Origin of the sequence: Sellimonas sp. (assembly GCF_047234585.1) — a bacterium.
Taxonomy (GTDB): Bacteria; Bacillota; Clostridia; order Lachnospirales; family Lachnospiraceae; genus Sellimonas; species Sellimonas caecigallum.
The window spans coordinates 1-57671 of sequence record NZ_JBKSWG010000012.1 but is presented as its reverse complement, the minus strand read 5'-3'; the positions used below and the strand labels follow the sequence as shown (position 1 = coordinate 57671).

General features: G+C 45.7%; 59 protein-coding genes (1 of these 59 running past the window's edge). 14 read left to right on the top strand and 45 right to left on the bottom strand.

Annotation, left to right across the window (positions count from 1 at the left end):
* Both selD and yedF read right to left on the bottom strand, forming a co-directional pair.
* Window positions 1-331, bottom strand: the 5' end (the start) of a protein-coding gene (gene selD, locus ACLROL_RS06580) for a selenide, water dikinase SelD (protein WP_413067524.1). The gene continues 716 nt to the left of window position 1, outside the view; 331 of the gene's 1047 nt are visible here — the first part of the coding sequence; it begins with the start codon at window positions 329-331; the stop codon falls past the left edge of the window.
* Between the two features lie 161 nt (window positions 332-492).
* Entirely contained in the window at window positions 493-1098 is a 606-nt protein-coding gene (gene yedF / locus ACLROL_RS06575; RefSeq protein ID WP_221919757.1) for a sulfurtransferase-like selenium metabolism protein YedF, read from the bottom strand.
* A 194-nt stretch (window positions 1099-1292) separates the two neighbouring features.
* Here yedF and ACLROL_RS06570 point away from each other — a divergent pair, with 194 nt between their 5' ends.
* The 5 genes from ACLROL_RS06570 (at window position 1293) to ACLROL_RS06550 (ending at window position 5170) form a co-directional block, all read left to right on the top strand.
* Window positions 1293-2153 carry a class I SAM-dependent methyltransferase gene (locus ACLROL_RS06570; protein WP_087201524.1) on the top strand — a complete coding sequence of 287 codons (861 nt, stop codon included), beginning with the start codon at window positions 1293-1295 and terminating at the stop codon, window positions 2151-2153.
* The gene (locus ACLROL_RS06565; protein ID WP_287449292.1) at window positions 2154-2747 is read left to right on the top strand and encodes a carbohydrate-binding family 9-like protein; all 594 of its coding nucleotides are present in this window, start codon (window positions 2154-2156) and stop codon (window positions 2745-2747) included. It abuts the gene before it with no gap.
* 61 nt (window positions 2748-2808) lie between these two features.
* Window positions 2809-3540: a glucosamine-6-phosphate deaminase gene (nagB, locus tag ACLROL_RS06560; protein WP_087201521.1), complete on the top strand. Its 732-nt coding sequence runs from the start codon at window positions 2809-2811 to the stop codon at window positions 3538-3540.
* Between the two features lie 135 nt (window positions 3541-3675).
* Entirely contained in the window at window positions 3676-4791 is a 1116-nt protein-coding gene (gene nagA / locus ACLROL_RS06555; RefSeq protein WP_413067519.1) for an N-acetylglucosamine-6-phosphate deacetylase, read from the top strand.
* Between the two features lie 25 nt (window positions 4792-4816).
* Window positions 4817-5170: a hypothetical protein gene (locus tag ACLROL_RS06550; protein ID WP_087201517.1), complete on the top strand. Its 354-nt coding sequence runs from the start codon at window positions 4817-4819 to the stop codon at window positions 5168-5170.
* A gap of 91 nt (window positions 5171-5261) precedes the next feature.
* Here ACLROL_RS06550 and ACLROL_RS06545 read toward each other — a convergent pair whose 3' ends face one another.
* The 10 genes from ACLROL_RS06545 to ACLROL_RS06500 all read right to left on the bottom strand — a co-directional run bounded on the left by ACLROL_RS06545 (window position 5262) and on the right by ACLROL_RS06500 (window position 16781).
* Entirely contained in the window at window positions 5262-5930 is a 669-nt protein-coding gene (locus ACLROL_RS06545) for an HAD family hydrolase (protein ID WP_087209841.1), read from the bottom strand.
* 1 nt (window position 5931) lies between these two features.
* The gene (locus ACLROL_RS06540) at window positions 5932-6090 is read right to left on the bottom strand and encodes a hypothetical protein (protein WP_204244050.1); all 159 of its coding nucleotides are present in this window, start codon (window positions 6088-6090) and stop codon (window positions 5932-5934) included.
* A 69-nt stretch (window positions 6091-6159) separates the two neighbouring features.
* Entirely contained in the window at window positions 6160-7077 is a 918-nt protein-coding gene (gene epsC / locus ACLROL_RS06535; protein WP_087201647.1) for a serine O-acetyltransferase EpsC, read from the bottom strand.
* A gap of 24 nt (window positions 7078-7101) precedes the next feature.
* Window positions 7102-7749, bottom strand: a complete 648-nt coding sequence (locus tag ACLROL_RS06530; RefSeq protein ID WP_087201513.1) for a GntR family transcriptional regulator — start codon at window positions 7747-7749, stop codon at window positions 7102-7104.
* A gap of 24 nt (window positions 7750-7773) precedes the next feature.
* Window positions 7774-9570, bottom strand: coding sequence for an ABC transporter ATP-binding protein (locus ACLROL_RS06525; protein ID WP_087201511.1), 1797 nt, complete (start codon window positions 9568-9570; stop codon window positions 7774-7776).
* A complete protein-coding gene (locus tag ACLROL_RS06520) occupies window positions 9563-11293 on the bottom strand; it encodes an ABC transporter ATP-binding protein (protein WP_087209844.1) in 1731 nt (576 codons plus the stop codon). The genes ACLROL_RS06525 and ACLROL_RS06520 overlap by 8 nt, the downstream gene beginning before the upstream one ends.
* 94 nt (window positions 11294-11387) lie before the next feature.
* Window positions 11388-12752 (bottom strand): dipeptidase PepV, encoded by a 1365-nt coding sequence (gene pepV, locus ACLROL_RS06515; RefSeq protein WP_287449301.1) that lies wholly within the window; start codon window positions 12750-12752, stop codon window positions 11388-11390.
* 91 nt (window positions 12753-12843) lie between these two features.
* On the bottom strand, window positions 12844-13842 hold the full coding sequence (locus tag ACLROL_RS06510; protein ID WP_087201505.1) for a DNA adenine methylase: 999 nt from the start codon (window positions 13840-13842) through the stop codon (window positions 12844-12846).
* A complete protein-coding gene (dcm, locus tag ACLROL_RS06505; RefSeq protein WP_221919751.1) occupies window positions 13835-16021 on the bottom strand; it encodes a DNA cytosine methyltransferase in 2187 nt (728 codons plus the stop codon). Before dcm ends, ACLROL_RS06510 begins: the two co-directional genes overlap by 8 nt.
* Before the next feature lie 85 nt (window positions 16022-16106).
* Window positions 16107-16781, bottom strand: coding sequence for a Crp/Fnr family transcriptional regulator (locus ACLROL_RS06500; protein ID WP_221919750.1), 675 nt, complete (start codon window positions 16779-16781; stop codon window positions 16107-16109).
* Between the two features lie 109 nt (window positions 16782-16890).
* Between ACLROL_RS06500 and ACLROL_RS06495 the strand changes: the two genes are divergently transcribed.
* Window positions 16891-17538, top strand: coding sequence for an ATP-binding protein (locus tag ACLROL_RS06495; RefSeq protein WP_087201501.1), 648 nt, complete (start codon window positions 16891-16893; stop codon window positions 17536-17538).
* 78 nt (window positions 17539-17616) lie between these two features.
* On the opposite strand, the gene ACLROL_RS06490 is transcribed toward ACLROL_RS06495, so the two are convergent.
* The 13 genes from ACLROL_RS06490 to ACLROL_RS06430 all read right to left on the bottom strand — a co-directional run bounded on the left by ACLROL_RS06490 (window position 17617) and on the right by ACLROL_RS06430 (window position 31467).
* Window positions 17617-18537 carry a hypothetical protein gene (locus tag ACLROL_RS06490; protein ID WP_221919748.1) on the bottom strand — a complete coding sequence of 307 codons (921 nt, stop codon included), beginning with the start codon at window positions 18535-18537 and terminating at the stop codon, window positions 17617-17619.
* Between the two features lie 168 nt (window positions 18538-18705).
* A complete protein-coding gene (locus ACLROL_RS06485; RefSeq protein ID WP_087201497.1) occupies window positions 18706-19884 on the bottom strand; it encodes an anti sigma factor C-terminal domain-containing protein in 1179 nt (392 codons plus the stop codon).
* Between the two features lie 13 nt (window positions 19885-19897).
* Complete coding sequence (locus ACLROL_RS06480) at window positions 19898-20386, bottom strand: RNA polymerase sigma factor (protein ID WP_158095398.1); 489 nt, start codon at window positions 20384-20386, stop codon at window positions 19898-19900.
* Between the two features lie 189 nt (window positions 20387-20575).
* Window positions 20576-21601, bottom strand: a complete 1026-nt coding sequence (locus ACLROL_RS06475) for a M42 family metallopeptidase (RefSeq protein WP_087201493.1) — start codon at window positions 21599-21601, stop codon at window positions 20576-20578.
* 86 nt (window positions 21602-21687) lie between these two features.
* Window positions 21688-22557 (bottom strand): AAA family ATPase, encoded by an 870-nt coding sequence (locus tag ACLROL_RS06470; protein WP_413067518.1) that lies wholly within the window; start codon window positions 22555-22557, stop codon window positions 21688-21690.
* Window positions 22558-22569: 12 nt separating this feature from the next.
* Window positions 22570-23175 (bottom strand): ATP-binding cassette domain-containing protein, encoded by a 606-nt coding sequence (locus ACLROL_RS06465; RefSeq protein WP_087209871.1) that lies wholly within the window; start codon window positions 23173-23175, stop codon window positions 22570-22572.
* Between the two features lies 1 nt (window position 23176).
* Entirely contained in the window at window positions 23177-23950 is a 774-nt protein-coding gene (locus tag ACLROL_RS06460; RefSeq protein WP_288723491.1) for an ABC transporter permease, read from the bottom strand.
* On the bottom strand, window positions 23928-24968 hold the full coding sequence (locus ACLROL_RS06455) for an ABC transporter substrate-binding protein (RefSeq protein WP_087201484.1): 1041 nt from the start codon (window positions 24966-24968) through the stop codon (window positions 23928-23930). Before ACLROL_RS06455 ends, ACLROL_RS06460 begins: the two co-directional genes overlap by 23 nt.
* Before the next feature lie 111 nt (window positions 24969-25079).
* Window positions 25080-26915, bottom strand: coding sequence for an amylosucrase (locus ACLROL_RS06450; RefSeq protein WP_087201482.1), 1836 nt, complete (start codon window positions 26913-26915; stop codon window positions 25080-25082).
* Between the two features lie 15 nt (window positions 26916-26930).
* Entirely contained in the window at window positions 26931-28259 is a 1329-nt protein-coding gene (locus ACLROL_RS06445) for a glycoside hydrolase family 32 protein (protein WP_413067517.1), read from the bottom strand.
* An 81-nt stretch (window positions 28260-28340) separates the two neighbouring features.
* Window positions 28341-29201 (bottom strand): carbohydrate ABC transporter permease, encoded by an 861-nt coding sequence (locus tag ACLROL_RS06440; RefSeq protein ID WP_087201480.1) that lies wholly within the window; start codon window positions 29199-29201, stop codon window positions 28341-28343.
* Window positions 29201-30073, bottom strand: coding sequence for a carbohydrate ABC transporter permease (locus tag ACLROL_RS06435; RefSeq protein ID WP_287449324.1), 873 nt, complete (start codon window positions 30071-30073; stop codon window positions 29201-29203). Before ACLROL_RS06435 ends, ACLROL_RS06440 begins: the two co-directional genes overlap by 1 nt.
* Before the next feature lie 17 nt (window positions 30074-30090).
* Entirely contained in the window at window positions 30091-31467 is a 1377-nt protein-coding gene (locus tag ACLROL_RS06430; RefSeq protein ID WP_413067516.1) for an ABC transporter substrate-binding protein, read from the bottom strand.
* A gap of 316 nt (window positions 31468-31783) precedes the next feature.
* On the opposite strand from ACLROL_RS06430, the gene ACLROL_RS06425 reads away from it, so the two are divergent.
* Window positions 31784-32815 (top strand): LacI family DNA-binding transcriptional regulator, encoded by a 1032-nt coding sequence (locus tag ACLROL_RS06425; protein WP_413067515.1) that lies wholly within the window; start codon window positions 31784-31786, stop codon window positions 32813-32815.
* 88 nt (window positions 32816-32903) lie between these two features.
* On the opposite strand, the gene ACLROL_RS06420 is transcribed toward ACLROL_RS06425, so the two are convergent.
* From ACLROL_RS06420 to ACLROL_RS06405, 4 genes are all read right to left on the bottom strand, one after another.
* The gene (locus ACLROL_RS06420; RefSeq protein ID WP_087209892.1) at window positions 32904-33410 is read right to left on the bottom strand and encodes a hypothetical protein; all 507 of its coding nucleotides are present in this window, start codon (window positions 33408-33410) and stop codon (window positions 32904-32906) included.
* The gene (locus ACLROL_RS06415; protein WP_087201471.1) at window positions 33410-33811 is read right to left on the bottom strand and encodes a DUF4430 domain-containing protein; all 402 of its coding nucleotides are present in this window, start codon (window positions 33809-33811) and stop codon (window positions 33410-33412) included. Before ACLROL_RS06415 ends, ACLROL_RS06420 begins: the two co-directional genes overlap by 1 nt.
* 225 nt (window positions 33812-34036) lie before the next feature.
* Window positions 34037-34486: an Hsp20/alpha crystallin family protein gene (locus ACLROL_RS06410; RefSeq protein WP_413067514.1), complete on the bottom strand. Its 450-nt coding sequence runs from the start codon at window positions 34484-34486 to the stop codon at window positions 34037-34039.
* Window positions 34487-34709: 223 nt separating this feature from the next.
* The gene (locus ACLROL_RS06405) at window positions 34710-35210 is read right to left on the bottom strand and encodes a GNAT family N-acetyltransferase (protein ID WP_413067513.1); all 501 of its coding nucleotides are present in this window, start codon (window positions 35208-35210) and stop codon (window positions 34710-34712) included.
* Window positions 35211-35314: 104 nt separating this feature from the next.
* Here ACLROL_RS06405 and ACLROL_RS06400 point away from each other — a divergent pair, with 104 nt between their 5' ends.
* On the top strand, window positions 35315-35992 hold the full coding sequence (locus ACLROL_RS06400; protein ID WP_413067512.1) for a YjjG family noncanonical pyrimidine nucleotidase: 678 nt from the start codon (window positions 35315-35317) through the stop codon (window positions 35990-35992).
* A gap of 82 nt (window positions 35993-36074) precedes the next feature.
* On the opposite strand, the gene ACLROL_RS06395 is transcribed toward ACLROL_RS06400, so the two are convergent.
* Window positions 36075-36806 (bottom strand): class I SAM-dependent methyltransferase, encoded by a 732-nt coding sequence (locus ACLROL_RS06395; RefSeq protein ID WP_288723415.1) that lies wholly within the window; start codon window positions 36804-36806, stop codon window positions 36075-36077.
* A 131-nt stretch (window positions 36807-36937) separates the two neighbouring features.
* On the opposite strand from ACLROL_RS06395, the gene ACLROL_RS06390 reads away from it, so the two are divergent.
* The 3 genes from ACLROL_RS06390 (at window position 36938) to ACLROL_RS06380 (ending at window position 38562) form a co-directional block, all read left to right on the top strand.
* Window positions 36938-37285 (top strand): PadR family transcriptional regulator, encoded by a 348-nt coding sequence (locus ACLROL_RS06390; RefSeq protein WP_413067511.1) that lies wholly within the window; start codon window positions 36938-36940, stop codon window positions 37283-37285.
* Complete coding sequence (locus ACLROL_RS06385) at window positions 37272-37934, top strand: hypothetical protein (protein ID WP_413067510.1); 663 nt, start codon at window positions 37272-37274, stop codon at window positions 37932-37934. Before ACLROL_RS06390 ends, ACLROL_RS06385 begins: the two co-directional genes overlap by 14 nt.
* Before the next feature lie 118 nt (window positions 37935-38052).
* Window positions 38053-38562, top strand: a complete 510-nt coding sequence (locus ACLROL_RS06380; RefSeq protein ID WP_287449534.1) for a nitroreductase family protein — start codon at window positions 38053-38055, stop codon at window positions 38560-38562.
* A gap of 131 nt (window positions 38563-38693) precedes the next feature.
* On the opposite strand, the gene ACLROL_RS06375 is transcribed toward ACLROL_RS06380, so the two are convergent.
* From ACLROL_RS06375 to ACLROL_RS06345, 7 genes are all read right to left on the bottom strand, one after another.
* Window positions 38694-41879: a UvrD-helicase domain-containing protein gene (locus ACLROL_RS06375; protein WP_413067509.1), complete on the bottom strand. Its 3186-nt coding sequence runs from the start codon at window positions 41877-41879 to the stop codon at window positions 38694-38696.
* A gap of 38 nt (window positions 41880-41917) precedes the next feature.
* Window positions 41918-42556: a YczE/YyaS/YitT family protein gene (locus tag ACLROL_RS06370; protein ID WP_221919318.1), complete on the bottom strand. Its 639-nt coding sequence runs from the start codon at window positions 42554-42556 to the stop codon at window positions 41918-41920.
* 1 nt (window position 42557) lies between these two features.
* Window positions 42558-42986, bottom strand: coding sequence for a MarR family winged helix-turn-helix transcriptional regulator (locus tag ACLROL_RS06365; protein WP_087199769.1), 429 nt, complete (start codon window positions 42984-42986; stop codon window positions 42558-42560).
* A 135-nt stretch (window positions 42987-43121) separates the two neighbouring features.
* The gene (locus tag ACLROL_RS06360) at window positions 43122-43655 is read right to left on the bottom strand and encodes a hypothetical protein (RefSeq protein ID WP_221919319.1); all 534 of its coding nucleotides are present in this window, start codon (window positions 43653-43655) and stop codon (window positions 43122-43124) included.
* Window positions 43646-44296, bottom strand: a complete 651-nt coding sequence (locus ACLROL_RS06355; RefSeq protein WP_087199773.1) for a J domain-containing protein — start codon at window positions 44294-44296, stop codon at window positions 43646-43648. Before ACLROL_RS06355 ends, ACLROL_RS06360 begins: the two co-directional genes overlap by 10 nt.
* Complete coding sequence (locus tag ACLROL_RS06350) at window positions 44277-45134, bottom strand: DUF5685 family protein (RefSeq protein WP_087209925.1); 858 nt, start codon at window positions 45132-45134, stop codon at window positions 44277-44279. The genes ACLROL_RS06355 and ACLROL_RS06350 overlap by 20 nt, the downstream gene beginning before the upstream one ends.
* Window positions 45135-45225: 91 nt before the next feature.
* Window positions 45226-46590 (bottom strand): MATE family efflux transporter, encoded by a 1365-nt coding sequence (locus ACLROL_RS06345; RefSeq protein WP_413067508.1) that lies wholly within the window; start codon window positions 46588-46590, stop codon window positions 45226-45228.
* A gap of 168 nt (window positions 46591-46758) precedes the next feature.
* Here ACLROL_RS06345 and ACLROL_RS06340 point away from each other — a divergent pair, with 168 nt between their 5' ends.
* The gene (locus tag ACLROL_RS06340; protein ID WP_221919322.1) at window positions 46759-47268 is read left to right on the top strand and encodes a GNAT family N-acetyltransferase; all 510 of its coding nucleotides are present in this window, start codon (window positions 46759-46761) and stop codon (window positions 47266-47268) included.
* Here the strand turns inward: ACLROL_RS06340 and ACLROL_RS06335 are convergent.
* The 7 genes from ACLROL_RS06335 to ACLROL_RS06305 all read right to left on the bottom strand — a co-directional run bounded on the left by ACLROL_RS06335 (window position 47241) and on the right by ACLROL_RS06305 (window position 54706).
* Complete coding sequence (locus tag ACLROL_RS06335) at window positions 47241-47906, bottom strand: helix-turn-helix domain-containing protein (protein WP_087199781.1); 666 nt, start codon at window positions 47904-47906, stop codon at window positions 47241-47243. The genes ACLROL_RS06340 and ACLROL_RS06335 overlap by 28 nt on opposite strands.
* Window positions 47907-47992: 86 nt before the next feature.
* A complete protein-coding gene (locus ACLROL_RS06330) occupies window positions 47993-48364 on the bottom strand; it encodes a GntR family transcriptional regulator (protein WP_087199782.1) in 372 nt (123 codons plus the stop codon).
* Complete coding sequence (locus ACLROL_RS06325) at window positions 48361-49764, bottom strand: PH domain-containing protein (protein ID WP_087199784.1); 1404 nt, start codon at window positions 49762-49764, stop codon at window positions 48361-48363. Before ACLROL_RS06325 ends, ACLROL_RS06330 begins: the two co-directional genes overlap by 4 nt.
* Before the next feature lie 77 nt (window positions 49765-49841).
* A complete protein-coding gene (locus ACLROL_RS06320) occupies window positions 49842-52352 on the bottom strand; it encodes an ABC transporter permease (protein ID WP_413067507.1) in 2511 nt (836 codons plus the stop codon).
* Window positions 52339-53034 (bottom strand): ABC transporter ATP-binding protein, encoded by a 696-nt coding sequence (locus tag ACLROL_RS06315; protein ID WP_087199787.1) that lies wholly within the window; start codon window positions 53032-53034, stop codon window positions 52339-52341. The genes ACLROL_RS06320 and ACLROL_RS06315 overlap by 14 nt, the downstream gene beginning before the upstream one ends.
* A gap of 65 nt (window positions 53035-53099) precedes the next feature.
* Complete coding sequence (locus tag ACLROL_RS06310) at window positions 53100-53978, bottom strand: HAMP domain-containing sensor histidine kinase (RefSeq protein WP_318255631.1); 879 nt, start codon at window positions 53976-53978, stop codon at window positions 53100-53102.
* 59 nt (window positions 53979-54037) lie between these two features.
* Window positions 54038-54706: a response regulator transcription factor gene (locus ACLROL_RS06305; RefSeq protein WP_087199789.1), complete on the bottom strand. Its 669-nt coding sequence runs from the start codon at window positions 54704-54706 to the stop codon at window positions 54038-54040.
* 186 nt (window positions 54707-54892) lie between these two features.
* Here ACLROL_RS06305 and ACLROL_RS06300 point away from each other — a divergent pair, with 186 nt between their 5' ends.
* Window positions 54893-55324, top strand: a complete 432-nt coding sequence (locus tag ACLROL_RS06300) for a gamma-glutamylcyclotransferase family protein (RefSeq protein ID WP_087199791.1) — start codon at window positions 54893-54895, stop codon at window positions 55322-55324.
* Between the two features lie 350 nt (window positions 55325-55674).
* Complete coding sequence (locus ACLROL_RS06295) at window positions 55675-56547, top strand: phosphoribosylaminoimidazolesuccinocarboxamide synthase (protein ID WP_288723441.1); 873 nt, start codon at window positions 55675-55677, stop codon at window positions 56545-56547.
* A 205-nt stretch (window positions 56548-56752) separates the two neighbouring features.
* Here ACLROL_RS06295 and tuf read toward each other — a convergent pair.
* On the bottom strand, window positions 56753-57671 hold a 919-nt coding region (tuf, locus tag ACLROL_RS06290; RefSeq protein ID WP_413067506.1), incomplete at its 5' end, for an elongation factor Tu.

Here is a 57671-nt window from a genome sequence, read left to right as displayed (position 1 = left end):
GATCCAGGCAGTTCGGGAATCCTACGATATTCAAAGCAACTTTCGGCTCTCCACCCATGGCCCACACATCACTCAGTGAATTGGCCGCTGCAATCTGTCCGAACATATACGGATCGTCCACGATCGGAGTGAAAAAATCGACAGTCTGGATCATTGCGATATCATCCGTGATCTTGTAAATAGCTGCATCATCTGATGTCTCGATTCCTACCAGAAGATTATCATCCTGAAATTTCGGCAGCTTGCCCAGTACCTGGGCAAGGGTCTCCGGACCTATTTTGGCCGCTCACCCCGCAGTCTTAGTCATCTGAGTCAGCTTAACATCTTTCATCATTTCCCCACTCCTTTCCAAACATCGTGTACTGACTTATAGAAAATATTTATAACTTTTTTATTATACCATAAACCTGACAAAGTGCAATAAAAAGGTGCAGAAGTAACTTTCCCCTGCACCTTCTTTTTGTCTCACGCAGCTGTCCGCAGCGGACGCTCTTATGGCCTTATGATTTTCCCCGCATTTGCCATTGTTTCAACGATACTGTACATATTTGTGACGCCGCCAACAGCAAGCTTTTCTTTCAATCCATAGTAGTCAAGGCATGTCCCACAGGTCATGATCTCAACCCCTTGAGCTTCAAGGTTTTTCAGATCTTCCAGAGAATCTGATTCCTCCGTTGTAAGCGTCGCTCCTCCATTATAGAAAAGCATTGTCTTCGGAAGTTCTTCAAGTTGTGTTACAGCAAAAAGAAATCCCTTCATCAGGACCTTCCCAAGTTCATCATTTCCGTTTCCCATCTTGTCGGAAGATACAACCACGATCATATCTCCCCTCTTATCAGGCATGCAGGACACTTCTTCCCCTTCTTCTTTCTCCGGAGTTCCCTCCATCTCAATCAGAATCCGGTACTCTTTTTCCGCAGTCTTCTCGGATGTAACTTTTCCGCCGGATGCCTGCGCCATCTTTGTCACATTCTGCACTGCGATCTCATTGTCCACCAACACTTCGATCGTGTCCGGGCCTTTCAGTTCTTTCATCGCATTTTTGGTCTTGATTACCGGAATCGGGCAGTTATCTCCGATCGCATTTACTTTTATCATAATTTGTTCCGCCTTTCGATTTTTCGTTCATATTTGGATTTATACACTGGTTTTATTTTAACACTTCGCAAAAGAAGGGTAAACGGATTTTCCAATCACTTTTTTCTATAGTATTCATAGATAAAATCAATATTGAGCTTTCTTTTTATAACTGCTATAATGAAACCTACTAAAGAAAAGAAAGGATTCGTTTTATGTGGATTGCAGACGGTTGGAAAGAATATGAAGTGATTGACTGCTCCGGCGGAGAAAAGCTGGAGCGATGGGGGGACTTTCTCCTTGTCCGTCCGGACCCTCAGGTCATCTGGAATACGGAAAAGACTCACAAAGGTTGGAGGCGTCCGAACGCCCGTTATCATCGCAGCAAAAAAGGGGGCGGTGAATGGGAATTTATCGATCTGCCGAAACAGTGGCAGATACATTATAAAAACCTTACTTTTAATCTGAAGCCATTCAGCTTCAAGCATACTGGGCTCTTCCCGGAACAGGCAGTAAACTGGGACTGGTTTTCTGAGAAAATCCGCACAGCCGGACGCCCGGTCAAAGTACTGAATCTTTTTGCCTATACTGGAGGTGCAACTTTGGCTGCCGCAGCGGCAGGCGCACATGTTACCCATGTGGATGCGTCAAAAGGAATGGTCACATGGGCCAAAGAAAATGCCGCTTCTTCCGGACTTTCGGACGCCCCTATCCGCTGGCTTGTAGATGATTGTATGAAATTTGTTGAGCGCGAGATTCGCCGCGGCAATCATTATGATGCCATCATCATGGATCCTCCTTCCTACGGTCGGGGACCAAAAGGAGAAATCTGGAAAATCGAGGATGCCATTCATCCGTTGATCAAAAGATGTACCGAAATACTATCGGACGACGCCCTCTTCTTTTTGATCAACTCTTACACAACCGGACTTGCCCCTTCCGTCCTTACCTATATGCTCAGTACGGAACTCAAAGGAAGAGACGGACATGTGGATGCGCAGGAAATCGGCCTCCCGGTATCCGCAAATGGGCTTGTCCTGCCGTGCGGTGCCAGTGGAAGGTGGGAGTCCAGATAGATGAAAGTACATACAATCTCATCCCCGGAGCATCTCCCGGAAAATGGGACAGCATTCGAGCTTACCCATCTTCTGTGGGGAACCAAATCGATTCCAAGAACAACCGGCAAAATCGGTTACATAGAGAATGATGGATTTTACATTTCCATGCGCTGTGAGGAATCGAACCCTCTGTGCACCTATACGGAAAACGGTTCTCCAGTATACAGAGACAGCGCAATGGAGGCTTTTTTTCTCTTCGGATCAGATGACGGACCTTATATCAATATCGAATTCAATGCAAACGGTGCATTACTGGCTATGCACGGAAGAAGCCGCTCCGGGCGGGTGCTGTTTACCCCGCGCCAGTGCCAGATGGTAAGCCTTCGCGCAAACATATATCCCACTTTCTGGGAAGCTTCTTTTCGCCTGCCCATCACGCTTCTTAAAGACGTTTATGGAACAGACTTCTTCCTCCAGGAACAGACATTTTCCGCGAACTTTTACAAGATTTCGGAGACTCCGGCGTTGGAACATTACGCTTCTTTTGCCCCGATCATATCCGGATCTCCTGATTTTCATCTGCCGGAATATTTTGAAAAATTTTCTTTCTGAAAGTACATTCAAAATATATATGCTATACTGTAAGTATCATTCTAAAGGGGGATCCGAAAAAATGAAATTTTATGAAGAAAAAGATTATGATGCATTAAGCCAGAGAGCAGCAAATATCATCGCTGCCCAGATCGTGACAAAGCCGGACTGTGTCCTCGGCCTTGCTACCGGTTCTTCTCCGGTGGGCACATACAAACGCCTGATCGAAAAGTATGAAAATGGAGATCTTGATTTCTCACAGGTAAAAACTGCCAACCTTGATGAGTACAAAGGTCTTACACGCGATAACGACCAGAGCTACTACTATTTCATGCATGAGAATCTCTTCGACCATGTCAATATCTGCCCGGAAAACACAAACATTCCAGACGGAACAAAAGAAGACAGTGAGACAGAATGTGCACATTATGAAGAAGTGATCGCTTCCCTCGGCGGAGTCGATCTTCAGCTTCTCGGCCTTGGCCACAACGGACATATCGGCTTCAATGAACCTGCTTGTGATTTCCCGCAGGCTACGCATTGTGTAGATCTCCAGGAAAGCACTATCGAGGCAAATAAACGTTTTTTTGCTTCCGCTGATGATGTACCTAGACAGGCTTACACAATGGGAATCGGCACGATTATGCGCGCGAAAAAGATCCTGCTTGTCGTAAGCGGCGAAGACAAAGCAGATATCGTGGCAAAAGCTTTCTTTGGCCCTGTTACACCAGAGGTACCTGCATCCATTCTGCAGTTCCATCCGGACGTGACAATCGTCGGCGACAAGGCAGCTTTTTCAAAAATTCCTCATTAGACCATAGCAAAAGGATGCGGCAACATGGAAATCCTGTTTTGCCGCATCCTTTCCTTTCTGCGCAATGAGTTTTCTATCACGGACATCTGTCTGGGAGCGCATTTTAAAAAGTTTAAATAAAAGGAGATTTTGAAAATGATCATAAAAAATGTAAAAGTATATGGCGAAGACAAGATTTTCCGTGACGGGGAAATCTATATTGAAAACGGTCTGTTTCAGAAGTCTGTTTCTGATACATCCGAAGTGATCGACGGCGAAGGCGCCTACGCCATCCCGGGACTGATCGACATCCATTTCCACGGATGCAAAGGCGCTGATGTGTGCGACAATGATCCGGAAGCGATCCGTACGATTGCAGAGTATGAGGCCTCCATCGGCGTGACCACGATCTGTCCTGCTACCATGACCCTTCCGGTAGAAGAACTGAAGGAAGTGCTTTCTACCGCTGCGGCATACAAAAATGAAAGCGGCGCCCATCTGGCCGGGCTGAACATGGAAGGTCCGTTCATCAGCGTGGAGAAAAAAGGCGCCCAGGATGCACGCAATATCATTACTTGTGATGAGAACATCTTCCGCGAATTCCAGGAAGCAGCCGGCGGGCTTATAAAATTCATCGGAGTAGCCCCGGAACGCAACACAGAAAAGACTCTCGACTTCATCCGCGATGTCAAAGATGAAGTTTCTGTCTCTCTTGCACATACCAATGCATCTTATGATGCCGCAAAAGCGGCTTATGATGCCGGAGCTTGCCATGCTGTCCACCTTTTTAACGCCATGCCTGCATTTACCCACAGAGAACCTGGAGTGGTCGGTGCCGTATTTGACAGCAAACATGTCTTTGCCGAACTGATCTGTGACGGCGTGCACATCCATCCATCCATGGTGCGTGCTGCGTTTGCAATGATGGGCGCAGACAGGATCTGTCTGATCAGCGACAGTATGCGCGCCACCGGCATGCCGGACGGTTCCTATACACTTGGCGGCCTGGATGTGACAGTAAAAGGAAAACATGCAACCCTGACTTCCAACGGCGCCCTGGCCGGATCTGTCACAAATCTTGCCGACTGTATGCGTACAGCTGTAAAAGAAATGGGCATCCCACTGGAAGATGCCGTCGGATGTGCCACGATCAATCCTGCCCGCGCACTTCATCTTGACGACCGATATGGAAGCATCGCCCCTGGCAAGATTGCAAATCTTGTACTTTTGAACGAGGATCTTTCTTTAAAACAAGTGATTTTAAACGGCTGATACAATCTGGAAGGGAGGAACTGCCATGAACCATACAGATTTTATATCCCGCCCGGGATTTCTATACAGGATCGGAAGTGAATACTACTATCTCGGGAAGTGGATCTGTCTGAAATGTGAAAATACGGACGCCTCGGATACACACTTCATGTACGAGCTTTCACTGAAAGAAAAAGACTCCCCGGAGCTGAACCTCTATTTTCAGAGACTTCGGGCGTACAGTGATTTCGCACTCATACCTCCGTTCAACGCGGCCGCTGTCCGCGATTCACAGGATCGTTTGCTGGAATCCTTGTCGGATATCCAGCAGGAAGATCTGAAGCGTCAGATTGAATCTTTTCAGTCCTGCGCCGTGCGGTTTGCCGGGCTCCCTGCGTAAGTCGATTTCCCCTCATCCGGACGGGACAACCGGTCTGCAGAACAGCTTTCACAGTATTCTCCACAAAAACTGGCCGACACTTTCATCTATGTTAAGTGTCAGCCAGTTTTTTCAGTTCTTCCTTCGCTTCCAAAAGCGTCTTTACTTTTATTTGGTACAGCTTTTTTATTTCTTCGTTTGGCTCCACAAGATCCGGAACCATGACCGGGCACATTCCTGCCGCAAAAGCGGCCCGGATTCCGTTTGGAGAATCCTCAAGGGCTACCGCTTCTTCCGGAAGGACATGGAGAAGACTGCACGCTTTCTCGTAGATCTCCGGGTCCGGCTTTGCTTTCGTTACCATATCTCCGCATAATACAGTATCAAAATAGTGGAGTATCCCTCCTGTTTTCAAAAGCTCCAGGGAGTATTCTCTTCTGGAGGATGTGGCTACCGCCATACGCCAGCCTCTGTCTTTTCCAAAGTCCAGAATCTCTTTTACCCCCGGTTTCAGCGGCACTCCTTCCTTTTCTTTGATTTCCTGAAAGATCTTCCGCGTCATCTCGTTAAACTCGTCCATCGGAAATGTCTCTCCAAATACTTGCCTGAAATATTCTGTCCTGCGTACCACATTAAATCCCAGAGTATTGTAAATATGCTGCCCGATACCGGGATAGCCAAGTTTTTCTCCAGCCTTTTCCCACGATTTCTGGACGACCCGCTCAGAATCAAAAAGCAAGCCGTCCATGTCAAACACAAGCGCCTTTATCTTTTGTCTCATGTTACAAGATTCCTTTTCCCATTGCATCTTTCACATAGGAAGTAACTTCTTCCAGCTTTTGGAGGACTTCCTGTTTTTCTTCCCATTCTTCCCCCTGGAGATCCAGATTCACAAGTGCCTGTTTTACTTCTTTCAACTTTGTGATCAATTCCTGTCCCATAACTTCATCCTCCCTTTCCTTTTTCTGCTTTTATTGTACTACTTTCCATAAGCGCGGTAAAGTCTGTTTCTAATTTTCCCATTCCCAGATAGCTTTTTTCTCCTTTGGCGTTTTAAAGACAAGCTCTGGACTTTTTGCACTTACTTTTGTATAAGGCGGAACGGACCGGGTAATGAACGTATTTCCTCCGATGATACAGTGTTCGCCGATGACTGTCTCCCCGCCAAGAACGCTGGAATTAGAATAAATTGTCACGTTGTCTTCAATTGTAGGATGCCGTTTTATCCCCGCCAACTGCTGTCCGTTTCTCGTCGAAAGCGCTCCAAGGGTTACCCCCTGATAAAGCTTGACATTATTGCCGATGACTGTCGTCTCCCCGATCACGATACCGGTACCGTGATCGATAAAGAAATATTCCCCGATCGTTGCTCCCGGATTGATGTCAATGCCTGTTCTTCCGTGGGCATACTCAGACATAATCCGCGGGATAAACGGTATTTTTTCCTGGTATAATACATGAGCAAGCCGGTATACATAAATGGCAAAAAGCCCCGGATAAGAAAAAATGATTTCTTCTTTGCTCTGAGCCGCCGGATCGCCGTCGAATCCTGCCTGTACATCTTTCAAAAGGCTTTCCTGAATATTCGGAAGCCTGTCAAAAAATGTATCTGTCACTTGTTCTGCACGGTCTTTGACTTCTTCATCTGTCTCCTCATTTCTCTGGTACTTAAGCGCGATCTCAATCTGGTCTCGCAGGGCGTCATACAGATGGTTCAGCCGATACCCCGCATAGTAGGACGCATCCAGCTCCATTGTGCTGTCCTTTCCGAAATACCCTGGGAATACCACATTTTTCAGTTCTCTTAAAATATCGATCACTTTGCTCCTGTCCGGAAGCTGTCTGCCGTTTTTCGGCATGAACAGCTCCTCCGTCCGGTAGTTTTCCGTAAGTCTTCCAGCTACTTTTTTGATTGTCTCTTTCTTCATATCTGCTCCCATCTCTGTCTTGTTCTATTTGTCGCCTACTTGTTTCGGATACATGAATTTTCTTACTCTTTCTGGACATTCGTCATCTCCTGTATAGTAAAAAATATCATTGAGACGGAACACCGCCTTCGGTCCCGGCGACATCATCAATGTCCCGTTTCTGCGGATCGCTATGACCGTCGCAAAGGTTTCCTGCCAGAGATTAACTTCGCCCACCGTCCTGTCCAGATACGGCGTGTCCTCCTTGATGACAAGCTCATATGGAATGAACGGATTCGTCGCCCTGTAGCACTCAATCTGTTTGATCAGCTCTGTCAGATATCCATAGAGTTCCTTCGTTTCCTCCTGCTGACGCTCTACGTTGTCCAGAATGTTCCGTTTCAGATTCTGGATAGACTTTGTCTGCTCCTGCTGCTGCAGAAAATTCCTTGCGTTGTCCAGCGATTTGATTACCACTCCGCTGTTCTTTTCGACTTCCACAACATCCCAGTCTGCAAGAATGCACATGGCTCTTCGGGCTGTCTCCGAAGAAACGCTGTACTGGCTTCCGATCGAGGACCGTGCATAGATCTTCCTGCCTTCCTGGTATGTTCCGTCAACAATCTTGTACGCGATATCTGCCGCGATCTGCTGATATTTTGGTATTCCGCTTTCTGTCTTCCTTCCGCCCATGCCTTTCGTTCCTCCTTTGCTTATCTAGTCCATTTCATCAAAATTCTGACCGGCGAACTGAGAATGGTACAGCTTCTCGTACATTCCCTTCTTTTCCAGCAGCTCTTCATGTGTTCCCTGTTCCACGATATCGCCGTCTTTTAGAACAAGGATAAGATCCGCATCCCGGATCGTGGACAGGCGGTGTGCGATGACAAAGGACGTTCTGCCTTCCATAACTCGCTGCATCGCCTCCTGGAGCATTTTCTCAAGACGAGTATCCACAGAAGAAGTGGCCTCATCGAGAATAAGAATCTGCGGGTCTTTCAGGATCGCTCTCGCTATCGTAAGGAGCTGCTTTTCGCCCTGGGAAATATTGTTTGCTTCCTCGTTTATCAAGGAATCATACCCATGTGAGAGCGTCCGTATAAAATGATGGACATTGGCCATCTTTGCGGCCCCTATCACTTCGTCTTTGCGAGCATCCAGTCTTCCGTACCGGATATTTTCGTAAATCGATCCTTTAAAAAGCCACGTATCCTGGAGCACAAGTGAGAACATGGATCGTAGTTCTTCCCTTGGCATATCACGGATATCTACACCGTCAACCTTGATGGATCCCCCTTTTACGTCATAGAAGCGAAGCAGCAGATTCATAAGCGTCGATTTTCCTGCCCCTGTCGGACCTACAATAGCCACCATCTGTCCGCTCTTGACATCCATATTGACATCTTTCATCAGAAGGTCTTTTCCATAGCCAAATTGCACATGGTCGAAGGTCACTGTCCCTTTCATCCGGTCTTTCGCCACATGTTTTTCGCCGCCTTGGTCTTCCTCTTCTTCATTCAGCATCGTAAAGATACGACCAAGTGCCGCAAAAGCCGACTGTACCTGGGCGGATAACTGAGATACCTGTGACAGCGGGTCATTGATCTGCCAGATATAACGGATGAACGCCTGGAGATCCCCAATTTTGATCGTTCCCTGAATGACGAGAATGCAGCCTACAACAGCTGAAGCTCCGATCGTCACATAAGTGATAAATGACACAAAAGGCGAGATCAAAGAAGACACGAACTGTGCCTGAAACGCAGAATCTCTCATCCTCCTGTTGACATCCTCGAATTTCTGTATCGTATCCTCCTGTTTATTGTACACGATGATCTCATTGAAGCCCCCGTACAGCTCCGTGATGGTTCCGTTCAGTTCCCCGACAGTCGTCTGCTGTCTGTCAAAAAGTTTCTGCGAGCGTCCGACAAACAGTTTTGTGATAAGCGCTGTCAGAGGGATGATGACAAGTGCAAGGAGTGTCATGATCCAGTTGATCCGGAACATCATGATAATGACAAGGATGAATGTCAGTACTCCGGTAATCACTTTGGTAAGTGTCTGCTGCAATGCATTGCTCAGCGTATCCACGTCATTTGTCACACAGCTCAGGACATCCCCAAATGCATGATCGTCAAAAAATCGCACCGGAAGCTTCTGGATCTTTTTCTGAAGTGCTCCCCGGATATCATGCATCATATGCTGGATGGCATTTGTGAGGAAAAACGCCGAAATAAGAAGAGCCAGTGCCCTTACAATGAAACAAGTGATCAAAAGCGTCAGTATCAGGAACACTCTCTGGAAATCCACATGAGCGCCCGGTATCCCCTCCATGATCTTTGCTGCGTCATCTGCAAGCTGTGTTGTGACCATCCCTTCGACCGTTGGATTCATTGTATAGATAGCCGTGGACAAAATGACCATAAAAAACGCCACAAAAAATTTTGTCCTGTATGGCTTTGCGAAAGCCAGTACTCCTTTTATACATACTTTCCAGCTTACTTTTCTATTCATAGGCCAGTTCCTCCTCACTTAACTGAGAGGCGGCGATCTCATAATATATCTTGCAGTTTTCAAGGAGCTCCCTGTGCGTTCCCTTCCCTGCAATCTTTCCTTCATTGAGAACAATGATCTGATCTGCATCCATGATAGTGGAAACTCTCTGCGCCACGATCAGGACGATCTCATCTGTCATCTCTTTTTTCAGTTCTCCCCTGAGACGGGCGTCTGTCCGGAAATCAAGCGCCGAAAAGGAATCGTCATAGATATAGATCTCCGGTTTGCGCACCAGCGCTCTAGCGATGGAAAGCCGCTGCTTTTGTCCGCCTGACACGTTACCTGCTCCTTCCGCGATCTTCTCTTCAAAGCCGTTCGGCTTTTCCATGATAAAGTCGTACGCCTGTGCCACCTTTGCCGCATGGATGACTTCATCGTCTGTCGCTTCTTTTTTCCCAAATCTGATATTGTCCGCGATGGTCCCGCTGAACAGGTTTGCCTTCTGGGATACATACCCAATTTTATCCCTCAGTGCATACATGTCCATCTCCCGTACATCGACACCGTTTACAAGCACCTTCCCGGATGTCACATCGTAAAATCGCGGGATCAGCTTGATCAGCGTGCTTTTTCCTGATCCTGTACTTCCGATAAAAGCCACAGTCTGTCCGGCGTGTGCCTCAAAAGATACATTCTGGAGCACAGCCTCCTCTCCGTCCGGATAGACGAAAGTCACATTGTCAAACACAACGCTTTTCTCCTTTTCCTCTGCTCCCTCTTTCGGATGGTTCTGTATTCCCGGTTCAGTATTTAGAACTCGCATGATCCGCTTTGCAGATACATTTGCTCTCGGATACATCATAAATACAAGGCAGAACAGGAGAACGGAAAACATTGCGTGGAACATATAATCCATAAAGGCTACCAGTTTCCCCACCGGCAGTGCACCGTCATCGATCATAAAACTTGCGACAAGGTAGATTCCAATGACCGCCACATTCATAAGCAGAAAGAAGATCGGCTCTGTGGAGGACATCAGTTTAAACAGCCGCTTAGACTGCACCATAAAATTTACGTTCTCGTTGTCAAACCGCTCCGACTCATAGCTGTCATTGTTAAAGGATCGGATAACCCGGATTCCTGTGAGGTTCTCCCTGAAAATCCGGTTGATGGAATCCAGTGATCCCTGCTGTCTCTCACTGATAGGTGAGGAAATTTTCCCTACGATAACCACCCCGATGATGATCAGCGGGACGGTAGCAAGAATAATCATTGACAATTTCAGCGATGTCATCATTATCAGTATGAAACTTACTGAAATCATGACCGGGGTAAGGACAGCAGTCCTCAGGATCACGTTCATAAACATCATGATCTGGAAGGCATCGTTGTTTGTTCTTGTGATCAGGGATGCCACACCAATCTCATTCATCTCGCTGTGAGACAGTGTCTGCACTTTCCGGAATACATCCTGTCTGATATCGTGTGCAACATTGGTAGATATCCTGGCACAGCAGTAACCTAAAAGGATCGTGCCGGCCACACCGATCACGGAGATCAGCACGATCATTCCCCCCATTCTTATCAAATACGTTTTGTCCTGATTTACTACCCCTTTGTCGATCATATCTGATACAATGGTTGGAATTCCCAGTTCCACCAGCGCAAAGCCAAATACAGACAGCACATTCAGGCAAAAAAGAAGTTTATATCTTTTCAGATACTTGAAAATCAGTCTCAAACTAAAACCTCCTTGTTATAAAAAGACCTTTGCACATTTCATGCGAAGGCCTTTTCTGATATACCAAATTTGTCAGACTTTTTATTAAAGTTTTCTATTTCTGAGCGATCTCATACATTGCAGCGGCAACGATCTGGAATGATTTCATTAATTTATCCACGTCTGCACATTCGTTCGGCTGATGGATCACATCCGGATCTCCCGGGAAGATCGGTCCGAAAGCTACCATATTGTCAAACGCTTTTGCATATGTACCGCCTCCGATAGCGATCGGCTCATCATCCGCTCCGGTCTGTGCTCTGTAGACTCCCGTCAGTTTTTGTACAAGTTCAGAATCTTTAGGAACATAGAGGAGTTTTCCTTCCGCCTCGACATTCGCGTTCAGACCGTATTCTTCCGCGTGTTTTTTTACATTCGCGATCAGTTCTTCTCTGTTTCCACTCTTCGGATACCGGATATCAAGTGTAAAGAAGATCTCTTCTTCCGTCACTTTCACAACTCCCAGGTTGACTGTCGTTTCCCCTGTCTCCTCGTCACTGTAACAGATTCCCAGAGACTTTCCATTTGTCTCTGCTCCGATTTTTTCCAGGATGAATGCCATCATCTGCCCTACATCTCCGTCAATACCGGAATCTTTGACTGCCTCAAACAGTTTCTTTGCAGCGTTGATTCCAAGATGCGGTGTACTTCCGTGAGCCCCTTTTCCTTCCGCTACGACCACTGTCTTTCCGTCCGCCTTTGTCACAGTAATGCCTTCCGCTTCCTTGACGTCAATCTCTCCTTCCGCTACAAGAGTGCACTTCGGCGTTACTACATTCTTCGCTGTACCTCCATCGATGGACAGTATTTTCACTTTGGACGGATTCTCTATCTTCTTTGTCACTTCCCAGAATGACTGGCCTTTTTCACAAAAAATGACCGGATACTCTGCATCTGGCGTAAACCCGATCGTCGGTTTTTCTCCGCCCGCTTCAATGTAATGCTGCACACAGGAAGATCCATTTTCCTCGTCTGTGCCGAAAATAACGCGAAGTCTGCGGTCAATCGGAAGTCCAAGATCCCGGATTGCTTTCAGCGCATAGATGGCACCGATCACAGGTCCTTTGTCATCAAGAATTCCCCGTCCGTACATCACTCCATCATGTACTTCACAGGCGAGAGGAGGATAGTTCCATCCTTCTCCGATCGGGACAACATCCAGATGGCCCAGCACTGCTGCCATCTCTTCGCCTTCGCCGTACTCGATCCAGCCTACTTTGTTGTCCAGATTTCCTGTCCGAAAGCCCAGCTTTTCTCCCAGCGCAAGCGCATGATCCAGCGCCTCTTTCGGACCTCTTCCATAAGGTGCGTCCGCCTCTGGCTCTCCTTTCACACTTTCGATCGCTATGCTTTCTTTGATGGATGCGAAAATTTCGTCCTTCATATCAAGCATTTTTTCATTCAAATTTTCATATCCCATTGCTCTAACTCCTTCCGCTAAAGTTTGTACTTCAGCTCTTTAACACTCTATAGCATTAGTCTATCGTATTTGTGTGAAAATTGCAAGCAATTTACAGTTCTACTAAAAAAAGAAGTTCATTGCTTCCTTTTTTGTTAATTTTCCCTGTTACCTGATAGTTGTGCGGCCGTTCTTTCCGTGTCACACGCCCGTATTTTGAAAGCATCTTTTCCATCTCATCCGGAACCGGGCGAACCCGACTGTTCTGGCTTAAAAGGATATATCCGGTCTTTCCCCGCAGTTCTTTTACAAGCTCCTCCAGTCGAAAAAGAAACGTCTGTTTTTTGGTAAAGTCAGCATGTTCCTTTTTCTTTCCAAACATTTCGTCGAACAAACCATAGAACGCATCATAATTATTCATGGTGGAAGGATATGGCGGGTCAATATACACAACATCCAAGCGTCCCGGCTCTTTTACAAGATCCGCAGCATCTTCCCTTCTGGCAATACAATTTCCACGCCCCCGGAAGACTGCCTGGCTGTAAGATGACAAATTCTCTCTCATGTGACTTTCGAAAGTCTGGTTATGGTATGCCCGCCTTCTCCCGTATTTTCGGTAGCTGTATTCCTCATCTCTGAGGATCCGGATCTGATCCCATGGAACATTCATCCGTGAATATGGAAGCTTCCGGATCATAGCTCTGCGCAGAAGAGCCAGATAGAGATACCGCTCATATCCTCCCAGTTCTTCCGAGATAGCTTTGAGGCGTGCCAGCTCTTCGATCTCCTCGGGAAAATACAGTCTCCCTGCAAGAAAAGAAAGCCTGTCTTTCTCTTTTTCAATGATTCCCCGAGAAATCTCTATATCAAACACAGATGCTGAAATCTGTCCTTCCATATTCTCGATCAGCGCTTTGCAAAGAACGAAATCCGCGTACAAAATGTCGTTGGAAATCACATCATATCCTTCTTTTTTCAGCGCATAAGACACCGAACACCCGCCCGCAAACAGATCCATAACACTCCCTGTCTTTACCGGCATTTCCTGGAGAATCCAGTCCACAAGCTTTTCTTTATTCCCGATATAATTTACTTTCGGATATTTAGACATTTCGAAGTGCCTCCCTTATCTGCACGGCAATCCGGTATGCCAGCTCCGGCGGAACTGCATTTCCGATCTGCTGCTGTATCTGTATCGATGTCCCATAAAAAATAAAATCGTCCGGGAATGTCTGTATTCTTGCCAGCTCCCGTGGAGTGAGCGCCCTGTTCTGGCAATAGTGAAAGATTTTTCGCATATCCCCTGTCACGCACACCGACGGTTTTTGGCTGTCATAGCGGATATATTTTCGGATATCCCCGGATTTTGGCCGCAATTGTTCCGGGATATCCGTCCGGTCTCCTCCGTCTTTTACGTAACTCATCTTTTCCAGCATCTGTACGGAATGGTTCATAGCCTCATGATTCGGGATCGTGCTTTTCTCTCCGCTTTTCAAAGGCGGCAGATCGCCGATAGCTTCTTTAATCGTTCGGATACGGCTGTCTTTCTCCGGATAGGAGAAATTTACAACCAGATCTTTTCGGTATCCTACCATGACCATCCGGCGACGCACCTGCGGGACGCCGTAGCAGGCGCTGTTCAGCACTTCATGCCACGGTACGATATACCCTGCGTCACGGAATGCTTCCAGTATATCCTCCATCGTCTTGCCCTTCCTGTGCACTTCCATCGCAGCCACGTTTTCCATCACAAACATCTTTGGCTTTAAGTGTTTTACGACCCGCACAAACTCCAGAAAAAGATAATTTCTCTCATCCTCCAGAAAAGTCCGGCCGATATTTCCGGCCTTGGAAAATCCCTGACAAGGCGGTCCTCCGATAACAACGTCTACTTCCCGCTCTTTTATGACCGCGCTAAGTTTCTCATTGGGGATGTTTTTGATGTCGTCCACGATGAGCGGATGCTCCGGGAAATTCTCCCGGTATGTCCTTGCATACTTAGGATGCATCTCAACGGCCAGAAGATTCTCAAATCCCGCCTTGTCAAATCCGCAGGACAGTCCTCCTGCCCCGCAGAACAGATCCACATATGTCGGACGCTTTAGAGGCTTTTCCTCTTTACATTCCGATGAGACCGGATCGATGCCCTGTTTTTTGTAAAACAAAGCTCTGTGATAACGCATATACTGTTTTCTTTTATCGTTCATCACTGCGCTGTCCAGCCGGTATCTTCCAAGCCGTTCTCTTACTGCTTCTTCCACCCGATCTCCAAATAAAATCTCCCCGTCGTCGGTAAAAGAGATTTCCTGCTTATCAAAGTACGAATCTGCAATCTGATTGATCAAAATTCCATTGTCCACATCATAGGCTTCATCTTCCCGCCCTTCATCCAGACAGGTCTGGAGTGGTTTGATGTGGGAGGCGATCAGCGTCTTATACTGGATCTTTTCCAGGTAGCAAACCGGTTTCCCATAGATGCGCTCCGATTCCTGCTTCAATTCCTCCTTAAAAATACGATGGCGCACTCCATCTCTCTTTTTGTTTTCTCTCTCCCTGCCATCTGCGATCCCTGGATCATCTACGAAACGGAATGTCTCATTTTCTCTGTCGTAGGAGAGATCCACAAAAAGCTTCAGGTGGGAGATCAGATGGGAGATCTGATTATATTTTCTATCCGGGAAACCGCAGGAATCGGCATAGCGGATCTGACTGTTAAGTTCGCTTCTCGTAAGGTATCCTTTCGCAAAATTCCGGATATCTGTTACCATCAGTCCCTTGATGTCTTCTTTATCCAGCGGTCCGGAAAGATCCAGCGTCTTCAGCAGAAACGCCATGTGTTTCAGCTCTCTTTTATCCACAGTCACATCGGAGGCAAGGGAGGACGCCTCATAAAAAATCTTTGAAAAAAGAACTCTCTTTCGTTCTTTGTCCTCCGTCCGCAAGAACTCTTTTACAAGCGGATGATACCCGTCCATATATGGATTGATAAAACCGATCTTCACAAACTGGTTGATGGCTTTCCTGGCCGACAAGGAGCCGTCCTTTCCCTTAAAATCACACATTTTCACGATTCTTTCCTGAAGTCTGCGGTAAAGCTCCTCCGTCTTACCATCTTTCTTTCCGGCACTTTCTTGGATTTCCTTTTTGTGGCTGTCGATGAACATGACCGTCACAGAAAGGCAATTATGAAATTTCGTTCCGAGCAGATTCGTATATGCCGCTGTAAACTTCCAGTAGTTCTCATATACTTCCGTCTCTCTTCTTTTTTTGGAACCTCCAGTCATATCCATCACATCCCTTCTTGTATCATATCTTTCTTTTAGCCCTGAATTTATATCATACCATGACTTTTCAAATTTCTCTATGAAAATCTTATCAGATTTTTATCTGTTCTTCTTCTTTCAGCAGCTCAAATTGATTTTTCCGAAAAGACAAGACACCTTCTTTTTTCAGCTTTCCAAGCACCGCTGACAGCGCACTCCTGTCTGCCGCCAGATAATCAGCAAGTCCCTGTCTGTCAAATGGAATCTCAAAACTCTTTTTTCCTTCTTTTAAAGCCTGTTCCGACAAGTAAGAAAGGACTTTCTCCCGAAGTGTCCGTCTGGACAGGTGGGAGATGCGCCCAGTCAGAAAAAGATTTTTCCGCGCGAGTATCTGCATCATATTTTTCATGAGGATCTTATGTGCCGGGCTGTCTGGACAGGTCTCCGTCATCGCTCTGTAATCAATCCACAGAACTTCTGTCTTGTCTGCCGCCATTACCGTGACCGTCGCGCAGGCTTCGCCCGCCGCAAATGCCTCCGCAAACAATTCTCCAGACAGAATCTGTGCCACCATGGCTGTGCTCCCGCTATACTCTTCCTTCATGACAAAAAGTTCCCCGGATGCCACGATTCCGAAAGAGCGAACTGTATCCCCCACATTCAGAAGGATCTCGTCTTTTTGATAAATCCGGGTGCAGGCCTTTATTCGTTTCAGCAATATCTCCATTTCTTCCTCCGGGATTCCCCGAAAAAGCGGGCAATTCCGAACCCATTTTTTTCTCTCCATTCCTACCTCCGTTGTAATTACAACCGATTCTTTTTCCTGAGTGTACTATTCTTATACATGTAAGTCAAGCGTATTTCTGAAAACATTTTGGAAGGGAAGGAATAAGACTATGATACGAAAAATCATCAAAATTAACGAAGCGCTCTGCAATGGCTGCGGGCTCTGTGCCCAGGCTTGCCATGAAGGCGCTATTGATATGGTAAACGGAAAAGCAAAACTTGTGCGCGAACACTACTGCGATGGTCTTGGAGACTGTCTCCCTGCCTGCCCGACGGGGGCCATCTCCTTTGAAGAAAGGGAAGCGCCGGCTTATGATGAAGCAGCCGTAAAAGCCGCTCAGGCCGCAAAAGCCACCGGAACTTCAAATCCTTCGGCGCAAAATTTTTCACTGGACAGCCAGCTTACCCAATGGCCGGTACAGATCAAACTTGCACCGCTTTCAGCACCTTATTTTCAAAATGCCGATCTTTTGATCGCAGCGGACTGCACAGCCTATGCCTACGGAAATTTCCATCATGATTTCATACGAGGCCATGTTACTCTCATCGGCTGTCCAAAACTGGACTCCATCGACTATACAGAAAAGCTGACTGCTATCCTGAGTCAGAACGACATCCGAAGCATCCTCGTGGCAAGAATGCAGGTCCCATGCTGCGGCGGAATCGAGCGCGCTGTCCGAAATGCAGTCGCAGCATCCGGAAAAGATATCCCATGCCAGGTAAAAATCATTTCCCCGAACGGTACTATACTGCAATAGACTGGATTGTGTTATACACTAAGATACCGCCCTGCCGTTCTTCGCACGGACACAGGGCGGTATCCCTTTTTCTATTATCTATCGCCTGATAAATTTGCGAATGACACATAATACGATCCCTGCTGCACAGCATCCCAGCAGAATCGTTTTCATCCCGTCTATTACTTGAAGGGCTAGGCTCGCTCCGGCCAGCATCTGAGGGCTTTCCGGCACGATCGGCTGCACCATCCCAGATACAGCTGCAAGTATTGCGATCACGATGAATGATGTAAGTCCTCTTCCCGTGTCATAGCTTTGTATCCTTCCACCGTCTGCTGCTTTTCTCCCTGTCAAGATCCAGAGCGCGGAGATGATTCCGTAGAGCAAAAGCACGCCTGCAATACCAAGATAAAGCGCTTCCGCATAGTTTCGATCTGCTGCCACTCTCCATAGTTCTCCCAACACATTTCTCTGGGCCCAGAAATCCTGGAACATTTTGAGAACAATGACAACCATAGCGGCAAAACTTCCGCATTTCAAAATGATGGAAACGATTTTTCCTGCCGCTTTTCCCGCTGTTCTCCCCGCTGTACCAGCGACTTTTGTCGCTGTCTTTACAGGTTTTACTGCAGAAGAACGGTTCTTTTCTTTTGTCTTTTTTTCATCTCCTGTATTCTTTTGCGGAGGTCTTTTCTTTTTTCCGGAATCTGCCCGTTTCCCTGCTGCTCTGCTCCTGGAAGATCCGGTCTGCTTTCTCCCCTGTGATTTTCTTTTGTCTTCTGGTCTTCGCTCTGTCTTTCTTTGCGATGTCTGTTTGGGCTCTCTTGTTTTCACTGCCTTTTCTTCTTCCGGATCCTCCCAGCCGTCTCCGGTATCCCAGTCATCCTCCTCAAAATCTTCGGTATCGAGATGGTATTCTGGATCTTGCTCGTCCAGCTCTTCTTCATCGAGCCACTCTATATCGAGCCAGTCTGTCATCTGATTGGGATTATTTTTCTTGTGATCTTTAATGCGTCCCATGCTATCAGCCTCCCCTTATGTATCTTATACTTTTTTTCTTTCCATGTGCAGACGAGATCCCACTTCGCCGCACTTTTTTCACAAGTATATTTTAGCATGAATTTTTCTTCAAAAACGCACCTTCACATTTTTTTAAGAATTTTCTTTTGAAAGAGGTCTGCCGCGCTGCTATCTGGAATACTCCGACACTTTGACGTCCAGTATGTCCATACCGTCAATCTCCCCAGAAGCGATAATATCCAGTATGTCCTGCCTCTTTCCGTGGATCTGCATACCTACGATATGTATCCCTTCTTTTTTTACTGTCTCCAGCTCCTCTTTGTAGTCGACAGATGACCATCCGGAAACTGCATCTGTCATCATATCGATAAATTCGCCCCGCTCACTCAGGTACTTCAGCATGGACTCATAGTGAAGTGTCCATTTCTCTGCCCGATCGCCGGAATCCATATCCTCCCCCAACGTCCAAAGATACGGATATTTCTGATTTATCTCTTCTGTCTGATCCGGTATGATCCCGGCACGGTCAAAACCGAATCCGTTCATCTGAAGTGCTCCTGTTTTTGATTCAACATAGTTATAGATGATCGATACACCCTGATATTGATCTGCAAATTTCAGCATTTCTTCCACCGTCTTTGCCTCTGGAAATGTAATATTGACCGCCAGGTAAGCAGATTCCGGAAGCGCTGCAATATGCTCTTGCTGATTTTGAAGCTCGGCTTTTGCCAGATCCATGGACGTGTCGTCTTTACCTTCATATATTACCATCCCAAGCTTCGTCCCAATGGCATGATATATCGATGTTCCTTTGAAAGACCTTTCCACGTTTCCGCTTTCTTTGACCTTGCCCCGCACCAGATTGATATAGGCCTTTTCTTCCTCCCCTGTAAAGAGTCGCCCCCATGTAACAGAAAGTCCATATTTTCCGAACCAGTCCGGCTCTGCGTGCGCTTGATTTACAATATATCCCGGATTGTGCATCTCGGTGTAGACAGAGAGGTCAAGCATCAGTTGTCCGTCCCCGCCATAAATCTCCCGGATTCCTTTGTTTGGATTGTAGAAAATCTGGCTGCATATCAAGTTGATCAAAAGTATGATTGCGATCAGGACTGCCGCCCCCGAAAAAGAATAGAAAAAGACTTTTCGGTTCACTTTCCCTTTGATCCGACGGATATCTTTCGCATCGGCTTCCTCAATTTCCAGTCCTGTCCGCTCCTCCTCAAGTGTTTCCTCCAGATAGACACTGATGGCCTCAAATTTCTCGATATCCTCTTCGATCCTTCTCGTCTCTTCTTCCGTCGTCTGTCCCTGTCTGTATTTTTTCAACAATTCTTCGTAATTCATGGTATACCTCCTTTCACTCTTCTGCCTCCATCCACTCTTTCAGTTTCTTTCTCGCCCGAAAAAGTCCTGTCTTTACAGATGCTGTCCCTTTTCCGGTAAGCCGGGCAATCTGTGCGATGCTCATTTCTTCAAAGTAAAACATGAAGATCATCTCCCGGTATGCATCCGGCAGTTTCTGGATGCAGGAATATATTTTTCTCGCCTCTTCCTCTCGGATCAGATGTGCCAATGTATCTTCAAGATCATCTGTCTGTTTATCCGACAGTTCCTCGCAAGGATGTCTCTTCCTCCTTCTCATCTGGTCAAGAAAAAGATTGCGGCAAACAGAAAATAGCCAATATTTCACGCTTCCGCTTTTCGTTTCCAACGAAAGGAGCGCTTTGTAAAACGCATCGCTTGCCAGTTCTTCCGCGTCCTGCCTGTTCCGGGCAAGCGAAAGCGCGTACAGATATATGTCTTTGTAGTAAAGCCTGTAGATTTCTTCAAGCTCATCTTTTTTCATAACGCCTCCCCTTCCCTTCTCCGTTGATATCTCATCGGACATCTTCGGCATTTTCCTCTGAGTGTCTGTATCTATACAGAAAACGTTTTTCTTCCAAAAAGGTTACACGAATCTCCCATGAATTACAAAAGTACCGGTATACAAAGGAGCCGATTCTGTCTGTCCTTTATATGCCGGTACTGCTTTATCCTATCCCAAATATTCTTTTAAAAGAAGAAGTGTGTTCTTTGCCCCGTCCACATGGCTTCTTTCATATCCGTGGGAAGCATAGACTCCTGCTCCTATCAGCCCATGGCGGACATCATATCCTGCCGTGAGCGCCGCCTCAGCATCAGACCCGTAGTGTGGATATACGTCTACCGCATAATCCGCACCGGCTCGTTTTGCCGCTTCGATCAGGTTGGACACCACTTCATAGTTGTACGGCCCTTTGCTGTCTTTTGCACAGATGGATACCTGATGTTCTCTGCAGGCAAGTCCTTCCCCGACACACCCCATATCCACGGAAAGTACTTCTGTCACGCCTTCCGGAATGGATGCGGAACCGCCATGTCCTACTTCTTCATAGACGGTCATATGCATGTAAATTTTTCTCTCCGGCACGACGTTGTCTTCCCTGATATGCTTTGCATATCCAAGGAGTATCGCAGCACTTAACTTGTCATCCAAAAACCGACTCTTGATATATCCGCTCTCGGTAATGACTGTTCTCGGTTCGAAACAAACGAAATCTCCTACTGCGATACCAAGCGCCTCCGTCTCCTCTTTCGTAAATACTTTCTCATCCACTACCACTTCCATCACATCATACTTCCGCGGTGTGTCCGCATATTTTCCGTTTACATGCACAGAGGCGTTGCAAAGCTGACATGTTCCGTCAAACATTTTGCCGGACCGTGTCCGTATTCTTACCGTCTCTCCTTCTGCGCTGTTGGCGTCGATCCCACCTACCGGGCAGATCTGAAGACATCCGTTTCCTTTGATCTGAGTGACCATAGCTCCAAGCGTATCCACATGCGCTTCCAGGAAAACTGCATTGTTTTCATCTTCTCCGCCAATCTCGGCGATGACTCCGCCCTTCACTGTACGGTAAGCATGAAATCCAAGTTTTTCAAACTCTTTCAGAAGATAATCCGTAGCCTCCTTCGTATACCCGGATGGGCTGTCGATGGCGAGAAGATTTTTGAGCTGTTCTTTTACATACTCCATATCCATTTTGTATTCCCCCTTCTTTTTCTGCTGTTTTCTGTCATGTCATCCCGGCATAACCTTATTTATTATACCAGACAAAAGCAGACAAGTCACTGCCTGCTGCTTGTAAATTCATCTTTATACTTTTCAAAAAACTCGAAGTAGGATCGCACATTGGGAAGCTCCGTCCATCTTTTGACATCCACTGGATTTTCATCCAGATCATAGATCCGAGCTCCTCGGATAGCCAGGAGAAACGGCGAGTGAGTCGCGATGACAAACTGGCAGCCGAAAAACCTCGCCGAATTCTGTAGAAATTCTGCCAGCTCCTGCTGGCGCTTTGGCGCAAGACTGTTTTCCGGCTCGTCGAGAAGATAAAGCCCATCATCCTTTATTTTTTCCGTAAAGTAGAAAAAAGCGCTCTCCCCGTTTGACTGTTCTCTTATGTTCTCCATCAGATTTTCCCGTACATAGCGAGACTGGGTCTTGCTCCTTGCCATATTTACTTTTTTGAGCTGCTCATAATCTTCCAGTGAGCGCATCTGAAAATGGGAGTACTTTGCATTCAGGTATTCGTCAAAAAGCGCTTCCCTTTTTCGATCGATCCCCATGTTCATCTCTCGTAAATGCAGCATGTAATCAAACACATCGTCGCTTGTGATGATGCGGCTGTCTGCGGGTATGCCGGAGCGGATCTCGCAGTCACACATGGCAGTATAGTCTTCAAAAAAACTGGAACGGTTATAGAGTGTGTCCCTCTTCAGCCCAATCTTCTCAGCCATGACGTTGAGTGCTGTGGATTTCCCGAATCCGTTTCCCCCGTAAAGGATCGTGACCGGTTCAAATTCCAGATACCTGAGCTGATGGCTTGACAGGATCTGAAAGGGATAGACGGTATTGTAACAAGTTCGTTTCAGCTGCATCAAAAACGTGTATTCCTGCTCAATATCAGGAAAAGTAAATTCTTCCAGATAGACCATCCTTTTCCTCCTTTACTGGCTTTCTCCCAACCGATAGATTTCTCCCATCCTGAGTGCTTCCTCCTCCTCATGCGTCACAAACAGCACAGTCTTTCCTTCACAGGATTTTTTCGTGTATTCCATGATCTTCTCTTTCATTTCTTTATCAAGCCCCTTAAAGGGCTCGTCCAAAAAGAGCACATCCCACTCTGCATACAGCGCCCGAAGGAGGGCAACCCTTCTTCTCATGCCTCCGGAAAGCTCCCGCACCGGCTGATTTTCACATCCGGAAAGTCCCACAGCCTCCATAGCTTTGCGTACTTCCTCCCGTTCCTTTTTCTCCTGCCTGTGGACGCTTTTGCGTCTTACAAGCCGTATATTTGCAGACGCACTGAGATTCTCACAGAGTCTGTCTTCCTGGAACACAGCGCTTTTTTTCATATCCTGAAGCCCTGTCACACTGCCGCTGTCACACTCCTCCAAACCCATCAGTATTCTAAGAAGTGTTGTCTTCCCTGTTCCGGACGGCGCCATAATGCACGTCGTCTTCCCTTTCGGGATAGACAGTGTAAGACCGGAAAAAACTGTGTTGTCTCCGTAGGATTTTGTCAGATTTACGATCTCAATGGCATTCTTCATGCTATTCCATCCTTTCCATCCGATATACCAGCCTGTCTACTATCCATAGAAACAGCCTTTCAAACACGAGACTAATGACGATGATCACAACTGTCCACGCAAAAAGGTCGGGTGTATTCAAGTAAACTTTTGCTTCGTAAAGCTGTTCCCCGATGGATCCGTCCGGTATGCCGATGACTTCTGCTGCGATTCCCGCTTTCCAACAAAGCCCAAGCCCTACCGAACACCCGGTACGGAAAAAAGGCAGTACCTGCTGCACATAGATATACCGTATCCTGACACTTTCCGGGATGTCAAATACTTCCGCCATCTCCAGAAGTTTCGCGTCCATACTCTTGATGCCGTCCAATACATTCGTGTACAGGATCGGAAACACCATCAAAAATGAAATGACAACAGACAGATTTTCCGATGAAACCCAGATGAGCACAAGAATGACAAATGATGCCACCGGGACTGCCTTGACTGCCAGAACTGCTGGTGCGAGAAATTCCTGAACCCTGCGAAACCTGGATGAAAGTCCGGCACCTATGACAGACAGAAACATTGCCAGCAGAAATCCTCCGACGATCCTCATAACGGAAAACCCGATGGACTGCCAGAACAGTTTCGTCCGGATCAGTTCCAAAAGTCTCAGCAATACAGCAACAGGAGATACAAGCAGTATCTCCTGTCCAATCCACATACTGACTGCCTGCCATATCAGCAGCCAGACCACTACAGCCCATATTCTGATTTTTCGTTTTTTCTCTCTATCTGCTGTAATAGAAGTCATCTTTCGGCAGTGCTCCTCCTATGGATTTTGGATTTTGTTCGGAAAGAACAGCAAGGTATCCTGAAAGCTGCTCTTTCATATCATCTCCATCAACAAATGTGATATTGCATTTCGGAAGCGCTGTCTTTGCGACTTCTTCTGTCACGATCCCGTATTTTCCAACGAGCTTTGCCGCCTCTTGCGTATTTTCATTTACATATTCCACAGATTCTTCATAGTTATCCAAAAAGCTCTCTACCGCCTCCGGATTCTCCTTTACGAAATCTGTCCTGGCAACGACAACACCCGTGAGCAGCGCGCTTTTTTCCTCTTTTCCCTCCTGAATCTTATCCCACTCTTCCGTGAGATCCAGAGCCACGCGAATGTTTGGGTTCTTTGTCTGCGCTGTCGTAACGAAAGGTTCCGGAAGCATGGCGATGCCATTTGGATCATTTGCCAAAGCAGCCACGCACTCAGAATGTTCACTCTTCCATTCGATCTTCACATCTGATGCCGGATCGATCCCATTAGAGCTTAAAATGTAGGAAAGAGCATATTCCGGTGTGGAGCCTTTGCCGCTTGCATAGATGGTTTTTCCTTTCAGATCTGCCGCAGACTGAACGGTATCGCCACTTTCCACGATGTAGAGTACACCGAGGGTGTTGATTGCAAGCACCTGTACTTTTCCCTTTGTGTTATTGTAGAGAACAGATGCCAGGTTCGCCGGGACAGCCGCGATATCTGCCTCTCCCTGCACAAGCTTCGGTGTGACTTCGTCTGCCGATGCCGCGATCTGGAATTGATACGTATTGTCATCCTCCAGTGTTCCTTCGTCGGAATCATTCATGAATTTGACCATTCCCATGGCTGTCGGCCCTTTCAGTGCCATGACATTTACCTCCACCGGGTCTGCCTTCTGTTCCTGTTTTGTCGTCTCTTTTTTTCCTTCTTTGTCGCTGTCCTGACCTTTTCCGCCGCATCCCATCAGCATGGATGCTGTCATAGCCATGACGAGCAGGATTGAACACAACTTTTTCATAATACTCTCCTTTCTGGTTTTCTATATTCTCAGATATAAATATAATAAATCAATTTATACTTTCATACAAGGAGTTTTTTCTGAATCTAGTTTTGCTGTGCTCGTTCCTGATTACCTGTCTGATCTTAACCAGTAGAATCCGTGCTTTGGAACTGTGATATTTTCCACAGTCATCTTCCTTCCTGTCAGAAGATCTACAAACGTTCCCTCTTCTTTCATCCACGCAGTCTCGTCTCTGCTGCCAAAGTTAAATATTCCGAAAAACACATCTTTTTCTGTTCTGCGCATGATACAAAGTACGGCGTCATTGTGGACATCGTATGTGTAGACCTCCGCCGAGGATCCAAACACATTCTCCGCCTTTCGGATTTTTTCCAGGCGGTTCAGCCCCTGGAAGACTTTCCCTTGCATAACCGTTTCATCACTGCGCTTTTTTGCAAATTCCCACAGAAATTTTCCGCGGTGAATGTAGCGGGAATCTCCCGCCTTGTCCGGGTCTTCTTTGTAGCTATAGTCATTTATCTGTCCGATCTCATCTCCGCTGTACAGCATAGGGATCCCGGACTGGCAAAAAATATATGCGTGGAGCATGAGATCCAGGGCAATAGCATCGTCAAGTTTTTCTTTATCCTTCTCAAATCCGGCACTCTCAATTCCGGACATAGACGCGGTTGTCCCGCAAAATCTGGCATCACATGTTACCGGATCATCATTGTACAGTTCGCCCCTGCTCACACTTCCCTCAATCTTTCCGGTAAAATAGTCATTCAGAAATCGCTTGTGCGGGATTTCTTCCATTTCCCACTCTTTGAGTGAAGAAAAATCCAGTCCCCATCCTATGTCGTCATGACATCTGAGATAATTCAGGAATGTATATTCCCGCGGCAGTGTATATACCATATCCATCTGTTTCCTGAGAAGACGCACGTCCTTGGTTGCGACGGTATTCCATATCGTTGCCATTGTCGTCACATTGTAAAGCATATGGCACTCCGGTTTCTCCACTGTCCCGAAATACGGAGCTACTTTCTCCGGTTCCATCACGACTTCTCCCAGAAGCAGTACGCTCGGACATACGATCTCGCTGATCATGCGCATCATCCGCACGATCGTGTGGACCTTCGGAAGATTCCTGCACTGGGTTCCCAGTTCTTTCCATATGTAGGGAACTGCGTCGATGCGGATGATATCTATCCCCTGATTTGCCAGGAAAAGGAAGTTGTACATCATCTCATTGAATACCCGTGGATTTCTGTAGTTCAAATCCCACTGATACGGGTAGAAAGTAGTCATTACATAATGTCCCGCATCGGGAAGCCATGTAAAATTCCCGGGCGCTGTAGTCGGGAATACCTGCGGCACTGTCTCCTCGTATCTCCTTGGTATCTCATCACTGTCATAAAAGAAATATCGGCTCATGTACTCGCTTTCCCCTCTTCTCGCGCGTACAGCCCATTCATGTTCTTCCGACGTATGGTTCATGACAAAATCCATACATACATTCATACCTTTCTCATGGCAGGCATCCGCCAGGGATGCAAGATCCTGCATCGTCCCAAGATCCGGTTTCACTTTCCGAAAATCCGCCACCGCATATCCTCCGTCGGAACGACCTTTTGGAGAGTCCAGGAAAGGCATCAGGTGGATACAGTTCACATTGCATGATTCCAGATAAGAAAGTTTGCCTTTTACTCCATTCAAATCTCCGGCAAAGTTATCGATGTAAAGCATCATTCCCAGCATGTCATTTTTCTTGAACCAGTCGGGATTTTTTTCTCTTTGCATATCCCTTTTTCTTAGCCGGGCATTCCGTTTGCAGTAAAACTGATACAGATTATCGCACAGTTCTGCAAACATATCCCCGTTTTCATACAGTTCCATGTAAAGCCATCTCAATTCATCATGGTGCCGTCCCAGCCGTCTCTGAAATATCTCATCTTTTCTCATAATTTCCTCCAAGAATCACATGTTGCTTTCTGCCGCATACAGACACCATGTGCCCGATGGTTTCCCTTTTATTTCTGTGCTCAATCCATATACGACGCTGCTCAATACGTATTCTCCGTTATTTACATAAATCTCGATCAGATTCTGATCCACATAGATGTCTAAATGGTTTCCTTCTCTGATCTCAGGAGTCTCGGCCTGCATCCGCCAGCTATCATGTGCGGCAAACACCGCTGTCCGGTCTGTGATGATACGTTTTCCTTTTCTCCAGATCTTATATCCTCCAATATCGAGCATTTCCCCTGCTTTAAGATCCAGGCTCAGCCTGTACCCTGCTTTTCCGGCTTCCGCCGGGGAAGCGATCTGCTTTTGATAAGCCTTCTCCACATTTGGATGAACCCGAAAATAAATGTGTTCTCCTTTTCTCTCCACAACGCGTGGGATACAGAACATTCCTCGCCATCTGCCCTCCACAGCTTCCGGCATCCGCATCCATCCTATCATCACACGGCGCCCGTCTTTATCAACAGTACTCTGCGGTGCATACAGATCAAGTCCATAATCCACAAACTGAAAATTCTCTGAAAACTGCACAGAACAGCTGTGCTCATCAAATTCTATCGGAAGACAGACCGCATGATTTGCCTCCCTTTTCCCATCATTCACTACTCCCATAGGAGAAAGCATTAACACATCTCCGCCTTCAGTCCGGAACAGATCCGGGCATTCCCACATCCATCCAAGTGTCGTCTCCTTTGTCACGCGGCTTACCGGCTTCCACTCTATCAGATCCATACTTCTGTAAAAGAGAAGCTGCCCTCTGTCATCCTTCATCCTGCTTCCCAGTACCATATACCAGGCATCCTTCCCTCTCCACACTTTGGGATCTCGCGTGTGCGTGCGATCCGCCTGTTCACGGTCTGAAAAAGGCGGAATAATAACCCTCTTCCCGTTGAAATTGTCGAAGGAAAATCCGTCTTCCGAACAAATCATCAGCTGAGTGGATTCATATCTGTCATTCGGATTTTTGTGTATATTTTCTGGGTTTACAACGTCATAGTGTACTCCGGTGTAATAAAGATACATCTTGCCGTCATGCTCAACCGCACTTCCTGAAAAACAGCCATTTTGATCTTCGTATCGAGTAGGGAAAAGTGCAACCCCGCAGTGTTCCCAGTTTACCAGATCAGGGCTCACTGCATGCCCCCAATGCATCGTTCCCCACTTCGGGGCATACGGAAAATACTGGTAGAAAAGGTGGTACAATCCTTTATAATAGATAAAACCGTTGGGATCGTTGATCCAGTTTCCCGGTGCTTTTAAATGTATTCTGTCTTTTTTCATATCTGTCATTTCTCCATTATATTTGTCTGTGATGAGGCAAAAGAGGGTACGCACAGCTATACCCTCTTACCATTTCTTTCTCTATTTCACTGCACCTGCAACAACACCGCCGATGATCTGTTTCTGAAGGACGATATACAAAATGAGAATCGGGAGAACACATAACAGCAGTCCTGCCATGATCGTTCCGTAATCTGCAGAATATGTACCATAGAAACTATATGTAGAAAGCGGCAAAGTCAGAAGCTTTTTATCTGTCAGCACAAGTGACGGAAGGAGGTAATCATTCCAAAACGCCAGTGAATTGAGGATTACCATCGTTGAAATGATCGGCTTCAAAAGCGGAAGCACGATCTTGAAAAATGTCTGTGAATGGGTGCATCCATCAATGTAAGCTGCTTCCTCCAACGCAATCGGCACATTCCCCTTGATGAATCCGTGGAACATGAATACCGACATGGCCATGGAAAATCCGGTGTGCATGAATATCAACGTCAGTCTGTGGTTCAGTATGTTCAAAGTACCGCCGTAGATGCTTACCAGAGGGATCATGATTGCCTGGAACGGAATGATCATGGATGCAACCATCAGCGCAAATGTGATCTTGGAAACGATATTGTTGTTCCGCACGATGTAATATGCCAGCATTGACGCCAGAAGCGTCACAAGTACGGTCGCAGTAACCGTTACGATCAGAGAGTTTTTGAAAGCATTCAGGAAATCCATCTGTGTAAATGCTTTTACAAAATTGTCAAAGGACAACCCTTTGATCGTAAACAGCCAGGAGAACGGGCTTTTGATAATATCCCTCTTCTGTTTGAGAGAGTTTATCACGACCATGATGAAAGGAAACATGTATGCGATGAATATAATGATCAGGCCGATCATTGCCAGGGCATTTGCCGCTTTTCTCTTTGTTCCTCCGATTGTCGTCTGTTTCATTATGCTTCCACCTCCTGTTTCTTTGTCAGGTATACCTGAATTCCGCTGATACATGCTACTACAATAAACAGAATCAACGCTTCCGCCTGTCCTACGCCAAACTGTCTCGATGTAAATGCCTTTTCATACACGTGCATAGCGGCCATCTCTGTTGTCCCGTAAGGTCCTCCTGATGTCAATGAAAGGTTGACATCGTAAACCATGAATGCTTTTGACAATGTGAGGAACAGGCAGATTGTGATGGACGACATCATAAGCGGAAGGACAATGCTCTTCATCTTTACCCATCCCGACGCTCCGTCGATGCTGGCCGCTTCCATTACATCCTCACTCAGCCCCATGAATCCTGCCACATAAATCAGGATCATATAACCGGAAAGCTGCCATACGCTCACAAGGACCAGGGCTGCAAACGCCAGGTTCGGATCGGAAAGCCAGGACGCCTCAAACATTTCCCACCCGGTACTCTCCCCGATGCTTACAAATACTCTGGAGAACACGAACTGCCAGATATACCCCAGTACGATACCTCCGATCAGGTTTGGTGTGAAAAATCCTGCCCGGAAGAAATTCTGTCCTTTTATTCCTCTTGTGAGTAAATATGCGATCACAAATGCGATCACGTTTACAAGAATCACTACCACGATCACATATTTGAAAGTAAGGAGCAGTGATGTCCAGAATTCTTTATCACGTATCACGCCTTTAAAGTTCTCAAACCAGATAAAATTTTTTACTTTGGAAACCCCATCCCAGTCGGTAAATGTCAGGTATATTCCGTAAATAAACGGTACGATCACGACCGCGAAAAAACAGAACATTCCCGGCAGTCCGAACATACAGAAATCTTTCCCTTTGTTTCTTGATTTCATATTTTACCCCTTCTTTCCTATTCCTGTTCTGCCCAGTAGTCTTCGATAGACTCGATCAGTTCATCTCTGTCACTGCGGCCCGCCAGATATTTCTGCATTGCAGCGCCGAGCACTGACCAGTGGTCATTCGGAACGATCGCTGATGCGTTGAATGCCTCTCCGCTTTGTACCTTCTCATAAATATTTCTGCTGAGCGGGTCCATCGGTTCGTATGGGTTATTCTGGAACGGCGGGATCAGATTACATGTATACACAAGCATCTGCTGTCCGATTTCACTGTATACGATCCAGTTCAGAAACTCTTTTGCCGCTGCCTGCTCTTTCTCGGAAGCCACCTGGCCATCCAGCATAACCTGCTTGGACGGAGATCCCTGAATCTGCTGGTTTGCAAAATCATTTGGATCGTTGTTCATAAAATACGGAAGGAAGCCATATTCATCGTCTGTCTCTGCACCGCCTTCCTCAAGGTTTGGCCATGCCCAGTTTCCGTTTAACCAAAACGCGGTTTTTCCATCTGCCAGATCGATGGCCATCTCATCGTAGTCCGCCCCGAGAGGGTCTTTTTGTGCCACATTGTATTTTTTGAGAATATCAAACATGTTCAGGAAATCGCTCATTCTGCTGTAGCTCTTAAGATCCAGATCGCCGTCTTTGATCATCTCGATCACTTCCTGAGCACCGGCGGATGTTCCGTCATACGTTTCGTACACATACTGTAACTGGTGCGCTCCAAGTGACCAGTCTTCCTTTGCAAGAGAAATCGGTCTCTCCATTCCGGCCTTCTTCAGCTTCTCAAGCACCTCCACAAAATCATCCTGTGTTTTGATTTCTGAAGGGTCAAATTCTTCTCCCAGTGTCTTCTCGATAGCTGACTTATTGTAAATGATTCCTCTGCCTTCAATGCAGAGAGGGAGACTGTACACGTGTCCATTTACCTCGGTTAGGTAACCTTCCGCTTCCGCTGTCCACGCTTCGTTCGACAAATCTGCCGCTTTTTCTTCGGCCAGAGCGATGACATCTGTTGTATCCAAAATCGATAATGTCGGCGGTGTTCCGGAATTGTACAGGCTGACTACCTTCGTATAAGGAGAATCCCCATCTGTTACCGGCATGATTTCCACATGTACCCCTGCCTTTTCCTCAAATATCTTGGCCATCTCCTCCAGGGCCGTCTGGATCTCTGCTTTGGAATTCAAAACAGAAATATTTGTTCCTTTCAAACTAGAATCATACTCAAATGTATCAATAGAAGTATCAATCGGAATCTCCTCTTCCACCTCATTTGGATCATCCGGGTCGCTGGCGAAACCAAACGTACAGCCTGACAGCGTTGTCACTGCCAACACAGCTGTAAGCGCTGAGGCCAGCACCCTTGCCACAAGTTTTTTCTTCATTGGCTTTCCCTCCGTTTCTCTCACATCCATCATTTCGTCAATTTATGTAACCAGTTAAGTAACCGGTTACTTTATGTTCCAATCATAGCATTGCACATACAGTATGTCAAGGAAAACAAGGAAGTTTGTGAATGATAGACAATTTTCTATTCAGGCCATTATACACTTTATACATAACCGGTTACTTTACCGATTACTTATTGTTCTTTCTTCCTTTTTCTGCTATACTTGGCATGAAGAGCTACCCATATCTCAATACAGGGCGCGTGGAATTGCGTCCTTCTATACATTTACGTTTCTGGGAAAGGAGAGCATTATGAACCGAAAAAAAAATATAACTTTTGACGATATAGCCAAATATACAAATTTTTCCAAGACGACGATCTCCAGATATTTTAACAATCCGGATTCCCTTACTTTAAAAAACCAGGAGATCATCGCCCAGGCACTTGTGGATCTTGACTACAAAGAAAATAAAGTAGCCCGTATTCTGGCAAGCGGAAAGACAGAATTCATCGGCATCGTAATCCCATTTCTGCACAATCATTACCATTTGGAAATGCTAACCCAAATCCTGCTGACCTACGAACAGTTTGGCTATAAATTTCTCGTATTTATCGGAAATGGGGAAAAAGAGACAGAAAGACAATATATCGATGAACTGCTGGCCTATAAAATCGAAGGGCTCCTGATCCTAAGTTTTACGATCCCTTCAAGAGAGCTGGCCGATCTGCCGATTCCCATCGTAACCATCGAGAGGGAAGACAAATATGTATCCAGCGTAAACACGGATAACTATATGGGAGGAGTCCAGGCTACCAGCCTGCTCGCCAAACATGGCTGTGATATCCTGATCCATCTGAATACACGTACTTCCCCTTCCATCCCTTCTTATGGCCGTATCAAAGGATTTCTCGACCTGTGTGAAGAAAAACACCTGAACCAGCGTATTATATACAAAGATATCGGAACTGAGTACGAGACAATGAAAAAGAATATGGGAGAGATACTTGATGAAATCGAAGCCGAATATTCCGGCATGAAAAAAGGAATCTTTGTCTCCAACGATACAAATGCAAATGTGCTGCTCAATCTTTTAATACGAAAATACGGCAGACTGCCGGATGACTATTATATCGTCGGTTTCGACGATTCCCCAATCTCCCGTGAGGCAGTCATGTCCATCAGTACCGTGGGACAGCAGATTGATAAAATTGCTTTTGAAGCGGTCAGTCTGCTGGTGGAACAGATGAACGAAAGAAAAAAACGCAGACCTACACCGTTGGCCGAACCTGTTCATAAGGTCATCACTCCTGTTCTGCTGCGCCGGGAGACTACAGAACACTAGATATTGGTTCTAAAAAAACACCAGAGCCAAACTTTTTTTCAAAAGCTTGGGCCCTGGTGTTTCATATATATTGTTCCAGAAACTCTCTTTATGCAGTTTTGTACAGTTTGGGAAGGATCCGGGAAATCGGCCTGTAAAGGGCAATGCAGACGACGATATTTCCGATACAATGGAGGATATCATACGGAATCCCAGACACCCAGTAGGCAAATCCTGCTCCTATCCCTCCCGCGAAAAAATATGGGATCGCACAGAAGGCTCCAAACAAAAGCCCGAAAAATCCAGCTACCAAAGCCCATATCCAGATTGACTCCTGCTTTTTTAAAAGAAGTACCACTCCCGCCAGAATACTCCACACATACAAGTAGTTGATCCACCAGATTCCGAAACCATAGATAATCCCTTCCAGAAACACAAATACATAGATGATCCAGAAAACTTTCTTTCCAAAACTCTTTGCATAGATCATAATAAGCAAAGATACAAGCTCAATGTTCGGTAAAAACGCCAGTCCGACCTGCACAACAAGCAAGACAGCGGCGCATACAGCCAGAATTGCATAGTCCCTGACTTTGATTTTTGCGGAATCTTTCATTAATATCCTTCCTTCAGCGTGAGTTCAAATTCATCTTGATCAGAGACAGGTGTCTGATCCGCCGATGTATTGACCTGCTCTCCTCCTTTTGTAATGCACCACCACTGCTGTTTACTGTCGTCCGCTTTCTCTCCGTCTACTTCTGTAATGAAAAGTCCATACTGTCCTTCCGTTCCTTTAACCAGATCATGCTCCTCCAGCACTTCTCTTAAGTACTCCGCGTCTGTCTTGTACTCAAATGATGTTTCCTTTTTATCTCCATGGATCACAGTAATGCTTACTTCTTTCTGTCCTTTTTCCGCTTTTGGCCGGAAATTCTGGTACAAAATGACGGCCGCCGCTATAAGGATTACCAGTACACAGGCTGCGATCAAAAGTATCCTTTTCTGCTTTTTCTCCATCTTCTTTTCCTCCTTGTTCATAAAATAAACAGCCGGGCTACAGGACACGCTATCCTGAGCTTCTGGCATTCCCCTACTATACTATAGATCTTTTCTCATGTCCAGCTTTTTCCATGGTTCTCGCCATGCAAAAACGACTCTGTGCAAACCGTTTTCCGGTTCCCACAGAGTCGTTTCTCTGGCAATAAATTGCAGCCTGTTTCTATTCCTGTTCTGTCTGTGAACTTATCCCTCGATAGCGATATGATTGTTCTGTTCTACTGTTTTATGATCTCTTTTCGGGATGGATAATTTCAGGATACCATCTTCGTATTTTGCATGAATATCTTCTTTCGTCACGCCTTCTCCGATATAAAAGCTTCTGCTCATGCTGCCTGAATACCGTTCACGGCGAATATAGTTTCCTTTTTTATCCTGCTCATCTTTATCGAGACCTTTTTCTGCGGAAACGGTAAGATATCCGTTCTTCAGCTGGGCATTGATCTCATCTTTTTTAAATCCCGGAAGGTCAACATCAAGTTCATACGTATTTTCCGTTTCTCTTACATCTGTCTTCATCATATTTCTTGCATTCTTTCCGTACAGTGGATTTTTACTTCCAAAAAAGTCCTTCTCAAACGGGAAATCCATCCAGTCATCAAATAAGTTTTCTCCAAAAATACTAGGCATCATCATAAGTCATATCTCCTTTCATCATGACAAATTGATTTTTCTATTAGCACTATCGGAGAAATCCGAAGTGTCGATTCCGAACATCGTACTTGGAACCTTTCTTTTTTGTTCCTTCCTTTGTTCTATCTGTAATATAACACTTATTGTTAGCGCTGTCAAGCATTGAGTGCTAACAATTTTGTGAAAGAATTGTGAACCTTAAATGAAAACATAACCTCTGCTTTTCTTATATCTTCTTGCTCATATATAAAATCAAATCATCGTCATTGCAGCAGGTTGTGTACGGTTTCAATATCTCGTTTCTGTACCAAACACCGCTTCCATCTGGAATATAACCCCTTTTCACATAAAGCCTCTGAGCCGCCCCATACCCACTGTGAAGGCCGACTGCCAGGCTGACATGATCTCCGTAGGCGCTGGCCGCTTTCTCCGCTTCATCCATGATACGGCTCCCTATCCCTCTCTTTTGATACGCTATCAAAACATTGAAATCCGTCAATTCCGGGTATCCAAGCTTTGCAAACGGTCCGCTCTTTGTGTGCGGAAGAAGAGTAATGTAGCCTACAGGGCGCTTCTCATACTCTGCCACAAAGACATCTCTTTCCCCTTTTTCCTGTTCCGCATAATAATTCCGAAAGATTTCCATTTTGGGCGGCCATCCTTGTTCCAAGAAAGAGCGGCAGAACTGTTCCGCATCACTCTCATACATTTTCCTGATCTTTAGCATGCAGATTTCTCCTTTCATTTCTGTCTGTCCTGTCACAGTCAAATCATGTTATACTGTTTTCAGCGTTACCGGCGCTGATCATTTTATTTGGAGGTAGTGGTACCATGTTTGATATCATTTTGTTCGATCTTGACAATACGCTTCTGGATTTTAACTGGGCGGAACGAAACGCCCTTCTTCACACGCTTCCCTCACTCGGCATCGAGCCGTCGGAAGCCGTGATCCGCCGCTACAGCGAGCTGAACCTTGCCCAGTGGAAACTTCTGGAGCTTGGAAAACTTACCCGGGAAGAGGTAAAACTTCGCCGCTATAAACTTCTCTTCGAAGAGATCGGGTCAGATGCTTCCCCACATGAAGCTGTAAAAATCTACGAATCTTATCTTTGCCAAGGGCACTGCTTTCTTCCCGATGCAGAAGACATTCTGAAGACTCTCTGCTCTTCCAGGCAGCTTTATCTCGTGACAAACGGCACTTCTGCCGTTCAGAAAGGACGGATCGAAAGCGCGGGGCTTTCCAGATATTTTCGGGATTTCTTTATCTCCGAAGAAATCGGGTACAACAAACCGTTCAAGGAATACTTTGATTACTGTTTTTCTCATATCCCAAATTTTCAAAAGGAATCTTGCGTCATTGTGGGAGACAGCCTGAGCTCTGATATCAAAGGCGGAAAAAATGCCGGAATCCAGACGGTCTGGTTCAATCCAGCACTTTCCCAACCGGATTTTGATATTCAGCCGGACTATGAGATCCACGCGCTCAAAGAGCTGCTCACTATTTTGTGATCTGTTTTTCCCAGATTTGTCTGTTTTTGCGATACGGTATCTGTTTCTCCCGCCCTTCGGGGCGGGACTTTCCTGGATACTGTTATTCTTTGACAGCAGATATAAGAAGCATCATCGGTCTTCGCATCTCGTCTTTCATCCCCGGCCACTCCATCATTCTCTGTGGTGGCTCCGGCTCTACCACCCGTTTTATCGAAAATCCCATTTGAAGGAGTGTATCCAGATAGGTCGTCAGCGTTCTGTGATATTTTGTCACTTTCTCCCCGAGAAATACGGCCTCTCTTTTCCCTTCGTAATAATAATTGTCTACCGGAAAATGCAGGATGCTTCCATCCGGTCCGTAATACCAATCCTGATTTCCATAAGCTGTAAACACCGGATGTTCCACGGAAAAGACAAATGCTCCTCCTGAACAAAGCCACCCTTTGATCCTGGATACAAGATCCGGGAAATCTTTTACATAATGAAAAGCTAGAGAACTCAGCACCACGTCAAAAGAATCTTCTTCCAACACAAGGTCTTCCATAGCGCATCTTCTGTACTCTATTATCTCCCCTGCATTCTTCTCGCGCGCTGTCTCCAGCATCTTCTCCGACAGATCGATTCCGAGTACAGATACTGCGCCTTTCTCAGCCGCATACGCGCAATGCCAACCATATCCGCATCCGAGGTCAAGGACTCGTTTCCCTTGAAAATCCGGCATCATTTCCCGAAATCGTTCCCATTCTCCCGCTCCGGAAAGTCCATATCTCGATCGGCTCATTTCACTGTATTTCTGAAAAAATTTCTCATCATCATATTTATTTTCCTTCATAAGAATTTCCTCCTCGTTGGCTGCTTTCCATTATTATAACTTATCCATATTGACACTTCTAGTATTTTGTATTACAATATAGTTAAAGGTATTTTGTATTGCAAAATACTATATAAAACGGAGGCCGCACTATGATTTCTTCACAAATGCTAAAAGGGACACTGGAAGGCTGCATTCTTGGAATCATCAGCCGGAAAGAAACATATGGATATGAGATCTCAGAACAGCTTGGGTCGTACGGATTCGGGAAGATTACCGAAGGAACCATTTATCCCATTCTTCTGCGGCTGGAAAAAAACGGGATGATCACAGCCACCTACCGGCAGTCCGATATGGGACCGAAGCGGAAATATTATTCCCTTACCGCTGAGGGTATGGAAGAATTCCACCATTTTGTATCTGGTTACAACGAGCTATCAAACGCCGTGTCCTGTCTGCTTCAGGATACTTTAGGAGGGGAACGCTATGAAAATAAATGAAAAAGAGCTGCGCCGGGAAAACAATCTTCTGGAAAAGCAGTTATCCAAAGAAAATCAGGCCATATTGACAGACATTGTCGTATATCTCAAGTCCTTTGATATCAGCGAATACCGCGTAGAAATTGTGCGTCAGGATATCACGAATATGATACTCGAAGGCGAGCGAAGAAATCTTCGGACAGAGGATGTGATCGGTCCTGACTACAAGGCATTCTGCGACAGTATCGTGTCCGAACTTCCGCCTCTGACAAGAAAAGAAAAAGTATGGAACATGGTAAACTCAGTTCTTCTTGAGTTTTTAGTGCTTCTTCCTATCTGGGCTTTGACTTCCTTCTCTTCCGCATGGAAGGTTGAGCATTCTCTTCCGGAGTTTCCGGTATACGCTGGTTCACTCCTTAGCCTTTTCTTCATCGCCGCACTTGCCCAGGGGATTGTCTGGTACATTACGAAAACTTCATTTGAAAAAGAAGAACCTTTTCACGGAAACTGGTGGAAACAATGGCTTTCCCTTACGGCCATCCTGCTGATCTGCTTTTTGCCGTCCTTTGTGTTTCGTCAAGTTCTCTTTTATGTACATTTTGGGTATGTAATCCTCTTGTTACTTTTACTGTTTGCCGCTTACAGACTGAGCGGACTCCTGCATAAATGATACACTCCTTAGATAGGATTCTCCTTTTATCATAAAAAGATACTCATCTTTTTTCCCAAAGTGCTATACTATTTACAGAATCATTCACTATTATTTCTGTCAGAAGGGAGAGACTTTTATGAACTGTTCAGATGCCATAAGAGAAAGAAGAAGTATCCGTAAATACAAAGAGGGCGTCATCATTCCGGATGAAGACATGCACAAAATACTGGAAGCTGCCATGATGGCTCCAAGTGCACGCAACACCCGACCATGGGAATTCTTCGTTGTGACAAACCGTGAAATTCTTGAGAAATTTACCGAAGCACATCCATACACCACTATGCTACGCACCGCATCTGCTGCTATCGTCGTATGCGGACGCCCGGATCTGCAGGAAGGCGTCTGCGCAGGATACTGGCCGCAAGATTGCGGCGCTGCTATCGAAAACCTCCTGCTCCAGGCAAAAGCTCTTGGATACGGCACCTGCTGGTGCGGCTGCTATCCATCCATGGATCGCGTCGAAAAATTGCAAGAAATCCTGCATACTCAAAGCATCCCTGTATCCATCGTGGCAATCGGGGAAGCCGCTGAAACACCGGCAGCAAGAGGATATTTTGATCCCGCACGGGTAACCTACCTCAATTAGAATTATCATTTCGCAAGAAATCCTGCAAAAAATCAGCATCACTGTATTTACATCAAATACATTTTCTATGTTTTGTACGCAGCAGAACGTATAGGGGACGTGTTCCGGCAAGCCGGAACACGTCCCCTATTTTATTCAAACAAACTCATCTGATGGTATTGTTCTTTTGGTTTCTTTTTTCCGGGAGCAATTTCTTTTTTGACTGTTTTTTCATCGAGTTTTTTTGTAAATATGCTTTCTTTTCCGGATTTTGTCATGATCAATTCTTTTTTTGCTCTTGTCATTCCTACGTACAGGAGGCGTCTTTCTTCTTCTTCGTTGGTTGTATAGTTTTCGGATTCCAGTGGGATTGTTCCTTCTTCTACCCCGCAGATGATGGTTACCGGAAATTCCAGTCCTTTGGATCCGTGCAGTGTCATCAGTGTTACTGTTTCGGATGTATATTCATGTTCTGCGCATCGTCTGAGGTCGCTTTCTACACCGAGCTCCAGGGCATTGAGGAATTCCGGCATTGTCCGATAGCATACAGCCATTCCAGTGAGTTTTTGCATGAAGTCTGATTTTTTCAGGTTCATATCGTCGATCCATGTTTCCATAAATTTTTTTGGTTTTTGCTTTTTATAGTTTTTTTCGCATTTTTCTTTTGTCTTTTTCAGGATTTCTTCTGATATAGGGTGGAGTTCATCTTTCCACAGTAATCGAACACTTTCTTCTTTTGCATAATCATCATCCGGATTTTCCAGATATTTGAAAAAGGAAATGCTGCCTCGTACTTCTTCTTTTTCGAGAAAGCTTTCCCGCCCTGCGATCTGATAAGGTATTCCTTCTGTCTTTAAGGTTTTTTCCAGAAGTTCTGCCTGCCGGTGTGTCCGGTAGAGGACTGCTATATCGCTGAATCCTCTCACTTGTTTTCCTTGTCTATTTCCCAAATCATTGTGTGCTTCCAGCATTCCAACACCTCCAACCAGACGGTTGATCTCTTTTGCAATAAAGATGGCTTCGCCCATTTTCCCTTTTGTCTCTATCATCCTGACCGGAACTCCTTCGTTTTGATTGGAATGGAGTGTTCTGTCTTTGCCGGGATTTTCGGAAATGACGTCCTGGGCCGCCCTGAGAATTTCTGGTGTGGACCGGTAATTTTCTTTCAGACGGATTTCTTTCAGATTTTTGAAGTCTTTCCTCAGCCGTTCAAAACATTTCTCATCGGCTCCACGGAATCCGTAAATAGCCTGATCCGGATCCCCGATGACAAAGAGTTCGCGCCCGGCTCTGTTCCACATTTTGATCAATTCGTACTGAACAGGACTGATATCCTGGAACTCATCCACGAGCAGATAACGGAACGGTTTTTCCCATCCTTCGCCTACTTCCTTTTCTTGAATCATTCTCAATGTTTCCAGAAGCAGATCGTCAAAGTCCATCCGCCCCTTTTCTTTCTTCCTCTTTTCATAATCCGAAAATGCCTCTTCTTTTTCACAGTGTTCCTTCTGACCTCTGTGAGTTTTCCATATGGACACCTCATTCAAAAACATGTCTGGCCTGATGGAAAGTCCGTATTCGGCAATGATTTCTTTTGCTATTTCTTTTCGTTCTTCTTCATCTGCCAAAAAGACATCCAGTCCCTGGTTTTTCAGAAATTGCAGGCAAATCGAATGGAAGGTACCGATCTGCATTTTGCCGATCCTCCTGCCTTTCGCAAGTTCTGTTTGAATCCTTTCTCTCATCTCCCGTGCAGCCTGATTGGTAAAGGTTACCGCCGTGATCTCCGAAGCTTTGATCTTCCGGTGTTCCAGAAGATAGACAATGCGGGAGACGAGTGTCTTTGTCTTTCCCGTCCCCGGTCCGGCGATGACAGCGATGTTTGATTCAGCCGCCCTCACTGCCTCACATTGCTCCAAGTTCAGTCCTGGTATTTCTGCACAAGCTTCTGGCAGACTGCTTTCTATATCCAACTGTTTTTCATCGCGGTATAGATCCTTTTTCCCCTCCGCAGTTTCTTCCTCTTCTTTATTTTTTGTGTTTCTTTGCATCTGCAGTCCAAGCATTCCAAAGAAATCCATCTGTCCTTTGAGATTTTCCCTCTCATCCGGCCGAAACAGACGGATCGTCCCGTACTCTCCGTCAAATCCCGGGATCTTTTCCGCCTTTCCTTCCCGGAGTCTTCTGATCCCCTCGGCGATCATTCCTCCGGAGACAGAGCGGATCTCTTCTTCCGGAATGGTCCTCAAAATATCAAATTCAGCCCCGAGATGCTTCAACAGGTTTGTGTATTCTTTCTGTACTTTGACGCTGGCCGGCGAATATCCCAGAGATGTCCCGATTACTTCTGGGAGCGGCATAAGATTTTCGTATACTTTCGCATCTTTTCGGACAAACCCTTCCTGCCTGTCTGACAGCTGCTCGACCCGATGCGACACTCCGACCGTAATCTTTTTCCCACAGACCGGACAGATTCCATTGTATTTTTCTGTCTCTGCCGGAGTCAGGCAAAGCCCGCATTTGCGGTGCCCATCCAGGTGGTATTTCCCTTCCTCCGGGAAAAACTCGATCGTCCCGCAAAGTCCGTCGCCTTCCTCTATCGCCTTTCTCAATCCTTCATAGGACAGTTCTATATCCAGGAGATTGGCTTCTCTCCCAAGCTTGGACGGAGAATGTGCGTCCGAATTGGAAATCAGCTGATAGCGGTCAAGCGCCGAAACTCTCCAGTTCATCGGAGGATCAGAGGAAAGTCCCGTCTCCACAGCATGAATATGGGAAGACAAATCCAAAAAGCACTCTTCTACCGAGTCAAAACCGGAAAACGCTCCGAACATAGAAAAATGCGGCGTCCAGATGTGGGCAGGCACAAACATGGCGCCCCTTACTGTTTCCAGCAAGATTTCCAGAAGATCATGACAGCTAAGCCCCAGAATCGGTCTGCCGTCGGAGTGAATGTTTCCGATGCCCGCCAGTTTTTCTGATAATATCTCCGCCTCCTCAATTCCCGGAAGAACAATCAGACTGTGTACTTTTCTTACCTTTCCTCCCTGCTTATAGATGGAGCTGATCTCCCCTGTGATGACAAACCTTGGGATCATCGTGTCTGCTATTGATCCGTCCTGAATCCGGTATTCCGGTTTGAGAACATAAAGCCCATCTTCTGCTGGCATCAGTTTCTCTTTCAATTCTTCCCTCCATGCAGGATGCGTGAAATCTCCGCTTCCTACGATGTGTATTCCTTTCCTCCTGGCCCAAAGATCCAGATGTTCCGGGGTCCCGTCCTTGCTTGTAGCTCTCGAATATCGGGAATGGATATGTAAATCCGCTATGTACGTCATATTCCTTTTCTCCTTTTCCATCGATGTGGCTGTTTTTGTCATGAAAGCGCCCTGATCTTGCCAATCAGTTTTGTCCGGTTACAAAGATTTACGATTTTACCAACTGCCAGTGCAGAAATGACCGTCCCGATGCCAAGTCCGTTCAATCTGTGGAAAAAAAGCAGTGAGAGGATAAACGACAATGTGATCAGTGTCGTGTCAAACACCACTTTCACAGTGCCAAACCGTTTTCTGCTTACTGCAGATATCGCCTTCACAACGCCTTCTCCCGGTACCAGGAGAACATTCGGCGCTACCTCAATGCTGATCCCCATTGCAAGGATCACACATCCTGCCAGCAAAGACAGTATCTGCGCTGAAGCCCCGGACGGAGCAAACGCATCAAGCATATTCATACTGATATCGATAAAGGCACTGAAAATCACATTTACTCCGATCTGCAGAATCTGCCTCTTCTGAAAATCTTTTTTCAAAAGAAAGATTTGCATCAATATGAAAATCATATTCATCACAAAGGTAAATTGCCCCAATGTAAGAGGAAATTTCTTACTCAGTACATACGGCAGACTGGAGATTGGCGATGTTCCAAGCGCGGCCTTTGTAATAAAGGCAATGCCGAACGAATTGATCAAAATTCCAAGCATAAAGCAAATACACCGAATACATTTTTTCCCCATTTTATCTCTCCCCTCTCTTCAGATTCAACAGTATTTTCCTGAATGTTTCCAAAAACCGTTTTCTTTCTTCTTCGCTGATATCGCCCCATGCCTCCTGATCGACTCCGGCGCATATCTCCTTTACTTTTTCCGCTGTTTTTTTCCCTTTTTCCGTGAGAAAAATATTGCTTATCCTTCTGTCTGCTTCGCCTGCTTCCTTTCTCACAAGACCATTTTCCTCCATACGTGACAGAAGGCTTGTCACTGTCGATTTATCCAAAATACACCCTTCCCCAATTTCTTTCTGCGTACATCCTTCTCTGGCTAACAGAAACTCCAGAATTTTCGGTTGTCCTGGCATAAGGTTCTCTCTTCCTGTCCGTGAGACAATCGCCTTGTTAGACAGATTGAACGCAAGAAGAAGAAGATAATGCAGTTCTTTTTCCTCCATATGTTTCCTCCTCGCAATTAGTTTTAATGCAAACTATATTAAATTATATTCCCACTGTTTTTGAAAGTCAAGAAAAAAAGCAGCCCTCCCCGGTTTACGGAAAGTTCTGCCTTCTTGTACACATTTTCATTTTTATTACCGGAACATCCTGCCCCGAAATTTTGTCCATATATGAGCCTGCACATAATCATATGCCCGATCATAGATAAAGAGTCCAATCTGACCTGCCGCTACAATCCCTACAAGAAACATACCAGACAGGCTTTTCCCTCCAAAGAGTACTTCCTGAAAAAAGAAAATCATCGGGACAAACATAATATTGAATACAATATACTTTATTACCCAGAAGATTACCGTTTTCTGCATCCTGTGATCCTTGGCCATAAGCCTCCATGCCGCTTCTATGATAAGAATATAAAACCCCATGGCAGCAAAAGAAATGACATAAAACTTATTCGGCGCAGTCATAAATCCGAGAAGGACATCGGCAACGTAAAACGCTGCACCGACCCGCATCCCGAATTCCCGGATCACGATCCCCACAAAATAGGAGGCCGCTGCCAGAAGGAACAGCGTGTTCGTCTCAATCACGCTTCCAAGAGCCATGCAGACAACCGACAGGGCCAAAAGCAGCCCTCCAAAAGCCATCGTCTTTGGTTTTACATGCATGAACAAAGATCTCCTCCCATACATTCACATAACGTATCCGCGCACCATAAGTCACAGCACATATTTCCTGTTCCGCAGGAACTGTTTCCGCCTCCGTATCCGCCTCCGTACGGATTGTTCTGATATCTCCGGCTGTTCCAGTCGATGGTATTCAGAAGCTGACGATACTGAACATTGTTTGGCTCCATATTGACCGCCTGCTGCGCATGCTCCCGCGCCACAATATTATTTCCGATTCCCATGTTAGCCGCGCCGCTTGCATAGTACCACATGGATGTGCGGTTCGGCATCCTGTCCAGAAGATTCAGTGCCTCCCGGTATCTTCTTGTGTTGATAAAGTTGAATACCGCCTGCATTTCCGCATCCTGACTATTGTTATAAGAAGAATTGTAGGAAGAGGAACTGCTGCTGCCGTAACCGTAAGAATAGCCGCCCGTACTTCCGCCGGATGAACGCTCTTTCATAATCTGATCGTACGCTTCCTGCACTTCCTTGAATTTTTCCTCCGCAAGATCTGCAAGCGGATTATTTACATTGGCATCCGGATGATATTTTCTCGTCAGATCTCTATATGCTTTTTTTATTTCGTCTTCTGATGCATTCTGGGAAACTCCCAGAACATCATAGGGATTTTTTGACATCGTTCTGTTCCTTTCCTTCTTTCTTTTTCTTTTGAATCGCCTTATAGCGGTTCCACACTCCATCATACAGGATATTCCTCAAAATGTCCACATCCAAAAGACATGGAAGCTTCTCAAATTCTGCGCTGCACTCCGCGATCATCATGCAAAGCAGCGTCCGGATCTGTTCCTCGTAGTCTTTCTGCTGCCAGATCTTCCTAAGCGGATTGTAACAGTTTTTTTCCAGGTCGCTGTCCAGGTCATCGTAGGCATCCATAATATAAATAAACTTTCCAAGGAAAAAGCCAAGCCTGCGGAGAGTCTGTTCCCACACATCTTTTTTGTAGACGAAGAATTCCTCCATCAATTTTCCAAAACATCCGGCCGTTTTGTCCAGATCCATACTGTTTTCTTTCTCGCATTTTGACAATTCCGAAAGTGATCTGCGGATCGCTCTGCTTTGTCTCGGATATTTGGAAATGATCTTTCCCGCTTTTCGCTTCAGCATTCCCGTACCCACAAACCCGGACACTTTCTTTTCATCTATCCAGTCATCCTTCATATGGTAGTACGCCAGGAGCACGTTCATATCTGCCGCATACTCGGTTATCTCATTTCGGAGCATCATCTGTTTCTTTACCGGATGGATCTTGCAGCGGTGCTGCTCTTCCCGCGTCTCGCTCTCGTACAGAGAGGTCAGAAGAATGATGGCGAAAGTCATGTCGTAAGTAAGGGTCATCTGTCCTGAAAACCCATACTTCTCTTTCAGCACACGGCACAATCCGCAGTAATATGCCTTATATTTTCTGAAATCTTTCATTTTCAATTCCGGCTCACAGACCGTCACATACCCAAACATATGTCTCCTCCGATCCTGTTGATTCACACCGCTTTCGGCATTATACAAAATATTTTAGCAAAATCATCTGCAAATATCCATAAAATTTTCCTTAAACATTGTTTTCCCTGACCATTTCCCGCTTCTGCTTTCTCATAATATAGAAATAATACGGGATCAGAGGAATCAATGCTGCGATCCACGCTGCCGGATCAGTAAGACATACTCCGACAAAACTTGTCTTTCCAGCCACCAGAGATACAAGCACCGCTCTGGCAACCAATTCGAAAACGCCTCCAAGCATTGGCACAAGTCCGTAGCCCATACCTTGAAGTGTATTCCGATAAAGGAAAATGCTTCCCACAAACGGATATGCCCAGAATACTGTGTGGAAATATAACACTGCTACCTCTACCACTTCCGTCTCAGACGGATCCACAAACAGGAACGTCATATACTCTCCAAAGAAATACATAACGACCATCGTAACGACACTCCACACCAGAATCATGATCTGCGTACACCTTACCCCGCTCTTTACACGATCCATCCTTCCAGCTCCGTGGTTCTGTCCCACATAGGTAGCCATAGTGGCTCCCAAAGCCCCAAATACTGTTGCAACGATATTCTGGATCTTTCCTGCCGCTGAAAATCCGGCCATATAGACAGCTCCATATACATTGACTGCCCCCTGTACGATGATTGCCCCAATGGCCGTGATGGAAAACTGAAGACCCATCGGAATACCAAGAGCCAACAGACGTCCGAAACTATGTAAGGAAATCTTGAAGTCCTGCTTGCTAAGATGCAGGATCGGAAATTTTTTCCATATATACACCAGACATAAAAGTGCCGAAATCAGCTGCGCGATGACCGTCGCGTATGCGCATCCTGCGACGCCCATTCCAAACCAGACAATAAAGACGATATCCAGCACCACATTGATTACCGCAGAAATAATAAGAAAATAAAGCGGAGACTTGGAATCCCCAAGCGCCCTTAGAAAGGCTGCAAGAGAATTATATGCAGCTGTTACCAAAAGCCCGGCATAGATGATTCCCATATATGCCTTTACATCGCCCATCAGTTCTTCCGGCGAATTCATCAACCTAAGGATCGGCTCATTAGCGACCTCAAAAATAATCGTCATCGCAACTGAAAAAGCGACGGCCAGATAGATGGACATTGCGACATAGTGCCGCATCCTGTCGTACCGTTTTGCCCCGAACCACTGCGATACTAAAATAGCAAACCCGCTGCACAGTCCGCTCATCCATCCTGTTACAAAAAACATCAAAGATCCCGTACTCCCGATGGCAGCCAGCGCGTCAACTCCAATAAACTGTCCTGCTATAATAGAGTCCGCGATGTTGTAAAACTGCTGAAAAATATTTCCAAGACACATCGGGATCGTAAAACGGATGATCAGCCCTGCGGGATTCCCAACCGTCATATCATTGGTCTTAGTTCCCCCCATGATTTAACCCTTCTTTCTCTCTTTTTTCGCACGTTTACTATCATACCATATCTCAGATAGATGTCTATAGAAAAGAATACATTCTTTTGCACAAAAAACAGTTTTTATGTACAAAATCTGAACATATGCTATACTTATTATTAAAATATACGGAAATGGAGGTTGGCTATGAAAATAGAGTTAAAGAAATGGTCTTTAGACGATAAGAAAAGCCTGAGTGAAGTGTGCAGCCGGGTTGACCGGACTTATCTTTCCAACCGGCTGCCATCCCCTTATACTGAGGACAGTGCCGCCTGGTGGCTCAATATGGCCTGCGAGCAGGAAGGACATTCCGGAATTTTCCGTTCAATTAACGTGGACGGAAAGATTGTCGGAAATATCTCCGTGGAGCAAAAATCGGACGTATACCAAAAAGACGCAGAGATCGGATACCTGCTCACCACAGAAAACTGGTCCCGCGGGATTATGACAGAGGCGGTAAGGCAGATTTGTGACATCGCTTTTGCCAAACTCGACATCATCCGCATTACCGCCCTCGTGTATGAGCCGAATACCGCCTCCAGAAAAGTCCTTCTGAAAAATCAGTTTGTTCTGGAAGGAATCATGAAACGCGCTGTGTGGAAAGACGGGCACATTTACGATCTCTGTGTCTATGGGCGGCTGAAGGATCCCCTCTGATCTTTCTGAGATTCCCTTCTTTTCTTTCTTCTTTCCACAAGGGTCCCTGCCGCTATCCCGGCGGCAGCACAAAGAATTCCCGGCAGCATGGCAGAGAGCTGAGGCAGATTTACTTTATCAAACGTCCTCATGTTTGCCATGGAAAAGGTTGCATACGGAACAAGCATATACAGAACGCCAAAAAACAAAAGCATCAGCCATTTGTACGCGTTCCATCCATCGTCCTTTCCGACAAAAATGGAGCTTACAAATATTACCGCCGGGAAGACAAAATGCAGAAACAAGATAGAGTAGCCCATGGCATTTTCTTTTGCTCCCAGCCAGAAGATCAGAATGCACCCCATCCAGATCAGCAGATCGGTAAGAAGCAGCAGGCGTCTTCCAAGCGCCTTTCTGCTCTTTACCACATCTGTGCTTTCTGCCAGATACGCCATCATCTTCTCGTCCTCTTTCAGAAGTTCGTCCAAACTGATATTGTAAAGTCTGCTCAGATCTATGACATATAAAATGTCCGGGTAACTTCGATTGTTTTCCCAGTTGGATATGGTTTGTCTGCTGACCCCTATTCGCTCAGCCGCTGTTTCCTGTGTGATCTTTGCCCTTTTTCTCGCCTCTTTCAGTCTTTGTCCAATATCCATCGCATCCCCTCCTTTGGCTTCATTATGTCATGGAGAGTCAAAAAAATCTATCAAATATTTTTGACATCGACTTCTTTTACCCCGTTCTAGGTTTCCACATATGCTTCCCTGCACATATCCAAAAACTCCTCACGGCTGCATCCGCCCAGCGCAGCCTCACTTGCTAGCAATATAAGCTCTTTGCGGTGTCCTTCGTTGGATGCAAAATCAGGCATTTGGTTTTTGGCACAGACGACAGCCCCTCTTCTTCTGTCCGTCACAATATAGCCTTGCTGATCCAAAAGTTTATATGCCTTGCTGACAGTCATCGTATTAACGCCGATGTCTGCTGCCAGGCTACGCACAGTGGGAAGCTGTTCCCCGAAATCGATCTGCCCTCTTCCAATTCCCTTTACGATCTCATTTCGTATCTGGAGATAGACTGGTACCTCGCTTTGATAGTCCAGTTCCATTATCATGATCCATTCCCTCCTTTTATCTCCTCGTATATCCGGATTGTCTGAGCTGGATCATCGTCGTTCACGATATAGATGTCCGTCTCTGTCTTGAGTACCAGATACGGACGGTGTTTCCACGCAAGATAGACTCTCACATTCCCGTATTTGTCATAACGGAATTTCCCCTTCCCATAAGATGCTGTGGACGACCCGTTCGTCCGGATCCCCTCGCCCAGATCGTCGGTAAGCTCCGCCTCCACAACCTGTTCTTTCGGAATCTTAGCATTATACAGCGGACCTGTTACTCGAATCACTCCATCTTCTATCACAAGATCCGCAAGAAGACCTTTTTCATCCAGATACTTTGGATAAGCAAACTGCCAAACGACAAACAGAGCAATTCCGGCACAAAACAAAATGATACCAGCCGTCATCCATTTCCCCTTTCTTGCCGCCTGATTGACTGTGAGGTTAAGTCCGCCGCTGTTATTCTCTTTGAAAACCTGAGGATCGTAAGGATTGGAATATCGAAGTCCAAACCAGCCGACATCCCAGTATGTCTCCTCGTCATACTCATACACGACTTCACTGGCAAGCTCATACTGCTTCTCTCTCCCATACTCAGTCAACGCAAGGATTGCCGCTGTAACAGACACAATGAGCGCTGCTCCTGCCAGAAACAGGCACTGCAGACGTTCACTGTAAAGAAATCCTGCAATGCCAAGATTCCACACTGCATCCCCACTGCAAATCCAGAGCCACGCCCTGCTGGCTGCTGCTTTTTTCTTTCCATTCAGCCTCTGATTGACAGTGGACTCCTCGCAGTATGTCTTATTTGGCAGCCAGCGAATGAATCCGATTCCGGCCGCTATGATAAGGAGACCGAGTACACAGACTGCAGCAAACGTCTTCCCGCCTTCTCCCTGAACAAGACAGTATACAAAGGCGATACACTGAATCACAATAGGAATGAGAAACCACCAGCTGCTTGGCATCGACTGGTTAGACCTTTTCCTGTCAAGTTTCAGGTCAATCTTATGTCGAGATTCTGTACGGATAAACCATTGTTTCTCTTGCTTCAGAAGCATAAGACGCTTTCTTGATGTTCTCTCGATCCTGGATGGAAGCATTATCTGTACAAAACCAGACAGTATCATCCACACAAATCCCCACTGAGGAGGAAGAAAGAAAATGATTGCACCCAGGAAGACGCATACAAAGAAAAACAGCCGAATTCTTTTTTTATACTGTCCCAGTATTTCCTGGACACTTTCTTCTTTGGCCATCACTGCTGTGATACGTACCATAAATGGATGCCCAAACCGAGTTCTTGCTTCCTGGATATACGTCCAGTAGAATGTGGCACACAACAGAAGATAGATTCCCAAATAAATAAGCTGCACGATCCTTATTTGATCCATAAGACCCCTCCTTTTGTATTATTTATTATAATACAAAAATGAGGGGATTACAATAGAACTGCACCGCGTTCCAAATATTATTTTGTCTGTCTCATTCTTTCGATAACGCTTCCTTTTTTCGCTATACTGTTCCATACAAAAAGCGGAATCAACGTACAGATCAAAAGAATCGCTGCTGTCATGAGAAGTACCGGCCCAATCGGCACCGCAAAAGGAACATTCCGATAATTTACCGCTTGAAAAATCAGCCAGGTAATTCCCGTCCCAAGAGTCGCTGCAATACAAAGAGAACCCGCTGCAAAGAAAAGACCTTCTATGATAAGCATGCCGCGTATCTGTCCTTGTGTCATGCCCATACTTTCCATGACGGCAAACTCTACCCGGCGGTTTTGAAGATTTCCCGTTACTGTGTTCATATAATTCAGGATACCGATAAATGCCAATATCAGAGCAATACAGATCCCGATTTCCGTCAGATTCCCCTGAGCTTCTTCTACCATCTCTTTTTCCTCTATCTTCGATGTACTTGAAAAATCTTTGGCGTATGGACTTTTTCCGACCAGTTCCATCATCTCTTTCTCCGCCTGCCTATCGTATTCTCTCTCATAGCGGACCGCAATTCTGGATATGGTAATCTGGTCATCCGGAAGAAACTCTTTTAGAGTATCAGCGCTTACAATAATCGTCATTCGGCTCTGGGACGCTGCCATGTAATAATTTTCTCCCGTGAGACCCGCAATTTCAAACGTCCGCCTATTGTCCGGATCTCCATATCCGGTACAAGTTACACGCTTTCCTTTCAGATCAGATTCGGCAATATCCAGACCATTCTGATAGAGAAGACAGGTTTTCCCACTGAAAAACTTTTTTCGGTTTACTTTCGTATTTAATGTCCCTGTCAGATAGTCAAACTCAGCTTCATCTATCCCGACAACACAGAACAGATTATCTTTCATTGTGCCGCTTCTGTAAGATTCTCTCACATCATCGTAAGATTCGTACATCCACATCTCATAAAATTCTCTCATCCACTGATCGGAAAATTCCGGCTCCCATGGGACATCGATCCTGGCAAAATAAAGGGGATTCGCCTGCTTTATCCCTCTGTTGTGTCTGATTTTCTCCAGAAACCTGTCATCCATGAGTTTTTCCCATTTATCTGAATCTTCTTTTTTCAATGTATCATTATATAAAACCAAATCCATATCCATATAGTTCGATACGATCGTTCTGGCTCCCTGGCTTTCAATGATCGTGACCATACAGAGAAATACCGAAAGTGCTGCTGCCAGCGACAAAAGTATGACTGTCGTCTTTTTCCGGTCTTTCAGAAACTGCTCTTTTGCCACGCGCCAGATAATTTTTCCTTTTCCCGTCTTTTTTCTGCTCTTTTTTCCGTAAGACGCCCTGTATCGAGCTGCTTCCACAGGAGAAATCCGCACTGCCATTCTTACTGGTTTCCTGCTGCCGATCCAGACAGTGCAGCCCGCTACTGCAGCCGTCAAAAGAAAAATGAGAGGATGCATGGAAATCTGTACTCCACCGATTTTGTCTGCATCTATCCCCAGGGATCCTAAAATGACCGGAATGAAACCGATCGACACTGCTGCACCCAATAAGACACCTGCCAGAATACCAGCACTTCCAAGAATCATCATCTGCCTCTTCATCAATGTGCTGATCTGCTTTTTTGTCATGCCGACAGTCTGAAGCAGACCATAATAACGAACATCCCCGGCCACAGACAAATACATAATATTATATATGAGCAAGTAAGCGCAAAAACACGTGATCATCACGATTCCTATCATCCCGAAATAAATCGGAATGGATGCCGCCATTCCTTCCGTAAAGATCAAAGCCTGCTGCTTATCAAGCTTCATCTTCTCCTGAAATTCCTGCTGTTCTTTTTCCGTTAGGAATGTCTTTGCAAAATCGATGTGACATCTCCCGGACACCACACTGGAAAATTCATATCCGCATGTATCGTACAGCGCTTTTGAAATGTAAAACACATTTTTGTCTCCGTATCCATCCCAAATTCCGCATATACGGAACTCCATGTCCTTTTTCTGTCCTTTTCCGTCCACATAGACTGCCCGAAAAGAATCTCCGATCTGCCGGTCTTCCAGCCCGCATGTCTTCAACGCCTTTCTTGTTACCATGACTTCTTCTTTTTCCTGCGGGTAAGTTCCTTCTACGGAAGTTCTTGCAGGAGACATCATCTCGTTCCAGAATGTCTCATCCGCCCAGACAGTACCCAAATTAGCCGTTTTGTCCCCTTCCGTCTCCTCAATGTAACCAGCTACCCCTACGAGGCCAACCGCACGCACATCCTCATCTGTTTTACATTTTTCCAGCTGTTCTTCAGATCCCCCATACATCACGGCATCGAAGTCCGCTCCATTCATCCGAATATTCTGAAGGCGCGTCATCTTATAGTAGGTACTTCCTATCGTAAAAACGCTGAAGATCATAAAAGATGACAGCGCTACAGCCGCAAACAGGAGGATGCTTCTTCTTCGATTATGTCTGAGCGCTCTCATGGCCATGCGGCAGATAATCTTTTTGTTATTATTCTCCATCATGCATCTCCCCCGCTTTCACAATCTTTCCATCTTCAATATGGATGATCCGATCCGCCATCTGCGCAATATCATTGTCATGTGTAATGAGGATGATTGTCTGTTGAAATCTCTTGGCCACTGTTTTCAAAAGACGGATCACATCATGGCTTGCCGATGTATCCAGATTACCTGTAGGCTCATCCGCCAGGATAATGGATGGTTTTGATGCCAACGCTCTCGCGATTGCTGTCCGCTGCTGCTGACCGCCTGAAAGAGTATTCGGAAGAGCTTCTTCCTTCTCTTTCAAATGTAAAACCTGAAGGATTTCCTCCACAAACTCCCGATCCGGCACTTTCCCGTCTAACTCCACGGGAAATACGATATTTTCATATACATTCAAATCCGGTACCAGATTATAGCTCTGAAATACAAAGCCAACTTTCCTTCTGCGAAATATCGCCAGCTGGTCCCTGTTCATCCCGGACAGTTTTTGTCCGTCCACAAAGACTTCCCCTTCTGTAGGAACATCCAGACCACCTAACATATGGAGAAGAGTACTCTTTCCGCTCCCCGACTTTCCGATTACCGCCACAAACTCTCGTTCTTTTACCAAAAGATCCACACCGTCCAGCGCTTTTACCGTATGTTTCCCCAACATATAATACTTTTTCAGACTTTCTGTTTTTACGATCCATTGACTCATCTCTTCTGCCTCCTTTTTTTGATACTTTGATCATATCAGGGCAAAATCACAAACCAGTCTCAATCTTAAATTATCACAGCACTGTGAGCATTCCCCTGCTGGTTTGGAAGACAGATCCGAAAATCCGATCCTTTTCCCGGCTCAGAACAAACTTCCACATAGCCGTCCTGCAGCTCGGCAATCGTTCGGGTCAGATAGAGTCCGATGCCGACGCCGTCCTGATCATGTACCTCCGGCTCCCTGTAAAATCGGGTAAAAATCTGAGCCTGCCGTTCTTTTGCAATCCCCTTCCCGCTGTCTTTCACATGGATCTCTGTATAGATTTCTCCCCTCACAGTAAAGACATGTATCGTTCCTCCTGCGTCCGTATATTTTACCGCATTGTCCAAAAGGTTGCCTACTGCCTCTTCTGTCCATTTTCGATCGTGCGGTACCTGTATCTCCAGAATCCCTTTTTGGGAAATCCTGATCCTTTTTTCAGCCGCTCTGCAGGAAACGGCTGCTGCCGCACTTTGTACAGTCTTGGCAATATCCTGATCTTTCTTTTTAATCTGAATGATCCCGGTCTCAAGCCGGGACATTTTTACCATACTCTGAAAAAGGAACTCCAGCTTATCTGTCTGATGCTCCAGCTTGGCAAGAAATTCTACGACTCGCTCCGGCAGTTCCTCGCCGCGCAAAATCTCCAGATAAATCTTCTGGTTTGCGATCGGCGTTTTCGTCTGGTGGGAAATATCCGCGATCAGTTCTTTCATCTTTTCTTTCTCAGCCTTCTCTTCCTCCTTCTTCCTGTCCCATATATGACAAACCCGAGCAAATTTCTCACTTATCCTTCCGATCAGCGTATCCTCCATCTCATATCTTCTTTCCGCTTCTCTCCCGGCAAGAACAGCATCCATCGTCTGTTCCAGCTGTTCTGCAAATATATATATCTTCTTCTTCATCTTCCTTGTCCGAAAAAGAAGAAAGCCTGACACGAAAAACATACCCCCTGAAACAATCATCATCCAATCCATTGATATCCCATCCCATATATATTTGAAATATATTTGTGTTCTCCCTGCTCAATCTTTCCTCGCAGCCGGTTCATGTTCACTGCCAGTGCATGCTTATCCACAAACTGATTTCCTTTTTCCCAAAGATACTCCAAAAACACCTCATATGTGAGAAGCTGCCCTCTGTGGGAAATAAACTCTTGCAGGATCCGAAATTCCGTCGGTGTCACAGGGCACTCTTTGCCTTCGATCTCCACCTTTCCTTTTACAAAATCAATACGCAGAAATCCATCGTCAAAACTTTGTCCTTTGACGTCTTTTCTTCGTTTCAAAATCAAATCTATCTTTTTCATAAGGATACGGATGGAAAACGGTTTCGTGATATAGTCCTCCGCTCCAAGCTCATAACCCTTCAGGGCATCTTCCTCAAGGTCACGCGCTGTCAAAAAGATGACCGGTATGTTGTCCTTCTCTCTCATCCACTTCAGAAAGTCGTATCCGTCTCCGTCCGGAAGATTCACATCAAGAAGGATCATATCCAGTACTATATTCTTATAATGCCCCTTTGCCTCCTCCACTGAGTGTGCAGCCACAGTATGCAATCCTTCTTTTTCCAGCATATAACAAATTCCCTGGTTCATCTCCCAGTCGTCTTCCACTACCAATATGTTTGCCATACCATTTCTCCTTTCTGTCCACGCTCTACCGCTATTTTACTATAAATCGGCTTCCGGCAAAACTCCCTTGGACAATTATCACAAAATCGTGACTGGCATCTGCGCACCAGAACAACACGATTTTTATTGCAAAACTTCGGAGAATCGTGCAAAATATAGATATCAAAATGAAGGAGGTAAATAATAATGAAACTATATATCACTTATGGCAGTAATCTCAATAAAGCTCAGATGGCAAAACGCTGCCCTAAAGCCATCCCGGCAGGATCCGGAATTCTCAAAGACTGGGAACTTCTTTACCGTGGAAAGGAAAGCGGCTTTTATGCTACTATCCAGCCAAAAAAAGGCTCTGTCGTACCTGTTGGCCTGTGGGAGATCTCCCCGGAAGACGAAAAAGCTCTTGATATCTATGAAGTGTACCCGGATCTTTATTACAAGGAAACACTTTCTGTGACACTCACAGACGGTACCGAAAAAAATGCCATGGTTTATATCATGTGTGAAGATGCCCGTGACGGTCGTCCTACCGCGGAATATATACAATCCATACGAGACGGATACGCTGATTTCGGCCTTGATATCCGTATTTTCGAGGCATCTCTTGATCAGATAAAATAGATATTTTATTTATCCGCCCTGTTTTTTCTGTATTTTTATATGTTTTTCTATTTTTTTCTGTATTTCTATTGACATCTGCTTATTTATGAGTTATATTTGGTTCATCAAAAACAAGGAGGTCAGACCAATGGGACGGTAATCTATTTCGAAAACTACTATTTTAAATAAATAGTTTCAAATAGATAAGAAAAAATAAGGAGGACATACCAATGGATGGAATAGGTTAAAGATCCACTGTTCGGAAAGAAAAAGAACAGTGGATTTTTTTTGACAAATTTTAAAAAACCTATTGTGTTCTGTCTCCACTATGTTTATCCTAGTATAGGAAACACGTAGAAAAACTTAGCGAGGTGTGTGAAATGAAACCAATTAAAGAAGGAAAAGTCCGTGAAATCTATGACAACGGCGACAGTCTGATCATGGTTGCTACCGACCGTATCAGCTGCTTTGATGTGATCCTGAAAAACACAGTAACAAAAAAAGGAGCTGTATTGACTCAGCTTTCTAAATTCTGGTTTGATATGACAAGCGACATCCTGCCGAATCATATGATTTCAGCAGATGTAAAAGATATGCCGGAGTTCTTCCAGCAGCCGCAGTTCGATGGAAACAGCATGATGTGCAGAAAACTGAACATGCTTCCGGTAGAATGCATTGTCCGCGGCTACATAACAGGAAGCGGTTGGGCTAGCTATCAGAAAGACGGCACTGTATGCGGAATCAAACTGCCGGAAGGACTAAAAGAATCCGATAAACTCCCGGAACCGATCTATACACCATCCACAAAGGCTGAGATCGGCGATCATGATGAAAACATTTCCTACGAACAAAGTGTGGCACATCTGGAAAAATACTTCCCGGGAAAAGGCGAAGAGTACGCATCCAAACTCCGTGATTACACGATTGCCCTTTACAAAAAATGTGCAGACTATGCATTGAGCCGCGGCATCATCATTGCAGACACGAAGTTTGAATTCGGTCTCGACGAAGAAGGCAACATCGTCCTTGGCGACGAAATGCTCACACCGGACAGCTCCCGTTTCTGGCCAGCTGAAGGATATGAACCAGGACATGGTCAGCCATCCTTCGACAAACAGTTCGCCCGTGACTGGCTGAAAGCAAACCCTGACAACGACTGGACTCTGCCGGATGACATCGTACAGAAGACCATCGACAAATACCTTCAGGCTTACGAAATGATTACCGGAGAAAAGCTTCAGTAAATTTCAAACCTGTACAGGCCTACGCAAAATATGGGGCATCGAGGTTCAAAAGATCTCGACGCCCCATATTATTTTATACAATACAAAACTTTTACCCAAGCTCTTGGCAAAGAGCTACGATACAAAATCCCCGCAGAACCATGATCCTGCGGGGATTCTATTTATATCATCATCTTACGATAATAATTCAATATACAATCTTTAATTATTCGATGATTGTAGCAACACGTCCAGATCCTACTGTACGTCCACCTTCACGAATAGCGAAACGAAGTCCCTGTTCCATAGCTACTGGATGGATCAGTTCAACTGTCATTTCTACGTTATCTCCAGGCATGCACATTTCTGTTCCTTCCGGAAGTTCGCAAACACCTGTTACGTCTGTTGTTCTGAAGTAGAACTGCGGACGGTAGTTGTTGAAGAATGGAGTATGACGTCCACCTTCATCTTTTGTCAGAACGTAAACCTGAGCTGTAAATTTGTGATGGCATGTTACAGAGCCTGGTTTAACAAGAACCTGTCCTCTTTCGATTTCTGTTCTCTGAACACCACGAAGAAGAGCACCGATGTTATCTCCAGCCTGAGCTTCGTCAAGAAGTTTACGGAACATTTCTACACCTGTTACAACTACTTTACGTGTTTCTTCATGGATACCAACGATTTCTACTTCGTCAGATACGTGAAGTGTACCACGTTCTACTCTACCTGTAGCAACTGTACCACGTCCTGTGATAGAGAATACGTCTTCGACTGGCATAAGGAACGGTTTGTCTGTAGCACGTTCCGGATCCGGAATGTAGCTGTCAACAGCGTCCATAAGTTCCATGATCTTGTCGCCCCATTCTCCTGTCGGATCTTCAAGAGCTTTCAGAGCAGAACCTTTGATGATCGGAGTGTCATCGCCCGGGAATTCGTATTCGTCAAGAAGTTCACGAATTTCCATTTCTACTAATTCAAGAAGTTCTTCGTCGTCAACCATGTCACATTTGTTCATGAATACAACGATATACGGTACACCTACCTGACGGGACAGAAGGATGTGCTCTCTTGTCTGAGCCATAACACCATCTGTAGCAGCTACAACAAGGATAGCTCCGTCCATCTGAGCAGCACCTGTGATCATG

Coding starts and splice junctions, on each gene's coding strand:
- yedF (WP_221919757.1), bottom strand. CDS start 1,098: ATGATAAAAGTAAATGCGATCGGAGATAACTGCCCGATTCCGGTAATC.
- ACLROL_RS06570 (WP_087201524.1), top strand. CDS start 1,293: ATGTGGATTGCAGACGGTTGGAAAGAATATGAAGTGATTGACTGCTCC.
- ACLROL_RS06565 (WP_287449292.1), top strand. CDS start 2,154: ATGAAAGTACATACAATCTCATCCCCGGAGCATCTCCCGGAAAATGGG.
- nagB (WP_087201521.1), top strand. CDS start 2,809: ATGAAATTTTATGAAGAAAAAGATTATGATGCATTAAGCCAGAGAGCA.
- nagA (WP_413067519.1), top strand. CDS start 3,676: ATGATCATAAAAAATGTAAAAGTATATGGCGAAGACAAGATTTTCCGT.
- ACLROL_RS06550 (WP_087201517.1), top strand. CDS start 4,817: ATGAACCATACAGATTTTATATCCCGCCCGGGATTTCTATACAGGATC.
- ACLROL_RS06545 (WP_087209841.1), bottom strand. CDS start 5,930: ATGAGACAAAAGATAAAGGCGCTTGTGTTTGACATGGACGGCTTGCTT.
- ACLROL_RS06540 (WP_204244050.1), bottom strand. CDS start 6,090: ATGGGACAGGAATTGATCACAAAGTTGAAAGAAGTAAAACAGGCACTT.
- epsC (WP_087201647.1), bottom strand. CDS start 7,077: ATGAAGAAAGAGACAATCAAAAAAGTAGCTGGAAGACTTACGGAAAAC.
- ACLROL_RS06530 (WP_087201513.1), bottom strand. CDS start 7,749: ATGGGCGGAAGGAAGACAGAAAGCGGAATACCAAAATATCAGCAGATC.
- ACLROL_RS06525 (WP_087201511.1), bottom strand. CDS start 9,570: ATGAATAGAAAAGTAAGCTGGAAAGTATGTATAAAAGGAGTACTGGCT.
- pepV (WP_287449301.1), bottom strand. CDS start 12,752: ATGGGATATGAAAATTTGAATGAAAAAATGCTTGATATGAAGGACGAA.
- ACLROL_RS06510 (WP_087201505.1), bottom strand. CDS start 13,842: ATGTCTAAATATCCGAAAGTAAATTATATCGGGAATAAAGAAAAGCTT.
- dcm (WP_221919751.1), bottom strand. CDS start 16,021: ATGGATATGACTGGAGGTTCCAAAAAAAGAAGAGAGACGGAAGTATAT.
- ACLROL_RS06500 (WP_221919750.1), bottom strand. CDS start 16,781: ATGGAGAGAAAAAAATGGGTTCGGAATTGCCCGCTTTTTCGGGGAATC.
- ACLROL_RS06495 (WP_087201501.1), top strand. CDS start 16,891: ATGATACGAAAAATCATCAAAATTAACGAAGCGCTCTGCAATGGCTGC.
- ACLROL_RS06490 (WP_221919748.1), bottom strand. CDS start 18,537: ATGGGACGCATTAAAGATCACAAGAAAAATAATCCCAATCAGATGACA.
- ACLROL_RS06485 (WP_087201497.1), bottom strand. CDS start 19,884: ATGAATTACGAAGAATTGTTGAAAAAATACAGACAGGGACAGACGACG.
- ACLROL_RS06480 (WP_158095398.1), bottom strand. CDS start 20,386: ATGAAAAAAGATGAGCTTGAAGAAATCTACAGGCTTTACTACAAAGAC.
- ACLROL_RS06475 (WP_087201493.1), bottom strand. CDS start 21,601: ATGGATATGGAGTATGTAAAAGAACAGCTCAAAAATCTTCTCGCCATC.
- ACLROL_RS06470 (WP_413067518.1), bottom strand. CDS start 22,557: ATGGTCTATCTGGAAGAATTTACTTTTCCTGATATTGAGCAGGAATAC.
- ACLROL_RS06465 (WP_087209871.1), bottom strand. CDS start 23,175: ATGAAGAATGCCATTGAGATCGTAAATCTGACAAAATCCTACGGAGAC.
- ACLROL_RS06460 (WP_288723491.1), bottom strand. CDS start 23,950: ATGACTTCTATTACAGCAGATAGAGAGAAAAAACGAAAAATCAGAATA.
- ACLROL_RS06455 (WP_087201484.1), bottom strand. CDS start 24,968: ATGAAAAAGTTGTGTTCAATCCTGCTCGTCATGGCTATGACAGCATCC.
- ACLROL_RS06450 (WP_087201482.1), bottom strand. CDS start 26,915: ATGAGAAAAGATGAGATATTTCAGAGACGGCTGGGACGGCACCATGAT.
- ACLROL_RS06445 (WP_413067517.1), bottom strand. CDS start 28,259: ATGAAAAAAGACAGAATACATTTAAAAGCACCGGGAAACTGGATCAAC.
- ACLROL_RS06440 (WP_087201480.1), bottom strand. CDS start 29,201: ATGAAACAGACGACAATCGGAGGAACAAAGAGAAAAGCGGCAAATGCC.
- ACLROL_RS06435 (WP_287449324.1), bottom strand. CDS start 30,073: ATGAAATCAAGAAACAAAGGGAAAGATTTCTGTATGTTCGGACTGCCG.
- ACLROL_RS06430 (WP_413067516.1), bottom strand. CDS start 31,467: ATGAAGAAAAAACTTGTGGCAAGGGTGCTGGCCTCAGCGCTTACAGCT.
- ACLROL_RS06425 (WP_413067515.1), top strand. CDS start 31,784: ATGAACCGAAAAAAAAATATAACTTTTGACGATATAGCCAAATATACA.
- ACLROL_RS06420 (WP_087209892.1), bottom strand. CDS start 33,410: ATGAAAGATTCCGCAAAAATCAAAGTCAGGGACTATGCAATTCTGGCT.
- ACLROL_RS06415 (WP_087201471.1), bottom strand. CDS start 33,811: ATGGAGAAAAAGCAGAAAAGGATACTTTTGATCGCAGCCTGTGTACTG.
- ACLROL_RS06410 (WP_413067514.1), bottom strand. CDS start 34,486: ATGATGATGCCTAGTATTTTTGGAGAAAACTTATTTGATGACTGGATG.
- ACLROL_RS06405 (WP_413067513.1), bottom strand. CDS start 35,210: ATGCTAAAGATCAGGAAAATGTATGAGAGTGATGCGGAACAGTTCTGC.
- ACLROL_RS06400 (WP_413067512.1), top strand. CDS start 35,315: ATGTTTGATATCATTTTGTTCGATCTTGACAATACGCTTCTGGATTTT.
- ACLROL_RS06395 (WP_288723415.1), bottom strand. CDS start 36,806: ATGAAGGAAAATAAATATGATGATGAGAAATTTTTTCAGAAATACAGT.
- ACLROL_RS06390 (WP_413067511.1), top strand. CDS start 36,938: ATGATTTCTTCACAAATGCTAAAAGGGACACTGGAAGGCTGCATTCTT.
- ACLROL_RS06385 (WP_413067510.1), top strand. CDS start 37,272: ATGAAAATAAATGAAAAAGAGCTGCGCCGGGAAAACAATCTTCTGGAA.
- ACLROL_RS06380 (WP_287449534.1), top strand. CDS start 38,053: ATGAACTGTTCAGATGCCATAAGAGAAAGAAGAAGTATCCGTAAATAC.
- ACLROL_RS06375 (WP_413067509.1), bottom strand. CDS start 41,879: ATGACGTACATAGCGGATTTACATATCCATTCCCGATATTCGAGAGCT.
- ACLROL_RS06370 (WP_221919318.1), bottom strand. CDS start 42,556: ATGGGGAAAAAATGTATTCGGTGTATTTGCTTTATGCTTGGAATTTTG.
- ACLROL_RS06365 (WP_087199769.1), bottom strand. CDS start 42,986: ATGGAGGAAAAAGAACTGCATTATCTTCTTCTTCTTGCGTTCAATCTG.
- ACLROL_RS06360 (WP_221919319.1), bottom strand. CDS start 43,655: ATGCATGTAAAACCAAAGACGATGGCTTTTGGAGGGCTGCTTTTGGCC.
- ACLROL_RS06355 (WP_087199773.1), bottom strand. CDS start 44,296: ATGTCAAAAAATCCCTATGATGTTCTGGGAGTTTCCCAGAATGCATCA.
- ACLROL_RS06350 (WP_087209925.1), bottom strand. CDS start 45,134: ATGTTTGGGTATGTGACGGTCTGTGAGCCGGAATTGAAAATGAAAGAT.
- ACLROL_RS06345 (WP_413067508.1), bottom strand. CDS start 46,590: ATGGGGGGAACTAAGACCAATGATATGACGGTTGGGAATCCCGCAGGG.
- ACLROL_RS06340 (WP_221919322.1), top strand. CDS start 46,759: ATGAAAATAGAGTTAAAGAAATGGTCTTTAGACGATAAGAAAAGCCTG.
- ACLROL_RS06335 (WP_087199781.1), bottom strand. CDS start 47,906: ATGGATATTGGACAAAGACTGAAAGAGGCGAGAAAAAGGGCAAAGATC.
- ACLROL_RS06330 (WP_087199782.1), bottom strand. CDS start 48,364: ATGATAATGGAACTGGACTATCAAAGCGAGGTACCAGTCTATCTCCAG.
- ACLROL_RS06325 (WP_087199784.1), bottom strand. CDS start 49,764: ATGGATCAAATAAGGATCGTGCAGCTTATTTATTTGGGAATCTATCTT.
- ACLROL_RS06320 (WP_413067507.1), bottom strand. CDS start 52,352: ATGATGGAGAATAATAACAAAAAGATTATCTGCCGCATGGCCATGAGA.
- ACLROL_RS06315 (WP_087199787.1), bottom strand. CDS start 53,034: ATGAGTCAATGGATCGTAAAAACAGAAAGTCTGAAAAAGTATTATATG.
- ACLROL_RS06310 (WP_318255631.1), bottom strand. CDS start 53,978: ATGAAGAAGAAGATATATATATTTGCAGAACAGCTGGAACAGACGATG.
- ACLROL_RS06305 (WP_087199789.1), bottom strand. CDS start 54,706: ATGGCAAACATATTGGTAGTGGAAGACGACTGGGAGATGAACCAGGGA.
- ACLROL_RS06300 (WP_087199791.1), top strand. CDS start 54,893: ATGAAACTATATATCACTTATGGCAGTAATCTCAATAAAGCTCAGATG.